The sequence below is a fragment of the Brevibacillus sp. IT-7CA2 genome, assembly GCF_949767855.1.
Classification (GTDB): Bacteria; Bacillota; Bacilli; order Brevibacillales; family Brevibacillaceae; genus Brevibacillus.
Genome location: NZ_CATKQT010000050.1, coordinates 57672 through 112675, shown reverse-complemented (window position 1 = coordinate 112675; position 55004 = coordinate 57672). Strand labels below are relative to the sequence as shown.

Sequence of the window (55004 nt, the reverse complement as noted above, 5' to 3'; positions counted from 1 at the left end):
GAGCAACGGGCTTATTCTGCTACTGGCGAGGCTGAAGGTCGCTACGACCCGTAGTTGCATTGAGCTAACGGATACCGGGGTTTGCTTTGTACCTAAATCCTTTAAGGGATACCGCCAACAAAGTGCGGATTTTGTACGCTAAGCTCCGATTGTCGGTTCGCCCCGTCCCTTACGAAAGACATCCTAGGTTACTTGATATCCTACAATTGTTTTTTCTTAACCAACTGAAATATTTCATCTCTTCGTTTTTTCGTTAATTCATTTCGTTCTAATGATGGTCTTTCCGGTATGTCTTTAAAGAAACAGTCGAAGTGGACTTGAACTTCCATTTCGTCATTTTTGATCCTTATGGACATAAAATCATCTTCTGTTATTTCTCGCCTGCAAACGGGACATTCCATACTTTCTACCTCACAATTTAGGTTTTGCAACACAATATTCTTATTCTCTTCGACTTTTGCTAACCTTATTCTCCTTTGCTTTAAGGTTGTTAGAAACCGTCAGCGTGTTTCTTTTATACGCCAGGCATTTTTTACACGTATCTCTGCCGTTGCCCAAAAAGAGTCCCCCAATTAATAAAGCCGGTAATCCTTAACGTACAGGATACCGGCGTTATTTATGTCATCCAGGGCTTAGCGTACAAAATCCGCATTTTGTTGGCGGTATCCCTTTAATTAATATCATGAAAACAGCCTAATATTGGCTCCTTTTTTCTGTACTCTTGGTTGGAAGTGCGGCATAATTCCTCTCTTAAAGTAACCAGTTTTAAATATATTTTTCTTCTGATTGTAGATTGTAAACATTCCATAGCATTGCTGGTTGAGTTACATAATATATATGAAAAAATATGACATGAATATTAATAACAACATTAACAAAAAGACAAATGATAATGAAAATATTAATAATATTGATTGTATCTCATTGACTAGCGATAACGCTTATGATATTTTTAATAAGCGGTATCGCTTATGTATGTTATTTACCCTATATCGCGCATGGTTTTAGTAACTAAGAACTCTACTCTCTCTATTCAAAGGGGGCTTCATATGCAATTAGTACGTGAGGATTGGAAGTTGTTTCGTAATATCGAGACGCTTTGCCAAAAGGCGGGGGTTCATCGTCAATTCATTCCGTTATTAGTAGTTAAAGAACTAGTTGACAATGCTTTGGACGCTACAGGTGATTGCCAGCTTGAACTTGTTGATAGTAATAGTTTCATCGTCGCGGATGACGGACCTGGTATTGACCCAGAATGGATACAAGAATACTTTTCTATCAATCGCCCTATGATTTCTTCAAAACTACTCCGACTCCCAAGTCGCGGCGCTCTCGGAAACGGTTTGCGCGTTGTAACTGGTGCCGTCATTGCTACAGGAGGTAGTCTTACCGTTACATCCAGAGGTTCGACCTATAGAATATTGCCGCAGGATGACGGTACAAGTAAGGCCGAATTTATAGGTTCTAATGACCAAAAAGGGACATCCATCCTTGTTAAGCTTGGTATGCCAGTGGATGAAGATACGCTCCATTGGGGAAAATTAGCGATTCAGTTTTCAAGAAAAGGAACAATGTATTCCGGAAAGTCATCACCGTATTGGTATACATCAGAAGCATTTTACGAGTTGGTCAATGCGGCCAATATGCCAACGGAAGATTTCGTGTCACTTTTTTGCGGAAAAAAGAAGGCTACCGAGATCGTAGATCGTCTTAATATTGAAAATACCTGGGGATTAATGCAAACGAAACAATTCTCCTTTACAGCAGCAGAACACTTGCTGAAGCTTTTGCGCGATACAATTAAGCCGACTTCTCCTAAATCTCTAGGTGAGGTTGGGGATTCTTTCTCTGACGTTGAGCACTGTAAAAAACTTGGCGAGTTTACGATCCGTTCCTCACGCGGCGAATGCAAAGCGGAAATCCCGATCGTTGTGGAGGCTTGGGTCGGAATCAAGAAAGGCGAACCCTCTAAATTGAATTCGTCGCTGACCATTTGCGTTAATAAGTCTCCGGTAACTGCCGATGTTAATATCTCAACTAAACAGGCTTCAACGACCATCTGGGGCGGTGGATTGTACATCGACGTAAAGTGTAGACCAGCGCATTTCTACGTGAACATTATTACACCGTATATGCCGATAACAAGTGATGGAAAGGCCCCTGACTTTCGCCCGATGTCCGAGATCATCGAAGATGCTATCAAACGAGCAGTATCAAAAGCGCGGAAAGTGAATCAAATTGATCAATCCGGAGGACGCAACGAAAAACAAATCGTCTTGGAAAACTTGCCGGCAGCTATTGCCAAGACTAGTGGTGGAGGGAAATTCATATTCAGCCAACGACAGCTGTATTATGCCATTCGCCCCTACATCATGCAGGCTTTTGATGGGAAACAGCCAAACTATACATACTTTTGCCAGATCATCACTGACTATGAAGCAGAATTTGGGGAAATAACTGGAATGTATCGAGATCCGCGCGGAACGCTTTATCATCCACATACTGGTGAAGAAATCCCACTTGGAACCATTGCGGTACAAAACTATAATCGACCGAGCTGGACCTTCAATAAAATCATCTTCATTGAGAAGGAGGGGTATTTTGCCAGCTTGCGGGATGTCGGGTTCCCAGAAAAGTATGATTGCGCCTTGCTCTCTTCCAAGGGATATGCGTCGAGGGCTGTTAAGGACTTATTTGATCTTCTAGGTGAAACCGACGAAGAAATCCAGTTCTTTTGCGTACACGATGCAGATGCAGCTGGAACAAAAATATTTGAGACACTACAAGAAGCCACAAGTGCCCGTCCTGGAAGAAAGGTTAAAGTCATTAATCTTGGCCTTGATCCGGAGGAAGCAGTAGACATGGGATTGCAAATTGAGACGTTTGAAAGTGATAGACGCCGTCCAGTCGCTGATTATGTTTCGTGGCGTTGGTCAGAGTGGTTGCAATCAAATCGCGTTGAACTAAATGCCATGACAACACCGGAATTCATTGAATGGCTAGAAGATAAAATGGAGGAACATGGGGTCGGAAAGGTGATCCCTACCGAGGATGTGCTTGCCAGAACATTCGAGGAAAGCGCTGAAAAAGCCATTCGTTCTCGGGTGATGAATGACATATTGGAGCAGAATCTCTACGAAAAACAAGTTGAAGTTGAAATGATGAAGGCAAGAAATCAAATTGAACTTGGCAAGCTAGGAATTCGTGACAAAGTGAGTACCAAGTTGGCGAATAATCCGCTCCGTAGATGGGATGCTCCGGTCAATGAAATGGCAAGCGAGATTATCAAGGCTCGGTAAGAGGCAATCATGAGTCTGCTCTTATGGACACCTTACGCGATATCGCTTATATTGGGGTCAAGACAAAAGTAAAGGTGATACAATGAATCCCCATGAGCATGAGTACAGTAAGAGTAAGGAAGAATCCTCCAATCGGATGAATCCGCTTGAACATATAATGGACGTTGATGAAGCCTCCAAGCTTTGGGGGCTTCAACCGTCCTATATCAAAGATTTATGCAGATTAAAACTCCAATTCGAGGGTAAAGCCGTTAAGAAGGGTAAAACCTGGATTCTGGATAAGAATCAATCAAATCCTGGTCAACCTGGACACCCCAAAAATTGGAGAGCTAAGAAAGATGAGAATAATCTATCGGAATAAGTCTCTCAATAACATTGCATGAGCTAGTCGATACTTTATGAACTTCGTTGCTTTTATAATGAGATCATGGTAATATCAAAGCATCAAAATTAGCCTTTGCAACCTCGTATATGAACAGACTGACACATCTGTTTGAAACGATGCAAAGCCAAGTTAACGTCCAGGGGACGTCCTTGCAACCTCATGTGACAACCAAAGCATGAGTAGTAAACTATGCTCTTATGATCCCCATGCTCCCATTAGTAGCATGAGCAGGATGAATTGGGCCTATTATCTACACTTTGCCGCGATATTCCCCGCAATTGCGAGCTGGAAAGACGTGTGCCTAAGCCACCCATTCACTGTGTCCAAGTAGGTTTGGAGTGGATTTCGTAAAACAACACCTATGTGGTGTTTGAATTTCTTCCATACCGGAACAGAATATGCCATTAAAAGCCCTTTCTACGCCTTTTAAAAGGAATAGGAGGGCTTTTTTTATATATATTTACCTAAAAAATTTGCCTTCCACTAGGCCTAAACGGTGGCTCATCTGATCGAGCCACTGGCTCGAAGTTGAGTGTAGGAGGTTCATATGAAACAAGTAGGGAAAGGCTTCGTTGAATACAACGGACAAAAAGCAATGGTCATTCGTGAAATCTACCTAAATGGAGAATGTCGTTTGTCATTCTATATAGGTGGTGAGCGTGTGTATCGCAGCTTCCCTTATTAAACGAGACGAATCCTAATTCGTCTTTTTTTATATTAAAAGGAGGGGTTCACATTATGACCCAGCTAGAACTGGTAGACAAAATGAATCTTGCGCCTGAACAGGCTCAGATGATGGAAAAAGTACTGATTAACGGGGACTTATCTATATTGAATCCTCAAGATCGTGTGTTGTATTACAAAGCGGTTTGTGACAGCGTTGGATTAAATCCCTTTACCAAACCATTTGATTACATCCAGCTAAATGGGAAATTGACGTTGTATGCAAAACGCGATTGTACCGATCAACTCCGTAAAATGCACGGGATTAGCATCGTCATTGCGTCACGGGACAAGATTGGTGATCTGTTTGTGGTATCTGCAAAAGCTACTTCAAAAGATGGCAGGACCGATGAATCAATTGGAGCTGTCAATATTACAAATCTAAGAGGCGAGGCCCTAGGCAATGCCATGATGAAAGCTGAAACGAAAGCGAAACGTCGTGTGACCCTTTCTATTGCTGGACTTGGTTGGCTTGATGAAACAGAGGTTGATACTATCCCTGAAGCACACGTTGTGATGGGAGATCAAGCCAATGTTTCTACTCAGAAAACCAGTCAACCAACACCTGAGCAATCAAATGCTGCTGCTCAAAGGAATGCAAACTCACCAGATCCGACTAAACCTTATGCAGTTACAGGGAAAGTGGTTGGATTGATTGGTGCGGACTTTAAAGTCAATGAAGCAGAAGCTTTCTTCATTCAACTTGAAGGGGGCCTACAAGTGTTGATTCCAGTTGATCATCCAGTCATTGATCTCCTCAATAAAATGGAAGGTCATGCCTATCACTTCTTGGTTTTCAATTGGGAAGGAAAACATGCAATTGCAGGTGGTTTAGAAGCCATTAAGGCGGTTCAAGATCAGCCAGCCCAAACAAATCAATCACAAGTCGTAGAGAAGCCTTACTTGGCCAAAAAACTTGAACCAGGTCAACGTCCAGATGGTACTCCATACGTTAAAATTTTGGTGGTTCATCAACCAACCGGAAATTTGGTCGATGCCTTTGCATTGGGTACTGACCAAGTGAATGAGGCGAAGAAAATACAAGACGGTGTACCATTTGCAGCGACATTTGTCGATCAAAATGGATTCCGTTTCTTGACTTCGGTTATTTGTTAGGAGGAATAATCAGTGATCGCTTTTACAGATGGAAAGGCGATCATTGTCGCTCTTCCTTCAAAAAGTGGTGGTGGCATGTACTTAGTGAGAGTTAGTGCCGAAACCAATAAATTAATCGTGGAACATGCGTGTCCAGCCCAACGTTTCAAATCCAGTTGCTCACATATTGAGCAAGCAATTGGTTTTTGGAAGATCCTAAATCCTTGGGAGAACTACCCTTGGATGCCATCAAGAGAAGTTATCAGCGTACAAAAGCAGATTGTTCTACAGCCTACGTGGAAGCAGATTACAGGAAAGGGGGCTGGTATGGATGTTGCCAAGTATTATTGACATCGCTAACCAGCACAACCTGACCTTGCTACCTCCAAAGGCTACGAGCAAAGAAGTGCTGGGGAAATGTCCATTTTGTCGAGCCGATGAGGGAAAGAAAGGAAAGTTTTATTTGTCGCTTAACCAACGAGACAATGTTTTCCGTTGCTGGCATTGTGGAGAAAAGGGCGGTGTTTGCCGCCTTGAATCTCTCTTGACCGGCATTCCTGAATCAGAGATTACTGACAAATATCGAGTAAAGCCTCGGCGTACAATTCATCCAGCAGAAAGGCTTACAGCTGCGCAACTTCAGTTGATCGGATTTAAACAGAAACCAAATTGGATGGACATGAAAAAGCGGAATACAGATTACTACAAGCGAACTCGCGATTGGGTTTGGCTCGAATGGCAAGAGTTTGTCAAAGTGGAAAAGCGAAAGGCTTTTACCATCTTGTTGGTTGCCATTTTTGAAAACCAAAGCCCAAAAGGGATGGCTTATGTCCAAGAACGTGAAGCTGAACTGGGAGAACCTCTTCTTAACGAGCTGCTGCAACTGTTTTCTCAACCAAAGTGGCCACAATGGGCAATCGAATCTAAACATTATGCGTTGAGTCTGACGCAACAAGATTCCTTGCTTCCTGTAAATGAGCAGGACCGAGTCGAGCCTACTGCTGGTTGATTTATGTAACTGCAGGTAAGGCTTGAATCAGCTAACGCGATAAAAAATGTCCCACCGACAGGACCAAATATCGTCGGTCGCTCTGTATATGAGCGCAAAAGGAGATAAACATGAATTCTATCAATATCCTCGGTCGTCTTACCAAAGATCCTGAGCTTTCCAAGACCAACACGACTCAAAAATCTGTACTCAATTTTGACATCGCTGTTGAATCTGGACATAGCGATCCTTTCTATTTCTCTGTACAAGCATGGGAAAAGCTTGCGGAGAATACTTCGAAGTATTGCCAGAAGGGGACGAAAGTAGCTGTAACAGGACGACTGATACAGGAAAAATACAACGATAGAGAAGGCAAACCTCGAGTAGCTACAAAAATCCTCGCATTAGATATCGACTTCCTTACGCATTCACAAGGAACTGGTACTAACCAAAACCATGAGGGAGTTAAAGAGGGTCTAGAATCTGCACATGGAGCATTCGATCCATTTGCTGGCATGAACATATCCTCTATGGCCGATCCATTTGGTGGTATCGGTATGGGTAACGATCAAGGTGTTCAAGATCCATTTGCTGGCTTGGGGAATCAAGCACCAACGAGTGACTCATTCAGCGATCCATTCGCAGGACTAGGGGACTCAACTGATCCGTTTGCTGGACTTGGATTCCCGGGACCTACCAACGATCCATTCGAAAAATAAAAGCCACTTAGATGGAGATTAAAAAGGCACATGGATAAACACCATGTGCCTTTTATTTCAGGAGGACTCTATGATATTTGGTCAAATAACAAACGTCATTTTAAAGCTGGTCAGCCCCTTAATCAGTAGAACAAAAACTACTGAATCCGATAATGTTATCAGTGAGCCGCTTATCGTTGATCAAAAGGAAATTGACAACAATAAGGCATCAGACTTGTTGTATGACCCTGGTGATGAGTTCCCAGATTGGTCGGAACAGGAACTAAGAGCCGAGGAAATCTTGCGAGGTACCTTGTTCGAGGGGGAAGTTTATTTAACAGATGTGCTTCGTCGACAGTTAACTGACAAACATACCGTTTGCATTAACATGGGTCACCTCACTGAATGGTGGGAGGACATCGAAGCCTACGAAATTTCCATATCCGACTGGAGTGCCATTATCCGTCTGATTGAACTGGATAAGGAATTGGGTGACCACGAAGAGGGGGAAGAGTATTCTACCAAAACCTTTGACAAACCAGAGGATATAAAAGTGCAGCATTGCTATGCAGGAGAATACATTAGTGCCAACGAGGAAGTTGAGCTCAATTGCTACAGTGAGGATTGTGACACATATGGTACAACTGCTGGCAGCAAGGCTAAGAAAAACTATGTATTCTATATCACGGATGAAAAGAAATATGCCGTGGTTTACTTTGCATATTGGTGCCTGTAAGACTTAATACTATTTGCCTTGAAATCCCTTACTAAGCCTACTTTAGTCGGGGACTTTTTGTATAAATCCAGGAATTAAAGGTGATGTCCATGACTGACTTTGACCCAACTAAAAGTGTAATGAAGGGCGAAGGCTTTTTTCACACATCCAGCCTTCGGAAATGGAAATACAATCCTACCGATACTGGTCCTGAAAAAGTCCATATCGGAAACCAGACTCCTTTTTATTTCAAATACAATGAGGGAACCACGTACCAAGATGTATTGGTTACCATTCGGTCCTGGTACTTTGAAGCAATGTGGAATTTGCACGAATCGGGACATAAACAACTTGCCACATTCTTTGACATTCCAGAGCCGATCTTGGCAGAGGTTGAATGCTTGGCCAAAGCTGATTATGACCGATTGTGCGGCCAGTGGTAGCATGATCTACTCATTTAGCAGGCTATCCCTATTTGAACAATGCCCTTTTCGTTTTTACTTGAAATACGTAAAAAGGCGTGATGAACCAGTCACACTGCCATTAGCGTTGGGTAAAGCGACTCATAAGGGGATTGAATGTAGAATCAACACGGGTTGTTCCATTGAGGAAGCGGTCATAGAGGGGTTCATAGAAGCTGACTTCCATCCTATAAGCCGAACGGATCTCGTCTGGTTAATCCGGAGTGCGCCCGTATACAACGGTATGGGAAAAACAGAAGGACACTTCTTATTACCTCTGTCCGATTCACCTTCCAGCCCCAAAATTCAAGGATACATTGATCTTGAAACGGAAAACTCCTTTGTTGATTGGAAAACGAACAGAGTACCTTATGGTATTTGGGATACCATGCAGATGCCGTTATATGCCTGGGCTATTTTAAAGCAAAGAGAGATTCCATTCATCAAAGGTTCCCTATATTTCTTACGGTTTAAAAGATGGGTATCTGAGGTGTTTAATCACTCGTTAGCAGAGGTTGGTCGCAAATGGGCCTATGAAATTGCGATGAAGATTGAACAAGCGAAGTTTCTTTTGGAACTGTTTCCGGACAGATTCAAAGAAGTCTATCCTGCCAAAACCTCCAATCGGTGCAAAGATTGTCCATTTGCCTTGGAGTGCTATCAAACCTTTAAACAATAGGAGGAATGCCAAATGGCATTGTCAATTCAAGAACTGGAATATCAACAGGCAGTAGCACTGGCTAAAGAAATTACTCGTACTGAAGCTGCTCTCAAGCAAATGAAAGAACAGCTGAAGGAGTACGTGGAGAAGAATGGGGCCTTGAATACCGGAGAAGTAACATTTGATTTCTATGCTCGTACATCGTGGCAATTTGACCCTGAGAAACTCAAAAAGATGATGCAAGACTTCTTTATTGAGACAGGGGCGAATCCTTTCGAGTATTTGAAACCGGACGCAACTGCATTGAAGAAATTAAAGTGGAATGATGAAAAACTTGCTCAATACGGAAATCGAGTAGAAATCGGAAAAACTTTTGATTCCCGTAAAAGTAAATAAGGGGGCTACACCATTGAATGCCAAGCATAAGTATTTGGCCACTATGATCGAGCGTGGTGGGTATCATGCCATTGTAGCCAGCCTTTTGTTAAGTGCAGATTATACGAAAAAGACCGAGATGCTAAAACGCTATACTCGCCAAGAGTTGCGTAAGCTTCCGGCTTAAAAGATAGGAAGGGGCTCTTAGAAGAGCCTCTTTCTTATTTTTTTATAACAATACCTGGAGGGAATAAAAGTGAACATTCGGGTAATCAAACCAAATTTGGTTTCTATCACTCTTTCCACAAAGGAATTAATACAATTTGATCTTAGTAAAATCGGCGATTTACAAGACGACTTGAAATTTCACTGCCTCCTTAAATTTATCCTTGCTCAAGCAGAACAACTAGGCGCCATACTCCAGGTCCCGTTTGCTATTGCTGCATTAAACCTCGAGGATGGCATACAAATGGAGTTTTGTTTAAAAGACCCTGTTGAATATACGGCTAAACGATCTGAAGTCAAGAAACACCCTGATCAATCCCATACATTTGTTTTCTGGGATTATACAGAGGTCATGATCGTAGAGATATTCAACAATCCGCCTAGTTTGGCTATTGAAGCCAAAGGTGAAAATTAGTCTTTTGGGGAGGAAATAGCATGAAACGTGGAGAGGTAGTGAAAAACCTTTACCGCATCGGTGAAATGTCTGATCAAGAAGTTAACGTAAACGCTGCATGGATTAGGAAGGTTGCTCATTGCGGTGCAAGCTTGCTAAGACAACAGCCTAGAATGGTTAAAGAACAGGCAAGAAAAATTACAAAGTCTTTAGCACGGGAGAAAAGATGAAAAATTCCTTTGTACAAAGAGCTAAAGAATCTATGATTTTCGCCATGGATAATGTTGATATGTTGAATCTCTTAGCAGTATTGATTGGCCCAAAAGCTACACCGGAATGCACAGGGAGGCTGGCTAGTTATGGAGCAAAAGAGCTATCTACCCTCTCTCTTCAGGAATTGATGGCTGTAGGAGAAATCCCTCAATCATCCGCTGAGAGAATTATGGCTGCCTTTGCACTAGCTAAGAGATTTCAGCGTATTCCATGCGAAAAAGTTAAACTCCTTTCTCCATCTGCTATTGCCAATTACATGATGGATGAACTGCGATACCTTGATCAAGAACACTTTGTCTGCCTCTATACCAATACCCAACTTGAGGTAATCGGGAAGAGCACAGTGTTTATTGGTACTTTAGATAGTTCAATTGTTCATCCACGAGAAATATTTAAAGAGGCTGTCCGTAGAAGTGCAGCATATATCGTTTGCGTTCATAACCATCCTTCTGGTAATGAAGCACCTTCTTCGATAGACAAAGAGATAACCAATTACCTTAAAAAAGCTGGAGACATAATGGATATACCATTACTGGACCATGTGATTATTGGTGATGGACGTTACTACAGCTTTAAAGAAGATCGTCAATTATAAGATTGGAGAGATTTATATGAAAAATGAAGCGCTATTAAATCAATTTAAAATGGACATGGATTCTACGTTTTCAGATGATGATTTCTTTACATTCATTTCTCAAGACGATGCCCAGAAACATGCTGTTCATATGGACGATAAATATTTCAAGTCACTTCTCACAATGAGATCCATATATGAATACAAGCTTCATGAAAGCAGACAAGCCCTTACTGAAGGGTATAATGCTGGCGCATCTATAGATGATTTTTGTCAGAGAGACTATCCAGTGGAGCATCAATTTAATTTAATGAATCAAAACATCATGAATAATTCTGCTGCGATGCTTAAGATATACGATCAAGAAATCGAAAAGTATGTACATGACCCTTCGCACGAGTAAGCATGATTAAGGACTAAATGTTTATGGCCACTAGCTCAAGTTGCCGGTGCCGGGTAGGGAGAGAAAATGGAGAACAGTATATTGCCTGCGTGGTTTGCTTTAATATTGGATCAATCCACTAATATACAAATGGGTAACCAAACGCTGCCTACATTTGAAAACAAAGATTTCTGCCTTGATGCAAGTATGGTTATTCAACCAGATTGTTTAGAATGCGAAAGCCAGCGTGTATCCTTGCTTGGCACCTTTTGTTTCCATGACTTCGGGTTATATCTCTTTGTGAAATGTCGACAGTGCGGCCATGTTAGTGATTGCGGAGATAGCCATTTCTTTGAGTATTATCACATGGAAAATGGCATGATTGTCCACAGACCCATTGTTTAAAACACTATAAACGAAAGGGGGAAGCCCTCGCTTATACTGCGGGGGCTTCCCTGTATATAGGCCGGGCAACTTCATGGAAGAACTAAAACTCATTGACTGCTTTGAATGTCAAATAACCTTTTGTATTCCAATAGAAGACCATCTCTGCCCAGAATGCAAAACGCATCGAGTAAAAGTGCGAATGGACAATATTTTGTATCCAGAAGGCTATGTAAACTGGGATGCCTTTGAAAAACACGAAGGCATCTGTTACATAAGCCGACACCATCAACCATTTACCTACCAGCAAATGATCTTGTTGGCAATGGGAGATCGGGAGAAAGTTGAACGGATGCTTGTGCTTGGGGATGTCTCCGGTGTGAGCCTTTTTACCCTTCTCCATGAAATCCAAAATACTAAATACGATCGAGCTATTTAGGAGGGAATATCATGGGAAAATCAAGTTTGCCAGACATTGATTTCCACGAAAAATTCACACAATTGCTTGAGCAAGTCCCTTATGATCTCTATCTAGCTTGCCAAAAATTATACGTGGATGGTTTCGGTGTTTTTGGAACCGATGGGACAAGTAAAAAGATCATCCGGTCTCTAGCGAAACATGAGATACCGTTTACGCGTCTAAGAATCTCTCACCTTCAGGAGAGGGTTACAATAGCAGAGTAATTTTCTGGGGGGATACTCACCTAGTAAACGGAAAAGAGTGCTAAAGCACTCTCTTATTTATACTCAGCTCTTGTGAAAAAGGTTATTATACAAGTGGAGGGGTTTTATGTCAGATAATAGAAATTTTGAGCAGGATCTTGCTGATCTAATCAAAAGTACAGATCCTTTCCTTGAAAAATTACAGACAGCATATGATGCAGCAAGAGGGGTTTCCCCTTGGGGAGCGTTGTTCAAAGGTCCTATCTTAGAATTTAAAACAATATTTGGTTTTCTAAAAACGAAGAAATTTGAGATTCTTCCAGTGATGACAACAGGACCACTGGCAGCTGCGATGACTTGGTTTGGGTGGAATAGCGAATTGTTGATCAATAAACTTGGAAACCTTGTCGGCGTTCAAAACATCAACTATGCGTTACTACTCATCATCCTTATCGCCTGGTATCTCTTTACAACAGCTTTTCACTTCTTTGTAATGGCAAATCCGGACAGCTCGCATTTTCATATTGGGGTTTATCAAATTCTCCGAAAAGCTGAGTATCGAGCGTTTGATCCATTCCTGCAAAATAATCGAAGTCGCTTTTCCTTTAAAGGCTTTCAAAACCTGTTTTTAAGTAAAGGTGGTTATGCAGAATTATATTACGCCCGCATAGAATGGGATAAAACAAAAACGGAGTACGAGAGGCTCTTAGATGAATTTGATATTGGATTACGTCATCTGGTAAAAGAGAACGAAAAGTTATTAGATCAAAAGCATAAAGTAAGTCTTTATCTTCTAGGTCTTCTTAGTAAAGCAAAAACAAATGTCGAAAGGTTCACAAATAACCGGTTTGGAAGAAATGACCTAGATTTCTTTTGCCCCTACACCCTCTATAAACTGGTTGATGACGATCGATTGGAATTAATTGCGGATAGGGGAACTGGTGCGAATGCATTAGAGGAGATACGTTTGGAAGAACATACTGAATATGCAAGCGTTCAAGTATTGACTCATTCGGAACCAGTACTCTACCAAAAAATAAGTCGTAATAGAACAATTTTTTCGTACAGAATGGTTATGCCCGATCAAACGATTTGGGTGATGAATCTTCATGTAAACGACAGTGATGAAAAAGCATTAGAATTTCTGTTTGGAAATGTTATAATAGATTCACAAGAGTTGCTAGAGCTTATTAGAGCCTATTGCTGGCTTTTGAAGACGCATGTAATTGACGGTGGACATGATTCCGACAGTCACAACGGTCTAACAAACACGGGCACAACTGGGAGGGATATGTAATGAAGGACAAACAAGCAGCGTTGAAAGAAATTCGTCAAGCGATCTCTGAAATTGCGATTACGAATGATAACAGCGTTGGTCCGGTTAACATTTATCGCCCTCGTTCTCTTCGAGAAGGAATGGCTGAAGAGAAGTCCATGATTGAAGAACAAAACCGTGAACGAATTGAGCGTTTGCGTAGTTTAAGAAATAGTCTCGTAAAAAGCTAAGACAGGGCTCAGTCCCTGTCTTTTTTATTGCTTAATTTTCTTCTTGCTTCTATAAGTCTTTGCAGCAGTTCGTTGTTTGCCTTTTCAATACTCTTCCTTTCCCTCTCCATTCGTTGCTGAACTGACTCAGGTCGATAAACTCTAGGAGCTGAGTACAAATCAATTACCTTTTTGCTCTCCTTTTTCATCCTATCCCCTTCCGTTTCTATTCCCTTTTTAGTCTTAGATTCGCCGAAATCTATTAAGCCTATACCTATAACAAGAGCCCGAACTCATCTAAGCCCCAAAAAATTCATGAATTCAGTAAATTGTTTGACTAGTACATGTTTTATGTACTAAAATCAATAATACATAGTTTAATGACACCGTGTGGTTTGGAAGGTACTAGTCATATGTAAAACAGGGGGATAACTCCATGATTTTAATTAGCATCGCTGGGCTTCAGGTGGAGGTACTCGATTTCGATAACCTTGGTCGTATGAAATTTCATCCAGACTATCACGATAACCACGGCAAACGATTTGATGAAGAGGAACTTTGTTACCTTGCCAAGTTTTATAAACACGATGGGCGTAGAGCGATGTCGATGGCACTTGGTCGACCGGAGCTAACTGTTCAAAAAAAGTACCTGGAACTACAGAAGGCAGGCAGACTTCCTTACTACAAAAATTTGGACTATTACGTTTGACGGAGTATCCAGAAAGGAGTGCTGAAAGTGCCGTATGCAAAGGAAATCTTCGTCGATAATTTCGCGGGCGGCGGCGGGGCCAGTAATGGAGTCGAGCTGGCAACTGGTCGAAGCGTAGACATTGCAATCAATCATGACCCAGCTGCAATTGCAATGCACACAGCTAATCATCCTGAAACAGAACATTACCAGGAATCAGTTTGGAATGTAGACCCCCGCAAAGCGACAAAAGGGAGGCCAGTTGCGTTGTGTTGGCAAAGCCCAGATTGTACCCACCATAGCAAAGCAAGTGGAGGAAAACCAAAGGACAAAAATATTCGGGGATTAGCGTGGAATCTCGTGCGTTGGGGTGGGACAGTTAGACCCCGTGTTCAGATCATGGAGAATGTTGAAGAGTTCAGAGGCTGGGGACCACTTGTTGCAAAGAGGGACAAGAAAACTGGAAGAGTTATAAAGCTTGACGGAACAGTGGCAGAACCTGGAGAGGTAGTCAAGCTGAAAGATCAGTGGTTGGTAGCTGATCCGAAGAGAAAAGGGAAAACCTTCCGAGCATTTGTTCGGTCCCTGCGTGAGCAAGGTTATCAGGTCGAATGGAGAGAAATACGAGCTTGCGATTATGGTGCGCCCACAATTCGGAAAAGGTTCTTCTTGATAGCAAGATGCGATGGTAAGCCGATTGTCTGGCCGAAACCTTCACATGGTGATCCAAAGAGCTTGGAGGTACAGGCTGGTAGATTAAAGCCGTGGCGGACGGCAGCGGAAATTATTGATTGGTCGATTCCATGCCCTAGCATTTTCGATTCTGCCGAGCAAATTAAGAAAAAGTACGGTATTAGAGTGAAACGACCTCTTGCTGAGAAAACATTACGTCGGATCGCAAAAGGCATACAACGTTATGTAATTGAGTCCAACGATCCTTTTGTGATCAGCGACAAGGCAGCCTTTATTACTGAACATGCTAACGGTAGCAGTCAACGAAATATGTCGGTAGGAGACCCCCTTCGTACGATCTGTGCGGAAGTGAAAGGCGGACATTTCGCACTAGTTACCGCATTCTTGGCTCAATATCATAGCGAAACTGCTAATCATGAAGTACGCGGGCAAACAATTGATAAGCCAATAATGACCTTAGATACATCTAATCGGTACGCTTTGGTCACTAGCAATCTACTGATTTTACGAAAAAACATGTTCGGACAAGAGGTAACAGAACCAATTCCAGCACTTACAGCTGGCGGTGGTCACGTTGGTGAGGTAAGGGCGTTCTTGATGAAATATTATGGCTCAGATGTAGGGCAAAGTTGTACGGACCCTCTGCATACAGTCACAACGAAGGATCGCTTTGGTCTTGTAACTGTACATGGTGAAGATTATCAAATCGTTGATATCGGGATGCGAATGCTGGAACCACATGAGTTATTTGCGGCCCAAGGATTTCCACCTGAGTACATCATTGATCAGGATGCTATGGGAAACAAACAAAACAAAAAAGAACAGGTTGCACGGTGTGGCAATGCAGTCCCACCGCCATTCGCGGAAGCATTGGTCAGGGCGAACTTGCCAGAGCATTGTACCGGATCAGGAAACGCCGCAGCATTCGAGCGCTACAAGCAGCCTATCGGACAAATGGCTCTGACGGTTTAGGACACACAATGTTCAAAATGACAAATAGGAGGGATATGAAATGAAAATAGCTATTAATCGATGCTATGGGGGATTTTGTTTATCAAATAAAGGGTTTTTGGAACTCATCAAGCGTGGATGGAGAGTAACAGTTTATAATGACGATTTTGAACCAGTTGACCCTACCGCAGAATTAATTGATAAATCAGGTGATGAGAGGTTTCGACCAATGCTTGATCATAGTCATTACAACTTTACTGCTGATCGAAGTAATAAAGAGCTTCGAACTCATCCTGATATATTAGCAGTGATTGAAGAGCTAGGACCTAACGCAAACACCTTAACATCTAAATTGAGGATCGTTGAGGTACCTGATGACGTGGATTGGATCATTACCGACCATGACGGGTTCGAACAGGTAGAAGAAGTCCATCGGATATGGAGCTAGTTATTTTACAAATTGCTCACGGAGATGAGGAGTGAACGAAATGCCAGTACCTTTGTCGTATGTCAAAGAGAGAAGGAACATGCCTTTTCTCAAAAGAGGAATGCGGGTTCAAGTAGATGGGCTGATGGGAGTTGTCACAGCTGGCAACCGCAGCGGAAACATTAATGTCCGTTTTGATGGGAAGAAGCATTCCGAGAATGTACATCCTTGGTGGCGGACCAAATATTTTGATAAGGACGGAATACTGATCAAGGAATACGGCGATTAAACAAAATGTGTATTATATTAACTTGTCACGAAACACCTGTCATCCTTACAGGCTGTAGGGGTTACATATAGTGTACCAACATGATAGCCGGATTGACACGGAGCCTCTACGAGCGTGATTTGAGCGCAAACCGGGTAATCCCAGTAATGGATTCGCCTGGCACATTAGCCTATCACGCTCGCCTCTCCGTGTAAATCCTGTCGGTACACGATATTCGAACGTTGATGGAAGTGTATTTAGGTAATTTCAATCTAATATGTACTGTGATAACCAAAATAAATGGAGAGGGATGAACACATGAATAAGAACGAGGGGAAGACGATAATGATAGACGAAGCTCATCTTACCTTTCCACATATTACAAAAGAGTCAAAAGGTAATGAAACTGTAAAAAACATTAGAAAAGGCGACACCATTTCTTTTGAGAAAGATGGGATTTTACAAAGGGGTACAGTTTATGCTGTTTCAAGGGCTTGGGAGGAATTTTACAATGTTCATTCAGAGTTAGGTAAGGCCGTTCTTGTATTCAAAAAGGATTTGCGTTAGCAAGCTAACACTGTAGTTCTCGTGGTTCCAGGTGTGCCCACGGGTGTGAACCCGACGGGATGCAGAATGCTCAATAAGTAAAAGTAGCTTGGAGGGATTTGAAAAGATGATCGACTTTGAACAAGTGAAAAATGCAACATCGGATGAATTTGCTGATTTCGTAAAGGAAACGCTGCGTGAGTGGCAAGTCGATAATTACAATTGGAGATTAGATACAGCTTGGGTAGGTGAAGTGTTTCTGCATGTATTGGTGGATAAAGAAGAGTTAGAATACTCCACGACTACACAGTTGATGCAATTCGTTTACCGTTCTGGAATGTATGAGTTTCAAAACGTCAATTCTTGTGCGCTTAAATGGCTAAAAGAGAATCTATAGTTTTACATACTGTGTACTGTGATGAACGGCGAAGGGGTGAGGCTATGACTCGTATGAGTAGGCAGGATCTACTTAATGGATTAGCCCAGAACTACCTGATTGAGAAAGAGAAGAACAAAATCTGGAACAGAGAGAACAGCTCTTCCTACTCTATCGCTCAGGGACAATTGACAGGAGCTTGTATGGCTCTGAACCTTGATTTTGAGGAATCGGACCGAACAGTGACCATTTTCACTAGAGATAGAAAAAGGGTCGTTACGAAAATGGAGATTTAATATTTTTTGTTACTGTGTACCTGGTACACATTGCTCGATAAAGAAAACTAGGAGGAAATAGTTATATATGAATATTAAGGTAGGGTGTCCACAATGCAAAGAAATTTTGGAATTCAATGTAGAGAACAAAGGTATTTTTGGATGGCCCAAGCATTGTGGTCTAGCAATGATTCAAGTTGAACCCATAATAACGGTAATTGATCCTAAGGGAGAGTACAAATCATTTTGAGAATAGCAACGGGCTGATCGACACGGTATTCATGTTAACGAGGAAAGGGGGGAACGACTATGTTTTTTAAGAAAAACAGATATGTGCCAGTGATAAGTACACAGATGAAGTGGGATCAACGTAAGTATGTGATTGATTTTCTCATGCAAAAAAAAAGGCTTCTTTATGACGAAGTAATAACGGCTGAAGGTGTGCTTGCTAAAGAACAGATGAAGCGTTTTGAATTCACGAAGAACACTCTTGTTATTCACGAGGAAAATAGAATTTCACAAAGTTCTTTCTCTATGGCCGAGCAAATTGATCAGATGCTGGATAAAGTGATACATTTCGGTTTGGTAGATGAAGATTTGCCGGAATTAAACAAGTTGCTTGACAAGAAACAGTACAAGATGAGAATTGCGTGGTGGCGACTTCCATAACTGAACAAACTGCTCATTTTGAGAAGAAAGGACGAGTTGATGAATATCTGCTAGACAAGTCATGGGAATAAGATATAGAAATGCTTCTGAAAGAGGGCATTTAACAATAGCAAGGGGTTGCCAATATGCTACAGGAACACCAACGGAAAATCGAACGACTAGTTGGAATGGATCGAGAAGCAATCAGAGCCCGACGGATTCAAGCTATTGTAGAAGGAGTAAGAAACGGTCAGTTGTCCATTAAAGACGTGACATCATACACTAACATCACCACAGATCAGTTGGCGGAACTGATAAAACATAATTATGAATAGGCTGCCTACATGGATAGGAAATAAATAAAACCCGTCTCTAAAATAGTGACGGGTTTGCTATTTCTTTGATACATTCAGGTACATCATTACGTGGACTTCCCACCATTGTAGAAACTGGGTAAGCACGCATCAGGTTTGAATCAAACGGAACAAGAAGAGATTGCAACAAATCTGCATCGTTCTGCTCACGGTTAAGCCAAATAGCTTCATCTTCTTGGTGGGGTCTGTCAAGATTTTTGTGTAAACTCAATCAACCGATTTATGAAAAGGTTTCATCCCCCTAATTAGGACATCTTTTTCGAAGCCAACAGGGTCAAGGGCGTAAGGCGAAGCGAACCCTTGACACGTGGGTGTAGAAAAAGACAATCCCTTCGGGGATGAAGCCTTTCTTTTACTTGTTAACGGATGTGTTGCCGTACGCGATCCTCAAAGAAAACAGATAGCTGCATGAGAATCTGTCCCCAATTGTGGACCCTTCCCGTCCATTTTCGTAAGACATCCATGGTTACGAGATATAACATCTTTAGAAGGGCATCGTCTGTCGGAAATATAGCTTTTCCCTTCGTTACTTTTCGAAGTTGACGATGGTAACTTTCAATAACATTAGTTGTATAGATCAGCTTTCGAATCTCTGGAGGATATTTAAAGAAGGTCGCAATCTCCTCCCAGTTGGAACGCCAGGAGCGTACCATTAAGGGATATTTACTCCCCCAAGTTTGCTCAAACTGATCGAGTTCTTCCAGTGCAGCTTGCTCCGTTGGAGCCTTGTAAATAGGCTTTAATTCAGCTGTCACTCTCTTTAAATCCTTATAGGAAACATATTTAATAGAGTTACGTATTTGATGGATGACACACTTCTGAATCTCTGTCTTTGGATAACATGCTGAAATGGCCTCCGTAAAGCCTCGGAGGTTATCGACGCTAGTAATGAGAATATCCTGGACTCCACGGTTTTTCAGTTCATTGAGTACATGTAGCCAGAATTTAGCTGATTCATTCTCGCCAACCCAGATACCAAGGACATCTTTATGACCGTCAAGGTCAATGCCAATGACCATATAGGCAGCCTTGTTGACGATAGCCCCGTCCTGTTTTACTTTAAAGTGAATAGCGTCTAAGAAAACAACAGCATATACCGATTGCAAGGGGCGATTTTGCCACTCTTTAATCAGTGGAACGATTTTGTTCGTGACATTAGAAATGAGTGTTGGTGAGACTTCGATGCCGTAGAGCTGCTGTAGATGATCTTGAATATCACGTGTGGATACGCCTTTTGCATACAGCGCGAGGATTTGATCTTCGATCCCTGTTACATTGGACTGATGCTTCTTTACAATGGCAGGCTCAAATTCTCCCTCACGGTCACGAGGAATGTGAATATCGACTTCGCCATACTCGGAGCGAACCGTTTTTTTGCTATAACCGTTGCGGCTATTGGTTGTTCGCTTGTTTTTCATGTCATGCTTGGCATATCCAAGTGAGGACTCCAGCTCAGCTTCGAGCATTTCTTGGATCGTTTCAGCAAACAAATCCTTCAAGGCTGACTGAACGTCGTCCACAGACTTCATGTTTTTCTCCTTGATCCACTGCTTGATCTGCTCTTTTGACATCATAAAAATCTCCCAACCTTTCTAAGACTAATTGTAGTTTAGAGATTGAGAGTTTACACAGAATATTTTACAGACTCTCTTGGTGTAAGATAACTGGCATACGATCATGTATATCAGCAACTACATCGTTTGGCTTAGTTGTGACGATCGTACAAGTATGCAGCTTATCTCCAGATGGGCTTGTCCATGTATCAAACAGACCAGCAAATGCGAACGGCTCGCCTGTCTTCATCACGATACGCATGGGTCGTCTTCCCTTGCCAATCTTCTGCCATTCGTAAAAACCGTCTGCTAAAATGATACAACGCTTTCGTGCAAAAAGATTTTTAAAGGCTGGCTTTTCTGTCAGCGTCTCAGCGCGGGCATTTATAATTTTGTTACCAATTTTCTCGTCCCTTGCCCAGGATGGCACCAATCCCCATCTTAATTGTCCAAGACGGCGCTGCCCATGATCGGAAATGACAGCTGCAACCATCTGGCTCGGGGCAATATTGTACCTTGATGGCCAATCAAAAGGAATAACTTCGATTTGAAACCGTTCACTCCATTTCTCCAAATTTGTCATTAATGTAAATCGTCCGCACATCCTATCACCTCTTAACATCATCATAGCCTATTGAACATACTGTCAACCAGATCTCTATGCGGACAAATCAAAATCAACAAACACTGGGGATCGCAGCATACCACTCTTTGTCCAGTTTCGAAACTTCACAGTTGCCTTAATAGCTGGTTGCAAGAAAACGAAGTTACGATCCTCACCAGTAATAATCGTTTTGGAGACGCTATAAAATGCCTTTTTACATTTCGGCGGCACCCCTAATTCGATAGTACCAACTGAACGCATCTTTCCCTTTTCCTCTATTGAGGCCAGCCACCCGAATCCCTCTTTTTTATAGCCACTCAGGAATACTTTGGCATACTGATAGTTGATTACCTTCACCCAATCAGCTGATCGTTTTCCTACGTAAATACTGTCTTTCTTTTTGCTTACGCATCCTTCTCCATTTCTATTCTTAATAGAATCAAAGAGGGTAATGCCATCAGCTTCTACAAAGGGCGTTTTAGTGATGTGCATTGTATCAGGAATAACAGAAAGCAGTATCTCTTTTCTAGCCATCAAAGGCAAATTCCTTAAGTCTTGACCTTTATAGTAAAGAATATCGAAAACGACGAAGAACACCGGTAGGCGTTGCATTGCTGCAACGATTTTCTTTGGTGTTTTTGTTTGAAAGCGACTGCTGATCAATTCAAAATCTATGGCCCCAGTTTCTGGATTAATGCAGACAATCTCACCATCCAATATGACATCTCCATCAACTGGCAAATCGTGAATTTCCGGATATCGTCCTGTTATCTCATTATGGTGCCTGGTGTAATATTTCAACTCTCCATTAATCCGACTATAAATCAAGCGATGGCCATCTGCCTTCGGCTCCCAAATAACATTAGTATCGTAATAAGGCTGCTCTTTTTGTTGAAGTAGCATGGGTTCTATAAACATTTTCTTCACCACTACCCATTTTATCAACTGATTTATCAAATTTGTGAGGGAACATATGGTATCAACACGAGCCATCTTATATTCAGATTAAGAACAACAAAAAACACCAATTATGGAATGAATAATTAATGTCCACAATTCATGTTGTTGATTCTAAAGTTCTTTTGTATAATATGGATATATTTTAAGTCCTTATTGGTACACCGTTCATTCTGCAATAGAAGGTGAAAAAAGATCAATAAGGCTGCGCCATCACTCAGGGAGTGACCGCCATCCGTTGTAGGGACAATACAGCGTTTTAAGATCCAAAAATCCCCGTGATCCCGTTAGTATTGCGAGCAGGATAGATTGGACAGTCCGTCACCGAAAGGTCGGCCATAACTAGCGAAAGCGAAGTTTTTAAGTTCCCTTGAAATCCCCACAAAAGTGAGCAGGATATGCTGGGACACCGTAGCGGAAACGCCGGTAATGGAGGAGCGAAAGTGACTCTAAGCGACCTAAACTTTTGGATTGCAGGCCAAAGCAAGGTTAGAGGAATCGAAAGACCTCTCAAAAGGGAAGGGTGAAGTATGCCCTGAATCAAACGGTCTCTCCTATTGAGTCCAGTATTAATCTCATATTGATAAGAAACAAGGTTTATACCTTGTTCTCTATAAAAGCCCATTTCACGTATTTCTCACATGAAATGGGCTTTTTATTTTGCAAATTAAAAAATATGGAGGTCATCTCATGACTACGACAATGGTAAAGAAGGAAATCTCCATTAAAGATGCCCTGGGCTTCGCGAATGCCTTGTCAAAGGCGATGCCAGCAGTGGCAAAAAATACTACGGTACCAATTTTGACTGGTATTCATGTAGAAGCCGATGCAGAGTGTATCACCATCACCGGATCAGATGATAAAACACTGATTCGCGTTGTTGAGAAAGGGTTGGGCATGGCGATTGAACCGGTTGCGTTTGTTGTTCCAGGACGGATGTTTTCTGACATCGTGAAGCGACTTCCTAAAGGTGAGTTTACGATTCACCTGTCAGATACAGATATCATCCTGAAAGCAAACAAAAGCTCATTCGAACTCAAAACGATGCCTGTCGAGGATTATCCACTTCGTGGATCAACTCCTTTTGACATTTCGTTAGAGATCGAGCCAATGAAATTGGCAAAGGGGTTTGGAACAGGTTTCGCTGCTTCCACAGACAACCTTCGTCCTACTTTACATGCTGTTCACTTGTCAGGAGAAGGCAACACGCTATCTTTTGTTGCTACCGATGCTCATCGTTTGAGCAAAGTTGATGTAACGTTGGAAGAGGAATTTGATCCATTCAAGAATATCCTTGTTCCAGCCCAGTCAACCAAAGAGATCATTTCCTTGCTGAAAGAAGAGAAAGAAAAAGTCACCATTCAGTTCAACGAGAGAGAGTTTCGTCTCATCACAGAAAAGGTGACATTCTCTACTCGATTGATCGAGGGAACCTACCCTGACCTAAACCGAATCATTCCTCAAGATTTTAAGACTACATTTGATGTGAATCGTGAGGAAATAGTAGGGGCGTTGGAGCGGGTAAATATCGTCGCCCAAGAATCAAATATGAAGTGCTGCCGATTTCAACTCGCAATAGAGGGTATACCCTCGCTACTTATCAGTGCAACTGGTACCGAAGTTGGGAAGGCAAAAGAACAGGTATTTTTGGGAGATATGCAAGGAGAGTCATTTAAGTTCGCGATAAGTACCAAATACCTCCTTGACTGCTTTAAGCAGCTCTCCTGCAAAGATGTAGTGGTATATGGCAATAGTTCTGTTACACCTTTTGTCTTCCGCCCAAAAGGGGATGAATGTGTATTGGATCTCATATTACCAGTACGGTTAATCGATTGATTACTGATCGTAAATACCCTGTCTTCCTAAACATGAATTCACAACGCTGGTTTTCCTTTGTGAAAGCCAAAACGTAGTGGAAAGTTCATGTTGGGGTGAGCTTTTGGGGGACACTCGTTATATTTTCATAATGAAAACCAGAGAATCGTCCTGTTTAGATGAAAGCAGGGTGTCAAATCAAGAAGGTACATCGTAAAGGTGTACCTTTTTTTATTATCCAATCGAAGGGAGGGAGCCCTTCTGCAAGCAATTATTTGTAGGAGGGGATACCCCTCCTTATTGATCGGCTTGCACAGGGCGTCAGAATGGCTCGTATTGCGTCAGAAAGTAAAGGTGGGTTCTATGCCACCCCTGTAAATGAAATGCACTTGGTGGCTGCCAGGCTGCGCGTAGAGGGGGCTGGAGAGATTAACCTCTATGACCCTTGCTGCGGAAAGGGAGTAGCGCTTCGTATTCTTGCTGATGCGCTTAAACCAGAATGTAAAGCTATCACATATGGTGTGGAATTAGAGAAAGAACGTGCTGTAGAGGCCGGGCAGATCCTCGATCACGTCCTACAGGACGGATACGAGAATGTGCGTACCGAAGACAAGTTCTCAGCTCTCTATCTAAATCCTCCCTATGACTTTGGCTTTGCCGAACGCGTGGAAACCTCCTTTTTGCGTAGGCTAACCAATCAGACAACAAATGTCCTTATGAAGGGTGCTCTTTTAATGTTTTGTGTACCTCAATATGTGCTGGATGATGCGTCACTCTTGATTGCCTCCCGGTTTACGAATGTAAGGGTCTATCGCTTTACCGATGAAAACTATCCAACCTATAAACAAGTTGTGTTATTCGGGAACTTTCAGCGACCAGATCCGGACGAGCGAAGAGATACCGCCAAATATCTTCGTAACATAGCCAAGCTGGGACCAGAAGCACTGCCTAGCCTTGAAGAAGAAGATGGCATAACATTCGTTGTTCCGACTTCACCTGAGCCAATTCGATTGTTTCGGGCTGGAAAATTACAAATGGAGGAATTAGCACAGGACATTATGACTTCACCCGTCTTTCAGTCCATGACAGAGTTATTCATGCCTTCTCAATCCAGGAATGCAGAGTTAAAGAACCCTTTGCTCCCACTTAAACCAACCCATTATGCGATTGCGATAGCAGCAGGTGCAGTTGGCGGAAATATGGGAAATCATTTGCTGGTAGGTGTGACCAAACCGGTATATGAAACATCCGATAAGACCGATGACGAAGGAAGAGTATCAGGGGAAGTGACTGTTAAACATCACAAGTCAATCGTTCGTGTGTTTACCAAGGATGGTGTGTTTGATTTGGAATAAAGCAAGATAAACACTGATCATGTTTAGATTATCTAACAAACTTTCTTACACTTAATATTCGGAAGGGGGGTAACCCTGAGTATGGTTTCTACTCGGGGCTATCCAAGCCCTGAGTATCCTGCTTCAGGGCGACCAAATGAAAATTTCACTTTCTACTACAGAGCGCTACTTCGATGCTGTCTTTCACTTTGCAGTCATTGACCATGATATAGCAAGAAGCCAGAAGAATTTAATTGCGGCTTCCTACATTGGATTAGAAACTTCTGTACGTGCTATTTCTGCCGGTTTTTGTGAAGGTAGAGACGTTCAAGTTGAATCTAACGGTCAATATTCGAGGGTGTTGCAAGACAAGTATCGTCGTATGGAGCGTCCAATCGGTTTAGGTGATGTTACACATGGTATGGTCTTAAATGCCAGGGCAACCATGAACGGACTGGAGGAATCTAAGAATTCCGATGTAGCCTATATATTTGCTCCAGATGGTGACTTTCAAAAGGCAATTGGTGAACATGTAGTAGCTCGTTTTGGGATGCCACGAGAGTGGCTCCAACATTTTGAGTTTCTGCTCAGAAACCATGTGGAATCCTTACAGATTATTCGAAATCCAACGTTCTCCGTGTGGGATTCACTCGTTGTGAAGAAGCTCACTGTTAACGAGGATGAAATGAAGAATCTTGTGAGCGAATCTATTAAGTTTGGATACCTACAAATTCCGGAGTCCTTTGTTAACGGAGTGTATCAACCAGGTATGAACATGCAAGAGTACCTTCGAGCTAACGCTTCGATCCTTGCAGAAAAGCTCAATGAAAAACAACCGCGCCACTCTCCTGAAAAACCGTTAAGTCCTTTTATTGCCACAATGAAGCGGACCCCATTCCCTGCACAAGCACACATGATCCAAGGTTTATTCAATACCTTGAAGCATGAAAATAGTGTGTTTACGTGTTCGGACATGGGGACGGGCAAAAGCATACAGGCAGTGGGAGTTGCTCACGTACTTCATGAAACCCGTAAGCACAATGGAGCAAAGCGTGGAACTGCCGTTCTTCTTTCTGCACCTGGTATCACCATTCCAAAATGGGCAAAGAAAGAGATCGGCGGAACAGTCAAAGCCAAAACGGAGATCATCCAAAGCGGGGAAGATGCCCTTCGCCTGCTAAGGAAAATTCGTGATGGATACAAGCCATCTGGTTTAGAGTTTTGGCTCGTTTCGATTGACCGCGCAAAACTCGGATCTGAACCATATTTCGCTGGGGTTTGGAAACGTATAAAGAACCGGAAGTTTGAACACGCGTGGCATTGTCCAGATTGTTCTCGTCCATTAGAGAGATTCGATAAAGAGTTGGATGAAGTGGTTCAGTTCGGATGGCAGGAGTGCGCCGATGGCTTTCCCCCATCGGTGTTAGAAATACATAAAGCCATGCAGACTCATACCCTCCAGCCCAATGGTCTACCCAAAGGATATGCTGTCAAATGGAGAAGAAGCCAACGAGTTATTGAATGTACGCACGAAGACTGCTCAGCAAAGCTGTGGAGACCAGCTAATAAAAATCGAGGAGAAACTCGTAACAAAGCGAGGGCAAATATTTCTCGAGTACTGAAAAAGGCCAAAAAATTCTTTGATTTGCTGATTGTTGATGAGGTTCATCAATGCAAGGCAGACGGTAGTGGTCGTGGTGATGCTCTCCATCAACTGGTGGGAGCTGCTAAGAAGAATCTTCTTCTCACAGGAACCTTGGTGAATGGAAAATCGACCTCAATCAAAGAGATTTTATGGCGGACAGACTCGAAAGCACTTCTTGCCCAAGGATTTGACCGAAATACAGGTATGGTCCAATGGGCTGGACGCTACGGCAAACTCAAAGAAGTTGTAACGATTAAGGATGTTAATGACGGTTGGGTGACACGTCAAAAACGTGTTCAGCAGCAGCCGACAGAAGAACCCGGGATCGCTCCACAATTAACTGCACAATTCCTGTTGCACAAAGCTGGATTCCTGGAGTTACCCGACATGGGCTTACCTTTGGTTGAACTGAAGGAACTTCCCATATTTATCACAATGGATTCCGAACATGGACACGAATACCAAGTGTTCCACTCTAACCTACAGCGAGAATGTAAATTCCGTTCTACCTTGGGTCTGAAAGGTGCTTGGTCGAAGTTTATCCCTGCAACCATCAACTATGCAGATGCTCCGCATTTGGGAGCGTATGTGGAATTTGGCGCTTGCTCAGGGGATGAACAGGGGACCAAATTGGAGGCACCAGCATTTGCAGAGGATTACTATCATGCCAAAGAACGTGAATTGGTGATGATCGTTCAACAGGAACTAGATGAGGGACGTGGTTGTGTGATTTACAACAACTACACCGGTGCCTACCAAATGAACGAGCGCACACAATTCGTTCTGAAAGCACATGGTATAGACTCCGTAATCCTGGATGAGCCTAGTCCCGATAAGCGACAAGAGCGGATTGATGAGTATGCCGAAAAGGGAGAAAAGGTGATTATCTGCAATCTGAAAATGGTGGAGGTCGGCCTTGATCTCCTACCGTGGCCAACCATTATTTACAATCAACTTAACTACGAAGTCTCATCTGTACGCCAAGCAAGTCGGCGAGGGTGGAGAATCGGCCAAGAGAAAGAGTGTCGTGTGTATTACCTTGTCTACAATGGATCACAACAGATGGCACAATTCCTAAAAATCATGTCAGCCAGAGGACATGCCATGATGGTAGAAGGGCGGCTTGATAAATCAAGTCTCGCTCAATACTCTCGTGACTCTCAATCTGCGTTGGCTAGTGATTTAGCCAATTGTTTTGCTGGATCAGATGTTGCAGAAGCCTGGACAAAACTGGCTGCAAAGGATATTGAGGGAGTAGAGACAGTAAGTGAAGCTGATTTCAAAACAGTTCTTTCACAACGGATGAAGGCCTTGGCAAATGAAACACGTCGTCTATGTGGGCTTCCTCCTATGGAAGATGAACCCCTAGATGATGTCGTTATAGAACAACCAGTGAAAGCAGAGGTCATTGATATTCATGTTGCTAAAGAGAAAAAGCGCAATAAGCTTTTGAATCAATCCGTCGGTCAGATTGATCTCTTTGACCTTTACAACATTCAAGTAATCGAATTAATGCCTACTCAACGAAAAAAGGTAGCTAATGGCCAATTAATCTTTGATTTCGGTACGTAGATGACTCCAACGATGGGATATTCCCTAGTTCAAAAAATGATAAGGAGCGTGGCTAGAATGGCAGGATACAAGGTAAGGATGAAGTACTGCGACGGAGGAATTAATACAAGACACGTCGAGGCTAGTACCGAACAGCAAGCCATGGAGTATGCTAATCGATACTTCGATGGTGAATGCATAGAAGTTCTGGAAAAAGAGTTTGCAGACCGGAGTCTCCCTGTCTCCCAAATGGTCGATGGTGTCTATTACGAACTGATTGCTGATCACGAATACACCAATGATATTGTGGGCTTCACCAAAAACGGTGATAGAATCACTGTCGCGGTAAAGGGTGGAGATTTTCCTGAAGATGGCCAACAATTTTTCTTTGATCTTTCTATCGTTCCTGCCGTTGAATATTGCGAGGAGTATGATATTTCAAGCTTGACACTAAATGATTTGGAACACATTGAGTTTGAAATCTATTCCCAAATAGTTAATCTACAGGTGATTCCAGAGCGGTTCCTAGGAAAGGTCGGTACATTTTAAGGATCTGCTGCGCTGATAGATTATAACCAAGAGATAGGTGGCTTCAAGCTGCCTATCTTCATTTTTATATTTGAAAGGGGAGTATCCATTTGGCAAACCTATTCAATGATGATATAGAAATGAGCACCTCTGAGATTTTGACTTCGAAAATGCGTCATGCTCTGTCAAAAGAGTTGATCAATAACTTTCATCCAGGAATGGTCGTAAAAAGAAAAAAACCATGGCGTAATGAGAGTGAGATAGGCATTGTCGCTTCAATAGGGGCATCTGAGCAGTCTGCTATTGTGTATTGCGCCATGCCTTATGGGGCAGACCACAAGGATGGATATATTTCAGGTGCTCAGTGGCCACAAGATTTAGAGGTCATGTCGACCTCTTCAGACTATGATGACCAATTAGCTGTAGGAGAGTTTGTTTGGGATGATTTCCAGACTCGACGCTGCATAGCCAAAATCATTCAAATTGAGGCAACTGGAGAAACAATAAAAAAACTTACTCTCTTGCATCCAAATGGAAGCAAATACGAATGTCACTCTGTATTTCTTCTACGCTTTCTCGATCAAGAAAAAGCCCAGCTGTTATTTGAAGAATCAAAGACTACCTATATCTGTCTGGGGGACAGAGTGGCTTGCAATTCAAGGATTATCACTGTTGAACGAATTGCCTATGACTCCTATGGACGCTTTCTATACTACGGTCAAGGAGAGTGTTTCCGCGAAGACAAATGCAAAAAGGTAGTAACTGAGGTGATTGAATACGGTGGAGTCCAGGTGATAGATAATGGATTAGGCCAATTAGCTTTATTTTAGAAACAAGTAAACACTATTGAGAGCAGCAAATTTAAAGAGAGAAGCGCCCTATCAATTACAGGGGTGCTTCTTTTTTATCGAGGGATCTCGAAAATTCAAGTACAAAAGTCATTCATTCAAGGAGGAGTATCCCATGAGAAATCGGTTCGAGGAAATAGTCGATTGGGACACAGAAGATAATTGGGATGATATTGAGGATATGATGGATGAAAACGATGAATGGGATGATGAAGAAGAATTTGATCAAGAAAAAGAAGAAATTGCCCAAAATGAAATGAAATCTTATGGGAGAAAGTTAACGCAAGAAGAACGTATTCAACGCTTCTTTGATAAATACGAGAACATGGAACCTGTTTCGCTGATGGATGGATTGCACCTTTATCATAGGGTCACTCATGAACGTGTACATGAGCTGGTTCCAAGTCTAGAAAAAGATTGTAAAATATTTGAAAAGTTAATTGGCACTGAAGTAGATGAACGACTTAATCGTGCTTTGTTGCGACTATTTGCCAATGCCTTTTACCAAAAAGCACATAAGGAATACAAAAAAACGTGGTACTATGCCCCTATCCCATTTGGTTTTAACGGACTGGATAGAGTAGTGGTTCTTCTAGAGCGCTTTCGTCGCTTTACCTTAACCGCCAAACAGTTTGTCACCCATCAAACTCTGAAAACAGGGGATATTCTTTTGGATGGAAGCATCATTGTTGTACAACATGGCCAACCTTTTCGGCTTCGGCAAGGAGGGGCATATTCCGAAGGGAAATTCCATTTCGAAAAAGTGAGAAGCCATCATGCAACATTTGTTATCGGATATAGCAATAAGCTGAATGTAGAAAAACTCCAGATGAAGTGGGTTCAACGCACTCACGCTGATTCTATGGATGGGTGGATGAACGCATTAAAAAGATTCTCCCAGCAATTCCCTTCAGATTCGTATGACAGTAAGGGATTCACTACGTATGGTCAGGTTGAATCTAAATACGTTGACTGGTACTTTGCAAATCCAGAAAAGGTCATCGAGTACTACCGAAAGAGGGAGGGGAAAAAAAGGATCTTGCTGTCCGACCTTCCCACCTGGTTAAAAAAGCAAGTCATAAATAAAATGCAGGAAAATCCTCGTTCAATGAAAAGGGATGTAAAGATTGTTTGGAAAGGGAAGGCATATTGTATCCCCAGTCTCATGAATTATATTGAAAGTCCGATTCGGGAACTACTAGAAACCACTGATGATATGCGCATTTATCAAATCAATTTCGCGCTTGATTCCTGGTATGAGTGGGACAAGCGGACGGACATTTGTGTTCTTGGGGGGCAGACCGTTCCAACCTTACAAATTGAACTCTTTGAAGAGGAGGCTGTAACACCAACCGGATCAGAACAAATGAGTTTATTTTAAGTCAAAAGCCTGCCTTTTTATAAGGTGGGCTTTTTTGTTCTACCAAGGTAATGATCATTTGTAAGCAATCACCACATTAACTAAGATGCGTTTAATCTTCCAAAATAAAGGGAAAAGATTTGTAGAATCATAACTATAGGGAGAGATATCATTGCGTTATTTTATCTGGATATTCCGTATCGTCATGCTATTAGTGGTTTTTAAAACAGGTTCAGATCTCAGTGGATTACAAAGTAGTTACCGCTTTAATGTAGAACTTGGGGCTAATACTTCTGCTGTTCAAGCGACCCAACTATCAAATGAGTATTTGTTAAAAGCCGTTAGTCAGCTTGGTATACTGTTGTGTGCTTTTATAGGGTACATCGTATTTGAATTTATGGCTCGACCAATAAGACATCCAGAAAAGAAGGTCGAAAAGAAAGGAGAAAAGACAGCTCCTGCTGCTGCATCTACACCAAAAAAGTAAGGGAACAAAAAGCCAAGCCCACAAATGTGGGCTTTTTATTGATGTCGCTACGCAATATTGTTTGACCCCCCTTAGTTTGGTTGCCGCCTGTCTTTCCATTCGTCAACTTCTCTCGGATCGATCTCGAGAATTTCGCAAATGTGCAAAGCTATCGTGACGGTTGGTGTCGTAATGCCGTATTCTATGTTTTGGTAGTGCTTCAAGGATACGTTTATAGTCCGGCTCATTTTTTCCTGTGAGAATCCCTTTTGTTTTCTTGCCTCATTTAGTTTCAAGCTGGAAAGCTCTCCTTAGTCCGTTTACTACTATGTTAATCACTTCGTTAATTTTCAATCACCCATGATACTTGGCTGATTATAATTCACGTAGTATACTTATTATTACGTTTCCAAGTTTTTACATTAAACCTCCTTAACCTAGATATCAGTTAAACAAGGAAAATTAAAAAGTTCCATCAAGAATGAAAGAAGAGGGAAAAATTGATCTATTTTGAAAATAGGGGAGTGTTATGTTATGAGGCTGCAAGAGACGTTGCAACGATCGTTGCGGTCAGAAATAGAAATGAACCAGAAGCAAAACGGCTATACCCTAAGTAAGCTGAGTAAATTATCGGGAATCAATCATGGACATCTTAGTGACATGTTAAGAGGTAATCGACCTGTTACTATTAAACAACTAGACGCCCTTGCTAAAGCTTTTGGACAGCCTGACGGGTGGTTATATGAAATGTACACAGAAGAATGTTTCGTTAATGAAAGAGTATCGCGGCCGCGAGTGATTCCATACCTGGTCCGTTGTGCAGAGATAGGCTTGCATGAATGTATTCAACAGACAGTTTCTAAGTTGCTGGATGATCGAAAAAATGTGAGTATTCTTTTTTCTGTAGCAGAACAGTTATTTGAAAAAGGGAAGCATAAAGAGTCTGTGATTTTTTATAAACTTGTCATTGAAAATGAGAAGGACAGCCATACAGAGCGTTTTGCGATCAGCCACTATCGTTTGTTTCGAGCTTCACAAGGATCGGATGCCGAAGAAAACTGGGAGGCAGTGATAAGGTTTAAGGCTTATCGAAATCGGTTGTCTGAAAATTACCAACTAGACGGGCTACTCCAGTTGTCGACTGTGTGTTTTGTGTTGCAAAGATGGGGTGAAATGGAAAGATACGCCGACGAATTACGTTCTCTTGCCATTAGGGTTTATGACGATGAGCTGCGCAAACGAAAAAGTAAAAAGGAATGCGATCCTTTAAAAACAGAACGTCATTTAGTTGTGTACTATGGACAAGGTTTTCTTCTAAAAGGTGCTGCGCTACAGATGCAAGGACAATACGCGGAAGCAAAAAAGTATGTTCAAGGCTATTCTGATCTTGGATGGTTTCAGCTTTTGGATGATATAGGTCTAAAAGAGGTCGAGAAGTTCAGAATCTGGGCAAAAGCTAATTTGTACACGTATAGTTTGCTAATGGGAGAAATTACGGTTTTGCCCGAGTATCTGGAGTTTTTATCCAATCACCCAGTAGAAATACCGGCTGGAATGTTGACAATGATGGAAGCAGCCAGTAAATACGACATTGATATTGAGAATATCTTAGAACAATATTCTAAAGAAATAGAGCGATTCTTTGAATTTAAAGAACCGGTTAATATTGGCAGACATTATAATTTCCGGTATCATAAAACCGTGTATGAGTTAAAGAGAGGACGTATTCACAAAGCTCTTGAAGAAATTTTAACCTCTTTGAACTTAGCAGATCAGTTGAAGAATCACCAAGCATTTAAACGTAGTGCAGCCTTGTTTTGGGCACACCGCCATCATGCATCACAACACCATGAACGCATTTATCAAGAGATTATGGGGAGGTTTACGGAATGAAATTACAGAAGTTATCATTATCCCTTATTCTAGTTTTGGGACTGCTAATCAGTATACCAAGTAATCAAACACCATCTGGTACGACAAGCCAAGCAGTAGTACAATTGAATACTCATGGAGTAGGCGGTTAAAGAGTATAAAGACCAAAGCCAGTATCTTTAAAAGGTACTGGCTTTTTTATATTTCCTAATTTTTGCAAAGACGCGTTTTTGGGAGAGGCATGTATAGTTAAAAATGTCCTCTAAATACATAAAAAGGAAGGTTATTGAGAGAATGGGTTATTGCTTTGTATTTCAATTAGAATTCTTCGGAATAGGACGTATCTTCTATTCACTCAGACGTATCTTCTATTCACTCAGTAGAAGGAATGCTTATTTTTAATATGGATAACACCTCTAGAGGCAAATACATATTCCGCTTGGACATAGAGCATAACGAGGCGGATCTATTAAGAATAATAGAAGAAACGAGAGGACAATTAGTTGAACTTGTTAAGAATAAAGGGTTTGCTCATATAGAGGTTGTTGAGTTGAGCCAGCAGTTGGATGAGTATATTGTTCAATACCATACCATAACAAAATAAATACGAAATGAAACGTGGAAAACCTATTTTATCACAAACGGCAGACTACCCAGAAGAAACTAATAGTGATACCCCGATGGATTACCTCTTTATTTTGGAAAGCCGATCTTCCTATAAAAGCTGCGATTAGTATAATATCTAAATTATCCTTGTCCACAAATCATGAATATTGTACAATGATTTCATATTTAATTACTTGTGCTAGCTGGGTAACCTTGGCATAGGTCCAGCAACCAAGCAAACGTCATCAGCCAAGATCGGGGCTGACCGTATACCTGTGTAGGGACAATACACTTGTATGTCATGCTCTCCTGGTTCCCGTATCCCCGTAAGCGATACGAGCAGAACGAATTGAGCCTATCAACACTTTTTAGTATTCCCCTTTGTATTCCCCACGTAAGTGAGCTGGAAAAGATCGGGGTGACCGTCAGCGAAAGCTCGGCAGTGGAGTAACCGAAAGGTAAGCTCCCTTCCCTAGCCTCTTTGTATGCCAGCAAAGGGTATGGCCGGTAGTAACGAAAGTCTACCTAAAAGCGTTTTGTTGCCTGAACGCCTAACACAACTGTTGCAAAGGGATGCCACGCCTTATTAAGGTGTAGAGTATTTCAAGACTCAGTAATTAAAAGACACGTTTCTCCTTAACAGGGAAATGTGTCTTTTTTTTTATTAAAAACATGAGGAGGATTTCCGAATGGAATTGAAAAATCTTGCTGTACAAACAACAGATACTGACCGTGTGATCGGTTATTTAACGTGGTATAGTCTCAGCGAGTCTATGTTTAGTCGAGAGTTGTTGAAAGAATCCCTTCGACAAGCTGGCTTGGGGGAAGAATGGTTACCTAAAGAAATTCGGACTCCGGATGCCTTTAGACGTGCCACCAAAGCAGTAGAATGCAAACGGTACTCTGATCAAGAAGGAGTGCATCATAACTTTTTAATCAGAGAAGTTGCACATGACAGTGAAATGGTGCAACGAAATATCGTTTGTGAGACAGTCGATCGCAATGGTCGGCGATTAAACTACGAATCGAGTTCTGCAATTTTGGTGTTAAACAGGAAAACAGGAGTTATTGATGTAACTGGCTTTGATCCGATTGCAGAAGAACTGGCGCAAGAAGCAGTCAATCGGTTCTCTCAATTCCTCAATAACTACAACAGTCAAGCAATTCGCCAAATGATATACAGCATTCTCAGTAGCATGTCTCCGACACCAGTTAGGAAAACAGGCGGTGTCTACTTTGTCCCAGCACGATTCAAGGAACGTCTGAAATCTATGTGTACGTTTCTTTCTTATTTAGATGGCGGCAAAGGGGTATCCGTACCAGTGGTCAATGACCAGGATAGCCGAGATATGATACGTGAGGGATTGCAAGAACACTTAAAATCTGTACTTGATAGTTGTCACAACGGAATCAAGCGGAATCTTCCTAAACATCACTTGAAACCACTACTTCTAGAGGCCAAAAGCGTAATTAGTGATTTCAAGGAGTATGAAGGGATTTTGCAAGAAGAAGTGGATAACATGCACACCTACATTGATCTAATTCGTCAGCAAGTTAAATTGCTGGTAGACAAGATGAGTGATTAAAGAACAATAAAACATCCTATTTGGGAGGTAAAATGTCATGAGTGAAGACCCGGTATCTGATAGAGTATGTACGATCTGTAGAGATCGTGCTGAAGCCTGGAAACTCTCACAAGAAAGATTCTTAGGAAAAGCCGAAAATGAACTGGCTTGCTTCCAAGAACGATATAAACTTAAAAAAGCCCGCCTGATGTATAGTGAACACGCTGGTTTACGTCAATGGCAAAGGGCTTTTTCTGTTTCAAACATTCGGGAAGCTGTTATTCACGGCTTCCCGATCTATCGTTATTACGATAAAAAATTAAAGGAAGTCAAGATCATCTTGATGTCCTATGTAAAACTCCAGGCAATGGAGTATCGTCCAATGCACGTGGTAGTCGGTTTTCACGAACAAACCCCTGATCTTTGGACTGTAATAACTGTTTATGATCCGAGTACGGAAAAGCATTGGCAGTGGAACGACCAGTTTGATCAAAAAGTCTGCTTTTGTGATTGAATCAGCGTATAATGGAGAGATCAGGATACCGAAAAGGGGCTGAACCTATGGAACTCTTTTCCCAAACCTCTCTCTCGAATGTTAAACTAACAAGGAGAGATGTAAACATGCTTCGATTAAAATCCGCGTTGTATAACATCAGCGTTGAAGATCTGATCCGGGAAGCAGTAAAGTCATATCAAAAGGAAATCCCATTATTAGAAAGTTGCCTCCTGCCAGGTGACTTCTGTGATGGAGGGATGGAAGTCATTGAGCTCCCTTATTCCGTTCCCTTTAAAATCGGCAGTCATGTACAGGAAATTGTCGTTACTGACGTTCCAGCATACCGTTGCACGAAATGCGGGGATATACAACGTGACGTAGAACTGGTCGCAACGATTGAAGAAGTATTTAATCAAGAAATGGAAGAAAGACTTGGAAGTCATGAGCCACTTCCATCAAGCATAAGCCTACATGACCTAATGTAAGCCCCCAAAAAACCAGCATCGATTTCTTCGATGTTGGTTTTTTTATTTCAAATTCGGAGGCTACTATGTTTGAGTTTTTTCGGGACACGGAGGTTAATGCCCTGGTGTTTTTTCCAGAGAAAATAGGATTTCAAGAAGGAGAGAAGTAGGAAATGGTAATGAAAAAAGTACAAGCAATCCGTCAATATTTGGCTCAGAAACTCGTTGATCGTCAACAAATCATTGATGCGATGTTAGTAGCATTGTTCTCACGGCAGCACGTACTACTAGTGGGCCCTCCAGGGACGGCAAAAAGCAATCTGGCCATCGAATTAGCGCAATGCATTTCGGGAGCGAATTACTTTCAATGGCTCCTAACAGAGTTTAGTACTCCAGACGAATTATATGGCCCCGTTTCGCTTGATGCCTATGCCCAAGGGGTTTACAAACGGAATACCTCAAACAAGCTACCAGAAGCCCATCTTGCCTTTGTAGACGAGATTTTTAAAGCCAATTCAGCAATTCTGAACAGCTTACTTACCTTAATCAATGAACGACTATTTTATAATAATGGCGCTCCTGTAGTCAGCCCTCTTATGAGTGTGATTGGGGCGTCAAATGAATATCCAGAAGAAGAAAACCTAAGTGCCTTATTTGATCGGTTTCTCGTTCGTTTCCACGTTGAGTATATCGGCGAAGATCAGAGTTTTCTCACGATGTTAAAGGGAGCACCACAAATGGAGCGTCCTACACTAACATTGAATGAATTGAAACAACTGCAACATGCATGCGAAATGGTTTCCATTTCCGATGATATTCTCAGCATAGTGGTAGAAGTTCGGAGACGACTCAAAGATGAAGGGATTCGACCTTCTGACCGTCGATTCAAACAATGCTTAAAGCTACTACAAGGAATGGCATTGTTATCCCAACGACGAATGGTCCTAAAAGAGGATTTGATAATCTTGACTCATTCTTTATGGGAAGATGTTAACCAGCAAGAAAAAGTCGAGGAAATCATTAATGAGTATGCGATCGATAAAGTGGAAAAGCTGCTTAACGATATTGTTGAAGAGGCCAAAGAAATCTATAACAATGTCCGAAACCTGCAAACACCGGAATCGGCTGTGGAAGGAACGAAGAAACTTAAGGACCTTGCCAAAGAATTAGTGAAGGTCAAAGGAGATCATCCGTCCCGTACTCAGGAGATTGAAGGTGTTGAACAAAAGCTAAAGGATGCCATGAGCAACCTCGCGGAGGCTGCCATTGGCTTAGGATAAGCAGTATAAACAAGACATGTTTTAGAAGGAGGACAATGGATGAAATACGATTCAGTTCTAAATACTGATCGTTTTGACCGTAGACGTTTTAACAGTGTCTATGAAATGTCCCATAACTTAAAACAATCAGCTGGAAAGGGAGGGTGCTATATGCCCTCCTTTTATTCTCTTATGGGGGATATGTGGGCTGGCTTATACAAGTTGACACCAGAGCTGCTACAAGAGGCCGATCAAAAACTTTCCATGAACCATCAGTTAATGGGTCGAATCCTTGAAGATGAATCGTTCCAAGACTTCCGGAACTACACAAAGCTGGATGACTTGGCCTCTGCTATTGGTACGATGAAATTCAGTGAGCAAGTCATACAGTGGATACAGCAAGAGATTGATCACGATACTAGACAGCAGATGGAGGAAGTATCCCAGCTCCAACGTCAAGCCGACCAACAACAAGAATTGGCCCAACAATATCAGCAGCAAGCCGATGCTGCAAAGCAAGCAGGGGATAATCGAGCAGCTGGTCAACAACAGAAGAAAGCAGGTAAAGCCCAAGATAAAGCAAATCAAGCGCAACAAGCTGTTCAAAAGTTGATGGAAGATATCATGCAGAATGTATCGCCAAAAATGGATTCCACCGGGACTTACTTTGCCAAAGCCATGAAGGATACAAAAGAGCTTACCGACAACGTGAAAGACTTACTAAGTGGCTTTAAAGCCGGTAAAACAGATGCCGATCTGGAGTCCGTTCCGTTGCGTGATAAACTGAAGCTTGCAGAAACCTTGAAGAATACGCCCAAACTAAAGAAGATCGCAGAATGGGCAGGTCGATTTAAGGCGATAGCTCAAAGAAAACAGCGATCTAAAACAAAAGTAGCGATTACCCGAAAAGGTGTGACGACAGGGAATAACGTGGAACAATTGCTCCCGTCAGAAATTATGTTCTACATGAATCCCAGTACGAAGGAAGATTTTCTCCGTCGTTATGCTGAAGGTCAAACGATGCAATATGACACCAGAGGAAGACAAAGGGCTGGAAAGGGACCGATTATTCTCTGTCTCGATCAGTCCGGATCTATGCGAACGCTAGATGAGCAATCCAAGGGATTTGCCCTAGCCCTAATGATGATCGCTCGAAAGCAAAAACGAGACTTTGCTTTGATCAATTTTTCGAATCATGCAGAGTCATTTGAATATCCAAAAGGGAAAATCACACCACAAGATTTGATAACACTGGCCACACGTTTTATGAATGGTGGGACAAATTTCAATAGAGCATTGATAGAATCGGTCCGTATCCTTGAAAAAAGTAAGTTTAAGAAGGCTGATATTTGCTTTATTACTGATGGTGAAGATGATGTAAGTCCAGACTACCTGGCACACTTTACCGAAATCAAAAAACAAAAAGATTTCCAAGTGCTATCTGTTGTCTTGGGAAATGGCAATGATGAGAGTCTTCGTCAGTTCTCTGATCAAGTAGTAAGTGCTTCTTCTATCCTAGAAGAGAGCGTGATGGAAAAGGCATTTTCGATTTAAGGATACGCTAAATATCCTCTTCACAAGTGAAGTCCAAGTGGAGAAGGGCTGAAAGAAGAAAGGCCGATGGTTAAGCATCGGCTTTTTCCTATTTTAAAAATACGGGAGGACTACGATGAGATATATTCGGAGGTATCCAAGAGCTCAAGCCATTAGGGATGGTGCGCTCGTAGACGTATCAGAATTGGCATTAGAAGCCGGGATTCGGATACCCGTTGCAATTACCCAACGACTATTAACCGACGTGATTACGCCTCATCCAAAGGCTGTAGGACAGAGCATAAATGGTCGCTTGTGGGATGCGTTATTCCTTTTACAGATTGAGATTAGAAATAGCCAATTTCAGGTTACTTCTCTCCCATTCTCCTTTGGCTATCAATGTATCTTTGTCATAGGAGAAAAAGAACAAAAATTAACGCGATTAAAAGCCGTACTAGCTTATGGTGATGATTTGAAGCCTGCTCTAACGATCAAGCTTCAAGATGAAGAGGAGTGATCTTATGAAGGGACGCTGGCTCTTAACTCGGAAGGAAGGCAGCGAGTGGGTCTGGCTAGTCACCGAAGAGATCCACTCCAAACTACTAGAGCAATATAGACGAGAGGGATGGAAATGCAAAGAAAGAGTAGCATAACTCTGCCCTGATTAAATACGAGAAAGTACAAAGCGCACTTCACATCATGTGAGTGCGCTTTTTTTATGTTTCGAAATTAAAGTTTTCTACTGAAAAACAAAGATGTAGACTAGAAAAAAGATGTAGGCAACGTAAATCTTGTAAGAAAGTTGGTATGATATTGGCGAAAAAAAAGTTAATGACCAATGCAGAATATCCAGTCCAATACACTGTCATAAAAAATTTGATGGGGGATATGGATATTGAATGCGACATCTATGTTTCTGAAAGTAACAGATATGACGCGTTCGCAGATAAAAACGGTATAAAATTTACGACTGCCGTAATTGAAGACTACATAGAACAGCCTTATGTGCTACGCTTCTTTGCAGCTCACGAGCTGGTTCATATTAAATATAAGGAATACGGGTTCCTACAAGCCCTTAAATCAACTTGGGCATCTTACAGTTCGGCATTCGGGATAAAGGGACCGTTAAGAAAGGGTAACGCACAAATTCTACTCTCTGAAATGCGTGCAAATCTTGAAGGAGCATCGTATGCAAAGCTAACACCAATAGAGCTTATTATGTCCCAGGACGCAGTTCAGGAGCGAAACAATGATTCAGTACGTCCGAAATCATATAATGTCGGATATCCAGACCGCGAGATGATAAAAGAATACGCTCATCGCTACCAACAACTAACCGAAACAGTGGCATACGATATTTTGCTGGAGTATTGTACGCAACTTAAAATTCGAAACCACGAACAGTTTATCAAGAAAGCCATTTCCAAATTCTTTAATAAGCCAAGGCTATGGAAACTTTGGATAGGAGGAAAGTAAAATGTTGAAACGAAAAATCATGTCCTTCCTGATTGCATTGATGTTGACTTATACAGGGTTTTTCGGAGTTTTTTATCAAAACATTGTGTATGCAGCAACGCTACATAATGATTACACATCGCACCCTGCGAGTGTGGCGATCGACCTTGGTTTGCAGAAGGGGTATCTTTGGCTGAGTGGCGATGGAAATTTTTACCCTCAGAATCAAATCACGCAAGGCCAATTTATTGCGAGTTTAGTAGCCATTCGCGATTTAAAAGAAGCGGCACCAGTACCTCAACTTGCAGTAGGACACTGGGCAAAACAAAGCTATGAAAAGGCCCAAAAAGCAGGCATGTTGGCAGATGTGAAGATCGATCCAAACAAGCGTTTAACGAAAGAAGAGGCTGCAGCACTAGTGTTCACTGCTTGGAAGCCAATCCGAGGCGAAAAGAATCCCAATTTAACCAATACGGGCGCACTCATCACTTGGGGATGGATGAAACCTGCCCCTAGTGGTCAGCCGAAGTTCCGCGAAGACTTACCGGTGACGAAGGCGGATGCCGCTGAGATTCTACGGTATCTGTGGCAAGATAAATGGCAACTTGAACAAGGTGCAAAATACGCTACTGAGTTCCATAAGAGCTTAAAGATCCTAGATGGAAAAATTACTGGGGAAGTGCCAAAAGGCGATAATAATTTTAAGATAGAAGCGATGTTTTTTACCAAAAAGAATGCATTTAAAAGTTTCATTAATAACCAGTCTTTTAGTGTCCCGTTAGGTGACTTGCTAGCTTTTTCTTTTAGCGTAATAAATAGTAACGATTCAACTGATGCAGGCATTTACATGTATGAGAGATTACCGAGTTTGGAGCGAAAAAATAACACCCAAAAATTTCATTTTATGAAAGGAAATAAATAGATGCTGATATTATCACGAAATATAATAAAAAAATTCCCTAAATAGATTGATGTCCAAGAAAACGTTGATACCACTAATGAAATACCTAACATGAATGTTAACATTAAAATTAATGTTAACATTCATGTTAAATTTATTGATAACGATATCGTTACTGTTTACTGCTTACAAATTCACTTCATATCAGATTCGATATTTCCTGAATAGATACGATCTTGTTAAAGAAAATCCAAGTAACTTCTTCTTTCTTAACCAGTTTAATCATTTTGTGAATGTCATCAATCTTTTCGACAATCCCTCTGGCGCTTTCATTTACTCCTAGATCTTCCCGCGTACATTTCCACCACGTAACTGTAATTGCCTTGCCCATTTTGATAGATTCCATAACCTGAAGTTGAAACTCAGCTAATTCATCCTCTTCAATAACTGGCTTCCTTACTAGTTGTTTATCCAATTGGTGCTGATAGAGTAATGTTGCATGTTCTGGCAATATAAATTTCATACCGAACGGATCTTCTAGTCTGCCTGCCAAAATGAAAACCTCCCCCAAAATAGGAACATATGTTTCTATTTTGCTACACAACAACCTTTGTATGCAAGAAAAAAACACGACCTGAATTCCAGATCGTGTTAAAGTACACAGCCTTAATTGTATAAATCATGATAATGATCCCCGGAATTCCACTCATGTTTACATAACGGGCATCGATAATACCAATATCCATATTTTCCATGATATCCATCCACATTTTTTTGAATCTCGCCTTCACAATCTACCACAGGGCAATCAATAAAATAGTTATCCTGAAGATAGTCATTTGCTTCTGCCATTTCATCTCCAGCTATATCTTCAATTTCAGGGGAAATTTCCTTAATCACTTCCTTCAGATTAATTGAATACGTTATTCCTAACTCTTCGGTATAGGGAAGTAAATTCTCATGTATTTTTGTCTTATTATCAAAAGAGCTAAATTCATTTGTATTATTGGTAACGAAAAATATCTTTTCAAAACTGTTATATTGAAGTGCTTCTTTAACAAACTCAATCGCACTAAAAAATACTTCGGCATCGTCGGCTTCATTTTTTTGTGCGTGTGCTTGTTTTACAGTTGGATTCGTGTTGCAAAAAAACGGCCTTTCCCGATTTATTGCCATGTCTGCGATGATCCCTTTACTTGCTAAACTAATACCGCCTGTTTGGTTTATTAATTTTGAATCTATGAGGTCATTTATTTGTTCGAATTTCCTCCCAGACGTATAACGGTATTCTCTCTTTCTCATTTTAATCAACTTCTCTAAAGCGTCAGTGAAACATTTTGCCTCTTCAGCATTTGCATTTCTAAAGAGCGGAAGTAATTTTTTACCACTCTCTACGGGATTAATAATTCTTTCAAAAAATGTTTCATTTCTAACTTCATATAATCTTTTCCATTCCAAAACAACTCTCTGAGGAAGTACTACCTCAATATTAGCCTTGAGGAATAAATGCTTATAATACCTAGTTTCTGGACTGTCTGGTTCACATAGATTGATGAGAATGTTCGTATCTAAAATAACCATATATCTCTTCTTGAACATAGATTATTCCCCCTAATACTGATTCGCATCTCCTTCACGCGATTTGGATTCGACATCCTCCTTATTTGTTTCCATTTCCCCTTTAAACTCCAATAGGTCATTTATACCTATCCAGATACCCTTTTCTCTCCATATTGCTTCTGCAATTTTCTCTAGGTGTTCAAACTCTATCCGTTGGATCGGTGTCTTTATCCCGTTCCTCACCCTATAACCATTTTCAAGTTCGTTTATTGTTTGAAAACGTAAGCCAGCTAGGGACGCCAACTCCCTTTGGCTCGTAATACCAAAACGCTCACGTATTTCTCTTATCTTCAATTCAATTTTTATCTTCAATTCATTATCCATGTTATATCACCAACAACATCGTACCGCATATGCGTTATAACCTCAAGGAAAAATATTGAAATTGTACCGTATATGCGGTACGATATATGTAAGGATTAGCATCATCCACTAACGAGGAAAAATCAGTCGTGATGGAAGTTATCCTCAACACGAATAGCCTGGATAGCTATCAAGGAGGTTCCGGAGAAAATCCCTTACCCTTGATGTACAAACTAATCCAAGCTGAATATATGTACACAATATATCACTACATTAGGCGCCTTCTGTATTCGTGACCCTTTCTGGTAATTATCGTAAAGAAGGGGATACATCCGCGGCTGAAGAGCCCCTGCGTTTTCCCAGAAAAGGATTTTCAATATTCATTATTGACAATGTTCCATGAATATAAACCTTCAGATATTACTTTCGCGAAACGAGGTATTATGATGGGAGGGATTATTGATCAGCCAAAACCATATCGGCTATCATGGTCGTTCTCAGGGAGAAATGTGTGGCTCCAAGAGTACTTTTGAAAGGGGATACTTCAGATGGAATCATGCGCTATTAACTACATGGGAATATCTATTGGATTTGGGGAGTTTATTAATAACGATGAACTCTGCGAAACTTACATAGAAGTCAATTTTTCGGATGATAGCATGAAAGAATTTAACGGAAATTGTCTTGTCATAAACCATTCCCAGCAAAGTATTGTTGTTTGGGATAATAAAGGAAAAAAACTATTTGAGTCACCAATAATTGATATTCCATTCTTCAGAAGAGAGTTATTAAGGAAGATAGCAGACTCCAACTAACATCCTCCAGTATACGAGTCTCTAGGGTAGCCGCTGGTAACTTCCAGATTCAAACTTCTAATATGATCAAAGGAGAAAACTCCTTTGTTATCAGACGGTGATTACAAGTACTGTGTCGATTGCTTGGATACGTTGGATGAGGAACGGAAATCCGATTCTAAATAGGGATGATCAAAGGTGCAGTTTGCACCGGCACAAATAAATTATAGGAAATGACGGTGAACTACTAAGATGAAAGTACATTTACTTGTCTCAGTGGCAGGCGTATTCAAACAGGAACATTGGTATGACGATATGGTGCCAATCCCTAACGTCGGTAACGGCATTGTTGTCGACAATCAACTCTATACGGTTAATGGCGTCAGATATGAGTATCATGAAGGACACGTAGTAGTTAAAGTATTTATATAATTTCCCGGAATGCTCATTTAGGAAAGAAGGGAACTTAATAATGAATTTTCGATTAGTCAAAACTAAATCTGGTATCATTCATGTAATTTCGCATGATAACTCAGGGAGGACAATGTGTGGTACCAGACATAACCAAGTTCAAACACATCCTGGTAGCTTATCTGATATCACCTGCAGCAAGTGTCAGAAAAAGCTTAATGTATCTTAGAGAGTAACGAGAACAGCCGATCGAACTAACACTCGCCGGTAGTCCAATAGAGGGTGATCTACATGACTTTAACTGAATGGCTTGGAATTGGAGGTTTCATCTTAGGTGTTACCAATTTAGCTGTGCATCTATACATCCAATTCATAAGAAAGGCAAAATTAGAAATAGAGATTATAGAACCTTGCAAAATTGTTTCGAATATACCAGGGCAAGCACATTTACAAGTTAATCTTAGGCTAAAAGCAATCCATGGTCCTGTTTTTCTAAGAACAGCTAGACTTTACCATGACTCCCTTAATGCAGGAGTTTCTGTTATTACGCCTCCAACACGGACACCCCAATATTCCTTTAATACTGAGAACGGGGTTAATTTCAATATAACTCATTTCCATACCTTGATTAATAATGAATTAAGCACTGAGATTTTGGATTTAATTAAGATCTGGAATGACAATGAATTTATAGACATTAGGGACTTGAAAATTGATAAAGACGATGCTAAATCGTTTACGGTATTAACCTCAATATATGGACCTAGAGGGGAGAGTGGCTTAAGCGATGATTTAGAAGTAAAAGGTTGGAAGCTCGCGCTAGAGTATGATAAGCAAACAGAGATTATTAATATCCCTGGATTCAAGCTTGTTAAGCAGTATGTGTAACACTTCGCAATTTGATTACATTGCTCATATTGTAAAGTGCTAGAAAAGATAAATAGGGAACTATTAGCTACATATGAGCTAAAAGCAAAGCTAAGTACAATCGTGTGAGATCAGAAAGGGTTAAGGATGAATAGACATGAATTTATAAAACTACCACGATACGATGAAGAAGTGTTTTTGCTTCAAACGTTGAGACTGGATCATGCCATGGGGGGAGCTATGTTTGATAAGCTCTCAGGGATTCTTATAGCTGCGATAGAAGAAGCAAAGAAACGAAGTGAAGATGAAAAAGCAAAATCGCTTGATCTCTTTTTGCAGCAGATTACAGAGGCAGTACGGTCTTATGGAGATATCGAGGAAGATTTCCTACTCAATCGCGTAATATGGACCAAAGAATTGACATTGCATATGCTTCGCAAGCTCTACGACAGCGGTCATCCAGTAAACTCCGGAAGCATGCAGCAAGGGGGAAAGGTGCTACGTCGGATACTTGAAAAAGGTAGACGCTTTTTTGGAAGTTGGGATGAGTGCTTAGAGGCAGCAGGTATTCCTCCAAAGGATATACGAAAAAGTAAGAAAGGGCAGATGGTAACGTAGAATGCGCTACTATAACCAACGTTTTGCTAATGATGAAGAAAATACCATCTTACGCACGCTTCGGTCCGACATTGATTACAGCATCCTTACTCATCTTGTCGATGCGTTGGGTACTCCTCTTTTAGATGATGAAAGTAAAAGGATGTTAGATCCACTTCTTCAAAGTAGTAAACAATTACTCGAAGTGTATAAAAATGAAAATCTGCTGTCGCTGCAACCAGGTCTAATTCAAGAAATGCTAATTGAAAGACAGCTGCAAGGCAAGTCACTTGCCGAGCCGGTAATGAGAGAAGAAGAGCTTGTAATTTATGAGGCGATTACAAGAAGATACGACTATTACGTATTTTTAAGGATGTATAAATTTGATGCAAATAGGATCAGGCACGAGTATAAAGTTCAACAAAGAAAGTTAAAGGCTGAACGAAGAAGAATTGACAATCAGAAATGGCTTGAGGAAACGTACGAGGAGCGAAGAAACCTAATCTTAGACAATATCAAAGCGCTTGCTGAAAACTATACGGGGAAGCTGTCCCACGCACTCTACAGGAGGAAGTACCCTAACTCTGGATCGGCAGTAGAGATCAAGGAACTGTTTGGGGGTTGGAACCAGGCGTTAAACGAAGCAGGAGTCAAAGAAATGATGGATGAGTTCGAGGTGTTGGAAGCTGCACAAGAAGAGGGCCCAGAGATCGTACATCTTAAAGAGCAAATCATTGAACAAATCAAAGAATGTCACCTAGATAACGGTAAGATTTCTGCCAGCATCTATGAATTGTCTGGCCGTTCCCCGTCCATAGAGGTCGTAAAACGTGTTTTTGGAAAATGGACGGATGCCATGATAGCGGCTGGCTTGCCAACCAATAAGACGACTCATCGAAATGCTGAAAGAAAGAACAAAGTTCATACAAGTCTATCCACTGATATTCACGAGTTAAAACTGTCTTTAGAACTGATACATCAGGAACGTTTAGCTTTGCGTCAAGAGTTCAAAGACAGAGATTTAAAGCTTATACAGGAAAAAGAAAGCATCCAAGCGCGTTTAGTCGAATTAGAACAACTACATAAAAATCCACTGTAATAAGCTCTGGTTATCGTGACAGCATGTGTCAGCGAATGCTGGGCGGAATTTGGTGAATAATAAACCTCTTAACAAAATAGCTACGAGGAACGATCGCACTTGGTTACACACTGCTCAAATTGATAAATTAGGAGGTTGTTTGATGCTCTATGTGATCGGCAAAGAAGTAAATAATGAGATTGTTTTCCTGAGAGAAGATTGGGAAACAGAAAAAGCAGATGCATACTCTGATGATCTAGGATATGCAAAAGTTTTTGAAAGCAAAGATGAAGCTGATAAAGTGCGTGGTTCGGATGAGGTTCTTGTTCCAGTAAACAAAGATGAGGACGGGGATATTTTTCTCTTGTAGTTGTGCTTTACAAACTGCTCATTGAAGAAAGGAAAAAATTTTATGAAAACAACAGGTTACAAGGATGTCCATGGTCAAGAAATACGTGTAGGGATGAAATGCATAGATCAAATTAATCAAGTTGACGATATTGAAATCATCGAGGTAAATGGTCAATACTTTGCAAAACCATCAGGACTTGATGGAGAACTGTTGAGTGATGTTCACAAGGGCTTAGTAATTAGTTCACGTTAACATTTTGCTCATTAATTAGACTACGAAAAGCGGTATGCACAACGATTACGACGATAGAAAAATGCGCTGATTCATATCGTTGTACACGTATTAACTAGACTCAGTATTCAACGATAGTGGGTCTTGACGATGAGAAGGTATCCAGTAGCCTGATACGGCATCCCGCGTCACACAAGGCGGGACGTGCGGCGGTGGAACTGGATACCGCGAGGCTCATTGTCAAGACGAATACGTTGACTGTATATGCACATCGGTTCGAACATTGAAAAGAGTGTTTTCCTCGCTTCTAAATCCAGATAATAGTTATTATGTGAAGGAGGGTATGTATGGGAACAATGCCTATCACCGTCTTAGAACAACTAAATAGGCTCATTTTGGATAGTACCGGTACATTGGATCAAACAAAAGACGAGCTATTAAGATGCGATCCAGAAGATCCCAAAGCCAAATACTTAGAGAAGGAAGTTGGACGTATACAAGAGCGTATTGACTTCCTGATCAAAACAAGGGAAGAAGAACAAGCCCGTGGGAAAATACGTTATGTTTACCAGTTTGGAACCGTCGAGTATTTTAGGCAAAGTTTCGATGATGTGATACATCTTGAACATATGTTTATCACTTTAACTCGACACATACTTGAGGTGAATGAGTCACCGAGTAAAAAGGTTAGGTATATGGAAAGTCTTATGAAAGTTTACGGGGAAGTCAGCAAGCATGCGTAAGGCATCTATCCTGATGGTACGGTGGGTTACAAATTGCTCATTAAAGAAAGCGGGGGAGAGATATTCGATGATAAAAACTCTAGAATCAATCGTTTCTCAACTGACAAATGATGAGTTAAGAAAAGCTTTTGATGAACTTATTGAGTTCAAAAATACTGGCGTCTTGGTTCGTGACGGCATAGTACGAGCTGTTCACGCTGACTTTGAGGAATTTAACGATACAAGCTTTCCAATTGGGTCGGTAGATAAATTCATCTTCTTCGAAATCAGTAAAAGAGCCTACAGTTTATTGCCATCGGATCATTAACATACCTACCTTTAGAGAGGTAAATTGAACAACTGTAGTTTCAATGCCTATTGTAAATAGAGTGTGCGTTGAAAGGGTGGAAATAAATGGGGAGTATACCAGTTACAGAACTAATTACTAAGTTGGTAGCTGCTTTAAAGAAAATACGGGAAATGCGGCACCTTTATTGGCCTGTCGTTATTAAAAGATATGAATGGAGTCAACAAGGTTGGGTTGTCTATCCCCGATCTCTATTCCGTAACCTGCAATTCGTTACAGATGCACATGTATGGTCAAACAAAATATCTGATCGCGTAGTATTAAATAAAATGCTAATTGATTTCCTGATGGATCAAGAAATTGATACTCACCTGTACAATTTCGGCGTTTATTGTATCTACAGTGATTTTGGTCGGCATTATGAGAGCGAGTTTTCCGAAGAGGCTATCGGGAAAAAACGGAGTAATTTTGTAGCCGCATTACCAAAAGCGCAACTTGTTAGTGAAGATGATTTTCTGACGACGATTTGGGCAACCCTCATCGAGGAGCGAGAGACTCATATTGGTGAATATCGACGGAATCCATTTCTCCAGAATGTACGAATTTTGTTTACACCCGAGCAATTTGAGAAGGAGACGGGAACGCTTTATTACGATTGTGATTGGCTTGAGCCGATATCCGGTAAGATGGATCTGGAAGTGAAAAGATGGGCTGGTGAACACGATCCTATGGCTCCATTGCAAATTCCGGAAGGATGGATTGAAGGACCGATTATTCTTGGCCATGAAGGTTCGGGGAATGGGCTGCGTCATTTTGTACAAGGTCAGAAATTAAATGCCGGCCGATCAATACAAGTAAAATTCGGTGGCGGGTGGATCGTTGGACGATACGAGTGGTCTTTTGAACAGGGAAACCCCATTCAGATTCATGCAGGTAGTGATGTGATCAACATTCATGAGGGACACTTGGTTCGAATTCGAGGGTAACTAGATATTTTGATATTTTGCTTGATCATTTCAAAGTCAATTTGCCATCTGTAGAGTATGAGGTCGCAGCATACATCATGGCAATTCCGGATATTCTGAAACGGATACCAGGAGACTCCTTGATGTCCCCGTTTGAATGGGTATGGCACTGGGAAGACGACAATGATCCTGAAACCAAACGATTGTCTGATGCCATATTCTATATGGACGATCCTTACAAAGAGTTAGTAATGGCTGGATTCCATATGTATAACGGGGAACCTTTCCGCTTAAATAAAGGTCTGGACCGATGGGAAGATGTTCACTTTCAAGTGTTCATCCAGGCGTGCAAGATACGCGGGAAGTTTGAATAGACCCTTTGTATTAAACAAAAGGAGAGGAATTTTTCATGCAAAAGAAAGTGCTTCTCTTAGAATCAATAAAAGAATTAAATCTAGATCAAAGAAATGCGCTGCTGGGATATATCTTTAGTAAATATATGGATGACGAAGAGTTCCAGAAGTTTGTTTTGGATGGTATCAATTTGTTAAAAGGGGTTACATTTGATGAGGATGGGTTACCAATTCCAGATAAGATTAATTTGCAATAAGAGTCTAAAATGAGAAACACGCCCATCAACTTCGGACGTGTTTCTTCTATTATATACATTCTTATACTTGCACTTTGCTATTAATCAAATCAGCTAAAGTAGAACCCGTTTCTTCCTTCAAACTATGGAGGTAGATTTGTGTTGTCCGGATGTCCTCATGTCCGAGTTCATCCTTCACATCCTGAATACTGGCACCCGAATCCAGGGCAATGGTCGCAAATGTGTGGCGAAACCAGTGGGGTGATACATCCTTAGCCTTTTTCTTCAAAGTAGAGTGTTCTTTACCTGCACGAATCGTTGCACGTTTAATCATACTCCATACATGCTCCCGAAAAAGTCGGTTGCCGTTTTTATTAGGGATAAGTGGAGCCTCCGGAGACTCATTTAGTTCCAGCCCCCTGTTCCTCAATGATGACCGCAGCTGCTCCCTATATATTAAAATGTCGTACATCACATTTTTGGGGATCTTCTTTCTGGTCACCTTACCACCTTTTCTTATTAACTTAACCATGGTATCTCCATACAAGCCGCTTTCTAAATCCGCATTGTTGATCGCACACAATTCCGAGACACGCAATCCCTTCAGAATAAACAGGCTTCCTATAATACGGAGAAGCGGTTTCTTCCTTAATTCATTGAGCACAACCTGTAGTTCTTCATAATTCAACTTTCTCTCTGTTATCGCCACAACCTTCTGGCCAATCGAAAACTCATCCCGAAAGTTGTGTGATACAAACCCCTTCTCGTATCCAAAACGAAGGATACTCTTCAAGAAACTCAGCTTACGTACAGCCGAATTGGGAGCATACCGTTCTTTTATGTATCGTTCATAAGCGCGTAATTGTAATCGACCAATGTCCTTTAGTCTACATGAAGGAGGAGCTGGATCTGCAAGACCAACAGTGTTGAATGCATTTGCCGGATCTGCAAGAAACTCCAGCAACACATTCATGTCCCGTTTGTATTCCAGAATACTATTTGGTTGCAACTGTTTATTACGTGTTTTCCCATATAAATAGAAGAGAAAGAAAATCCAATCATCTTCAATGAATTCAAGCGTTAACGTTTTCCCGTCTTTTAGCAAAAGAGATCGCATGTCCTCATGATCCATCCATCCATCTGTTTGAATCAAATGGGCAAGATTGTCCCATGAGGTTTGAGTTTGTAAATCGTAGCGACTATGTTTTATGAGGTCGAACATGTTGTCCCTCCTCTTCTTCGAATTGTCTGAAAATAATAGCGATAATGCAAACACCAGTTCTTTCTATCATCATATCATATTTTGAAAATAATAGTAACAAAAGGGCGTCTTTTGTTACTATTATTAACTGATATATATCGATACGAAAACTACATAATAAATATTATGTAATCTCTTATTTCTATGCAACTTCACTTCTCATTTGACTGAAAATTCCACGAAAAATATAAAGTCCAAAAATGGGATTATCGGAGAAACTATTAGACACTAGAATCTCTCCTAAAGCAAAGACCCAGGGGAATAGAATTCATTTTATTAGTTCCCAACGAAAATAATTGTAAATTCCATCGTTTGATTCTATACTTGGTAACAATTAGGTCGAATTTCGGAGTAAAACAGGTTTTGGTATGAGTCAAAAGGGGTATATAGTTAATTGGGGTTTCTATCGTAGCTGAAAATCATATCAACATCATAGACCTTGACCCTATCGATCAAATATAAGTTCAATAAATATTTGTACGAAGTGGAGGAATCAGGATATGACATGGTTTTGGGTACTGGCCTACTTATCGGGGCTTATAGTCGTAGCGATTATAGCATTTCGGAAAATGGAGTTCATAAGCGAACTTATTATGGACTTAACAAATCGCGATTATTTAACGGTACGTGATTTGATATTCATCTTTAGCGGCATAGTGTTTTATCCCATTGTAATCCCTGCATTGGTCTTTCTGTTAGCTTTTGCGTTCATTGTGCATGGAGTAGAGGGATTTCGACAAAAATGGAAATCACTTTTTGGGTCCATCGTTTATCGGAGAGATCGGTAGTAGGTCTAGTCTCTTCAAATACATGGTCAATTTCCCCATAAAGACACAAAGTAACAGTGTACCCATTTTTTCTCCAGTTTTCTATTTCCCCCTCAGGTATACCATAAGTCTTCCATTTTTATGTGTATAAATGTAAAATTAGACATAGGTAATATGTAACATGGTTTTATGGTTCTTTTTACTTAAAATATAAATTCTTGTTATATGTGCCGTTTGATTTTTCATTTTTGAGAGGTCGTAAGGAGTGTAACAGATGAATGAGACAGAAGACAAGATCATCACAGACGAAATGATAAGGGAGGCACTCTCATTACTAGTCTATTTCTCAGAAAATGATGAAAAAGCTCGAAACATTATCAATCAAATTGAGTCATATAGCTTGCCGCGAAAATGAATAATACGAAAAAACATCCCGTTCCATTGAACGGGATGTTTTTTATACCATGTTTACTTTTTAACCGAGGCTTTTACGCCATTCGCATACATGATAGCCGATTGTATTATCATGTTACGCATTTCTTCGTTTTCAATCGACAATAAGATCTCATGGAGCTCATCGATCTTCTTTAATTGATCTTCAGAATACTTTAATCCTTCTTTCACTTCATCTTGAAGATGGCTATCCGTTCTTCCAATCAAATAATCAACTGATACGTTGAAGAAATCAGCTAAATTTTTTAGCATATCATGATTGGGTTCGTTCACTTCGTTTTCATATGCACTTATTGTAGTTTTTGCAACATCTAAAGCTTCTGCTAGATCAGCTTGGGTCAAATTCCTCATTTTTCGCAATAAACGAATCCGTTGCCCTATCATTTTTATCACACCCAATTTCTATACTTACTTAGTAAATTCATGTTCAATGGAATATACAAATGAAGTTTTGTGTTCCTATACTCTCATTGTAAGGCAAAATCACCATAATTACACATAGAAATATTGGAATTTCACAAAATATGGTAGACAAGCCATTGTTCATGAATTATGGACTTTGATGTTGGGGTATTGTACATGAATCGTGGACTTTGGGGGAAAGTCTATGAATATTATACATGATATTTCGCTGATTAGGAAGTTGTAAACTAGGTATAAGTACATATATCATGTATTTTTTATTGCATTTCACCAATGATGTAATTATAATGATCCTGTGTACATGTTTCATGTATTTTATGGTGATTTATTATGCAATATAAACTCCCCGATAAAGATTAGACATAATGTACTTCACTCAATATAAAGCGGAAGTATCGATCCCGGCTACCGTTCTCTATAAGAAAACCTCTCTAGTTCCAATTAGAAAGTAGTATAGGACCTATATAGGGGCTTCTTAAAACAAAAAGTACATGTTTTATAGATATTTCTATTAAGTTCATATTTACTTATCAGTTTTCAGGAGGATCTTATGTCTAAAGGAAAATGGTTAGAGCTGAATGCTGCTTATCGAAAACAAATAAGGCAATACCGCTCAGAATTGGGGCAACTTGAGGCAGACGAAACAGACCTATCATTTATTAGAAGGCCTAATGATATTGATGTGTATTTGAGGAAGAAAGAAATCCTGATGATGATTAATCATTGCCAGCATGCATATCAGCAACTTGGTCTAAGACTTGGAGAAAAAGTAGAACAGGAATGGCTCGATATTTTAAAACCTATCGAGAAGACTGTTTTTCTTCTCCGTTATGAGCAGCAGTTATCCTATCAAGAGATTAAATCTATCCTTGGGATGCCTGAGCAAAAAACCAGAGAAACTTTTCAAATTGTAATTCAAAAGGTTCTTAAACACATTGCTAGTCAGCCACAAACTTAAAAATGGCTGGCTTCTTTTGCCGAAAGTCCTCCCAAAGGGCTTTGGACAGAGGAATGAAGCAGTGAATAAAGGAGATGACAATTATGTCAGCGATTTTTGCGATACAAGTCTTGAATGGTAAAGAAATACATGCGAAGAGTGAAATTCTTCGACAAATGAAGAATTACGGTATTCAAGCGATCAAAGACGTCATTGCATTTGAAGTATTCACTAAAAGATTTCGAGGAAAAGAGTCAGCTCCTACTACAGCAAGAAGCATCGTCCCAGGATATATCTTCGTTGAAATGGATATTGCTGGTTTCGACTTAAAACAAGACGGTGAACTATGGTCTTTTATCAAAAAGATCCCCTTTGTGCAGAAAATACTTCAATACAGCATAGATGAAGAAGAATTTGAATCATTTTTTGAGGTTGTTACTGAAGAAACCTATGATTTCGAAGTAGCTGTTAAAGAAGAGCCAGAACCCG

At 41.0% G+C, this 55004-nt stretch carries 70 protein-coding genes (1 of these 70 only partly in view); 59 read left to right on the top strand and 11 right to left on the bottom strand.

Features of this window, described 5'->3' with window-relative positions; translation table 11 throughout:
- Window positions 1-1049: 1049 nt before the first annotated feature.
- The 20 genes from ACM6JA_RS23445 to ACM6JA_RS23350 all read left to right on the top strand — a co-directional run bounded on the left by ACM6JA_RS23445 (window position 1050) and on the right by ACM6JA_RS23350 (window position 13801).
- Complete coding sequence (locus ACM6JA_RS23445; RefSeq protein ID WP_414854304.1) at window positions 1050-3299, top strand: ATP-binding protein; 2250 nt, start codon at window positions 1050-1052, stop codon at window positions 3297-3299.
- A gap of 136 nt (window positions 3300-3435) precedes the next feature.
- A complete protein-coding gene (locus ACM6JA_RS23440; RefSeq protein ID WP_414854303.1) occupies window positions 3436-3660 on the top strand; it encodes a helix-turn-helix domain-containing protein in 225 nt (74 codons plus the stop codon).
- A gap of 571 nt (window positions 3661-4231) precedes the next feature.
- On the top strand, window positions 4232-4369 hold the full coding sequence (locus ACM6JA_RS23435) for a hypothetical protein (RefSeq protein WP_414854302.1): 138 nt from the start codon (window positions 4232-4234) through the stop codon (window positions 4367-4369).
- 53 nt (window positions 4370-4422) lie between these two features.
- Window positions 4423-5523 carry a hypothetical protein gene (locus ACM6JA_RS23430; protein ID WP_414854301.1) on the top strand — a complete coding sequence of 367 codons (1101 nt, stop codon included), beginning with the start codon at window positions 4423-4425 and terminating at the stop codon, window positions 5521-5523.
- Between the two features lie 12 nt (window positions 5524-5535).
- On the top strand, window positions 5536-5853 hold the full coding sequence (locus ACM6JA_RS23425) for a hypothetical protein (protein WP_414854300.1): 318 nt from the start codon (window positions 5536-5538) through the stop codon (window positions 5851-5853).
- A complete protein-coding gene (locus ACM6JA_RS23420) occupies window positions 5834-6511 on the top strand; it encodes a hypothetical protein (protein ID WP_414854299.1) in 678 nt (225 codons plus the stop codon). Before ACM6JA_RS23425 ends, ACM6JA_RS23420 begins: the two co-directional genes overlap by 20 nt.
- A gap of 110 nt (window positions 6512-6621) precedes the next feature.
- Window positions 6622-7209: a single-stranded DNA-binding protein gene (gene ssb, locus ACM6JA_RS23415; protein ID WP_414854298.1), complete on the top strand. Its 588-nt coding sequence runs from the start codon at window positions 6622-6624 to the stop codon at window positions 7207-7209.
- A gap of 70 nt (window positions 7210-7279) precedes the next feature.
- Window positions 7280-7924, top strand: a complete 645-nt coding sequence (locus tag ACM6JA_RS23410) for a hypothetical protein (protein ID WP_414854297.1) — start codon at window positions 7280-7282, stop codon at window positions 7922-7924.
- An 89-nt stretch (window positions 7925-8013) separates the two neighbouring features.
- A complete protein-coding gene (locus ACM6JA_RS23405; protein ID WP_414854296.1) occupies window positions 8014-8346 on the top strand; it encodes a hypothetical protein in 333 nt (110 codons plus the stop codon).
- On the top strand, window positions 8321-9043 hold the full coding sequence (locus tag ACM6JA_RS23400; protein WP_414854295.1) for a PD-(D/E)XK nuclease family protein: 723 nt from the start codon (window positions 8321-8323) through the stop codon (window positions 9041-9043). Before ACM6JA_RS23405 ends, ACM6JA_RS23400 begins: the two co-directional genes overlap by 26 nt.
- A gap of 12 nt (window positions 9044-9055) precedes the next feature.
- Window positions 9056-9421: a hypothetical protein gene (locus tag ACM6JA_RS23395; RefSeq protein WP_414854294.1), complete on the top strand. Its 366-nt coding sequence runs from the start codon at window positions 9056-9058 to the stop codon at window positions 9419-9421.
- A gap of 13 nt (window positions 9422-9434) precedes the next feature.
- Window positions 9435-9587: a hypothetical protein gene (locus ACM6JA_RS23390; RefSeq protein WP_414854293.1), complete on the top strand. Its 153-nt coding sequence runs from the start codon at window positions 9435-9437 to the stop codon at window positions 9585-9587.
- A 69-nt stretch (window positions 9588-9656) separates the two neighbouring features.
- On the top strand, window positions 9657-10040 hold the full coding sequence (locus ACM6JA_RS23385) for a hypothetical protein (protein WP_414854292.1): 384 nt from the start codon (window positions 9657-9659) through the stop codon (window positions 10038-10040).
- Window positions 10041-10060: 20 nt separating this feature from the next.
- On the top strand, window positions 10061-10249 hold the full coding sequence (locus ACM6JA_RS23380) for a hypothetical protein (protein ID WP_414854291.1): 189 nt from the start codon (window positions 10061-10063) through the stop codon (window positions 10247-10249).
- Entirely contained in the window at window positions 10246-10887 is a 642-nt protein-coding gene (radC, locus tag ACM6JA_RS23375; RefSeq protein ID WP_414854290.1) for a RadC family protein, read from the top strand. Before ACM6JA_RS23380 ends, radC begins: the two co-directional genes overlap by 4 nt.
- Before the next feature lie 16 nt (window positions 10888-10903).
- Window positions 10904-11269: a hypothetical protein gene (locus ACM6JA_RS23370; RefSeq protein WP_414854289.1), complete on the top strand. Its 366-nt coding sequence runs from the start codon at window positions 10904-10906 to the stop codon at window positions 11267-11269.
- Window positions 11270-11834: 565 nt separating this feature from the next.
- Complete coding sequence (locus tag ACM6JA_RS23365) at window positions 11835-12071, top strand: hypothetical protein (protein ID WP_414854288.1); 237 nt, start codon at window positions 11835-11837, stop codon at window positions 12069-12071.
- A gap of 11 nt (window positions 12072-12082) precedes the next feature.
- Window positions 12083-12316 carry a hypothetical protein gene (locus ACM6JA_RS23360; protein WP_414854287.1) on the top strand — a complete coding sequence of 78 codons (234 nt, stop codon included), beginning with the start codon at window positions 12083-12085 and terminating at the stop codon, window positions 12314-12316.
- A gap of 106 nt (window positions 12317-12422) precedes the next feature.
- Window positions 12423-13592, top strand: a complete 1170-nt coding sequence (locus tag ACM6JA_RS23355) for a hypothetical protein (RefSeq protein ID WP_414854286.1) — start codon at window positions 12423-12425, stop codon at window positions 13590-13592.
- Window positions 13592-13801, top strand: coding sequence for a hypothetical protein (locus ACM6JA_RS23350; RefSeq protein ID WP_414854285.1), 210 nt, complete (start codon window positions 13592-13594; stop codon window positions 13799-13801). Before ACM6JA_RS23355 ends, ACM6JA_RS23350 begins: the two co-directional genes overlap by 1 nt.
- 8 nt (window positions 13802-13809) lie before the next feature.
- Here ACM6JA_RS23350 and ACM6JA_RS23345 read toward each other — a convergent pair whose 3' ends face one another.
- Window positions 13810-13989 carry a hypothetical protein gene (locus ACM6JA_RS23345; RefSeq protein ID WP_414854284.1) on the bottom strand — a complete coding sequence of 60 codons (180 nt, stop codon included), beginning with the start codon at window positions 13987-13989 and terminating at the stop codon, window positions 13810-13812.
- Window positions 13990-14216: 227 nt separating this feature from the next.
- On the opposite strand from ACM6JA_RS23345, the gene ACM6JA_RS23340 reads away from it, so the two are divergent.
- The 8 genes from ACM6JA_RS23340 (at window position 14217) to ACM6JA_RS23305 (ending at window position 18673) form a co-directional block, all read left to right on the top strand.
- On the top strand, window positions 14217-14489 hold the full coding sequence (locus tag ACM6JA_RS23340) for a DNA-entry nuclease (protein WP_414854283.1): 273 nt from the start codon (window positions 14217-14219) through the stop codon (window positions 14487-14489).
- Between the two features lie 27 nt (window positions 14490-14516).
- A complete protein-coding gene (locus tag ACM6JA_RS23335) occupies window positions 14517-16133 on the top strand; it encodes a DNA cytosine methyltransferase (protein WP_414854282.1) in 1617 nt (538 codons plus the stop codon).
- A 40-nt stretch (window positions 16134-16173) separates the two neighbouring features.
- Window positions 16174-16560, top strand: a complete 387-nt coding sequence (locus ACM6JA_RS23330) for a hypothetical protein (RefSeq protein ID WP_414854281.1) — start codon at window positions 16174-16176, stop codon at window positions 16558-16560.
- A 40-nt stretch (window positions 16561-16600) separates the two neighbouring features.
- Window positions 16601-16828, top strand: a complete 228-nt coding sequence (locus ACM6JA_RS23325; protein ID WP_414854280.1) for a hypothetical protein — start codon at window positions 16601-16603, stop codon at window positions 16826-16828.
- A 297-nt stretch (window positions 16829-17125) separates the two neighbouring features.
- Window positions 17126-17374: a hypothetical protein gene (locus ACM6JA_RS23320; protein ID WP_414854279.1), complete on the top strand. Its 249-nt coding sequence runs from the start codon at window positions 17126-17128 to the stop codon at window positions 17372-17374.
- 106 nt (window positions 17375-17480) lie between these two features.
- Entirely contained in the window at window positions 17481-17750 is a 270-nt protein-coding gene (locus ACM6JA_RS23315; protein ID WP_414854278.1) for a hypothetical protein, read from the top strand.
- A gap of 44 nt (window positions 17751-17794) precedes the next feature.
- Window positions 17795-18025 carry a hypothetical protein gene (locus ACM6JA_RS23310; RefSeq protein WP_414854277.1) on the top strand — a complete coding sequence of 77 codons (231 nt, stop codon included), beginning with the start codon at window positions 17795-17797 and terminating at the stop codon, window positions 18023-18025.
- Window positions 18026-18313: 288 nt separating this feature from the next.
- A complete protein-coding gene (locus ACM6JA_RS23305) occupies window positions 18314-18673 on the top strand; it encodes a hypothetical protein (RefSeq protein ID WP_414854276.1) in 360 nt (119 codons plus the stop codon).
- Between the two features lie 351 nt (window positions 18674-19024).
- On the opposite strand, the gene ACM6JA_RS23300 is transcribed toward ACM6JA_RS23305, so the two are convergent.
- From ACM6JA_RS23300 to ACM6JA_RS23285, 4 genes are all read right to left on the bottom strand, one after another.
- Window positions 19025-19237 carry a hypothetical protein gene (locus ACM6JA_RS23300; protein ID WP_414854275.1) on the bottom strand — a complete coding sequence of 71 codons (213 nt, stop codon included), beginning with the start codon at window positions 19235-19237 and terminating at the stop codon, window positions 19025-19027.
- Window positions 19238-19385: 148 nt separating this feature from the next.
- Window positions 19386-20600: an IS256 family transposase gene (locus tag ACM6JA_RS23295; protein ID WP_414854274.1), complete on the bottom strand. Its 1215-nt coding sequence runs from the start codon at window positions 20598-20600 to the stop codon at window positions 19386-19388.
- A gap of 64 nt (window positions 20601-20664) precedes the next feature.
- Entirely contained in the window at window positions 20665-21183 is a 519-nt protein-coding gene (locus tag ACM6JA_RS23290) for an SOS response-associated peptidase (RefSeq protein WP_414854273.1), read from the bottom strand.
- A gap of 54 nt (window positions 21184-21237) precedes the next feature.
- Entirely contained in the window at window positions 21238-22101 is an 864-nt protein-coding gene (locus ACM6JA_RS23285; protein WP_414854326.1) for an ATP-dependent DNA ligase, read from the bottom strand.
- A 729-nt stretch (window positions 22102-22830) separates the two neighbouring features.
- On the opposite strand from ACM6JA_RS23285, the gene dnaN reads away from it, so the two are divergent.
- From dnaN to ACM6JA_RS23250, 7 genes are all read left to right on the top strand, one after another.
- Entirely contained in the window at window positions 22831-23976 is a 1146-nt protein-coding gene (dnaN, locus tag ACM6JA_RS23280; RefSeq protein WP_414854272.1) for a DNA polymerase III subunit beta, read from the top strand.
- A gap of 305 nt (window positions 23977-24281) precedes the next feature.
- Window positions 24282-25310 (top strand): DUF6094 domain-containing protein, encoded by a 1029-nt coding sequence (locus ACM6JA_RS23275; RefSeq protein ID WP_414854271.1) that lies wholly within the window; start codon window positions 24282-24284, stop codon window positions 25308-25310.
- 136 nt (window positions 25311-25446) lie between these two features.
- Window positions 25447-28506, top strand: a complete 3060-nt coding sequence (locus tag ACM6JA_RS23270; RefSeq protein ID WP_414854270.1) for a helicase-related protein — start codon at window positions 25447-25449, stop codon at window positions 28504-28506.
- 57 nt (window positions 28507-28563) lie between these two features.
- Complete coding sequence (locus ACM6JA_RS23265; protein WP_414854269.1) at window positions 28564-29034, top strand: hypothetical protein; 471 nt, start codon at window positions 28564-28566, stop codon at window positions 29032-29034.
- Between the two features lie 89 nt (window positions 29035-29123).
- Window positions 29124-29843 carry a hypothetical protein gene (locus ACM6JA_RS23260; RefSeq protein WP_414854268.1) on the top strand — a complete coding sequence of 240 codons (720 nt, stop codon included), beginning with the start codon at window positions 29124-29126 and terminating at the stop codon, window positions 29841-29843.
- A 133-nt stretch (window positions 29844-29976) separates the two neighbouring features.
- Window positions 29977-31242, top strand: a complete 1266-nt coding sequence (locus ACM6JA_RS23255; protein ID WP_414854267.1) for a hypothetical protein — start codon at window positions 29977-29979, stop codon at window positions 31240-31242.
- 151 nt (window positions 31243-31393) lie between these two features.
- Window positions 31394-31708, top strand: a complete 315-nt coding sequence (locus tag ACM6JA_RS23250; RefSeq protein ID WP_414854266.1) for a hypothetical protein — start codon at window positions 31394-31396, stop codon at window positions 31706-31708.
- Between the two features lie 71 nt (window positions 31709-31779).
- Here ACM6JA_RS23250 and ACM6JA_RS23245 read toward each other — a convergent pair whose 3' ends face one another.
- Window positions 31780-31935, bottom strand: a complete 156-nt coding sequence (locus tag ACM6JA_RS23245) for an XRE family transcriptional regulator (protein ID WP_414854265.1) — start codon at window positions 31933-31935, stop codon at window positions 31780-31782.
- Window positions 31936-32221: 286 nt separating this feature from the next.
- Here ACM6JA_RS23245 and ACM6JA_RS23240 point away from each other — a divergent pair, with 286 nt between their 5' ends.
- The 10 genes from ACM6JA_RS23240 to ACM6JA_RS23195 all read left to right on the top strand — a co-directional run bounded on the left by ACM6JA_RS23240 (window position 32222) and on the right by ACM6JA_RS23195 (window position 41859).
- Complete coding sequence (locus ACM6JA_RS23240; protein ID WP_414854264.1) at window positions 32222-33580, top strand: helix-turn-helix domain-containing protein; 1359 nt, start codon at window positions 32222-32224, stop codon at window positions 33578-33580.
- A 382-nt stretch (window positions 33581-33962) separates the two neighbouring features.
- Window positions 33963-34163, top strand: coding sequence for a Spo0E family sporulation regulatory protein-aspartic acid phosphatase (locus ACM6JA_RS23235; RefSeq protein WP_414854263.1), 201 nt, complete (start codon window positions 33963-33965; stop codon window positions 34161-34163).
- Between the two features lie 691 nt (window positions 34164-34854).
- A complete protein-coding gene (locus tag ACM6JA_RS23230; RefSeq protein WP_414854262.1) occupies window positions 34855-35751 on the top strand; it encodes a DUF6744 family protein in 897 nt (298 codons plus the stop codon).
- Window positions 35752-35788: 37 nt separating this feature from the next.
- Complete coding sequence (locus ACM6JA_RS23225; RefSeq protein ID WP_414854261.1) at window positions 35789-36244, top strand: DUF4258 domain-containing protein; 456 nt, start codon at window positions 35789-35791, stop codon at window positions 36242-36244.
- Between the two features lie 107 nt (window positions 36245-36351).
- Window positions 36352-36711 (top strand): hypothetical protein, encoded by a 360-nt coding sequence (locus ACM6JA_RS23220; RefSeq protein ID WP_414854260.1) that lies wholly within the window; start codon window positions 36352-36354, stop codon window positions 36709-36711.
- A gap of 158 nt (window positions 36712-36869) precedes the next feature.
- Complete coding sequence (locus ACM6JA_RS23215) at window positions 36870-37970, top strand: AAA family ATPase (RefSeq protein ID WP_414854259.1); 1101 nt, start codon at window positions 36870-36872, stop codon at window positions 37968-37970.
- 39 nt (window positions 37971-38009) lie between these two features.
- The gene (locus ACM6JA_RS23210; RefSeq protein WP_414854258.1) at window positions 38010-39503 is read left to right on the top strand and encodes a vWA domain-containing protein; all 1494 of its coding nucleotides are present in this window, start codon (window positions 38010-38012) and stop codon (window positions 39501-39503) included.
- A gap of 115 nt (window positions 39504-39618) precedes the next feature.
- Entirely contained in the window at window positions 39619-39999 is a 381-nt protein-coding gene (locus ACM6JA_RS23205; RefSeq protein ID WP_414854257.1) for a DUF6573 family protein, read from the top strand.
- Between the two features lie 314 nt (window positions 40000-40313).
- A complete protein-coding gene (locus ACM6JA_RS23200) occupies window positions 40314-40958 on the top strand; it encodes a hypothetical protein (protein ID WP_414854256.1) in 645 nt (214 codons plus the stop codon).
- 1 nt (window position 40959) lies between these two features.
- On the top strand, window positions 40960-41859 hold the full coding sequence (locus tag ACM6JA_RS23195; RefSeq protein ID WP_414854255.1) for an S-layer homology domain-containing protein: 900 nt from the start codon (window positions 40960-40962) through the stop codon (window positions 41857-41859).
- A gap of 178 nt (window positions 41860-42037) precedes the next feature.
- On the opposite strand, the gene ACM6JA_RS23190 is transcribed toward ACM6JA_RS23195, so the two are convergent.
- The 3 genes from ACM6JA_RS23190 to ACM6JA_RS23180 all read right to left on the bottom strand — a co-directional run bounded on the left by ACM6JA_RS23190 (window position 42038) and on the right by ACM6JA_RS23180 (window position 43782).
- Window positions 42038-42391, bottom strand: a complete 354-nt coding sequence (locus tag ACM6JA_RS23190; RefSeq protein ID WP_414854254.1) for a YolD-like family protein — start codon at window positions 42389-42391, stop codon at window positions 42038-42040.
- 113 nt (window positions 42392-42504) lie between these two features.
- Entirely contained in the window at window positions 42505-43437 is a 933-nt protein-coding gene (locus ACM6JA_RS23185; RefSeq protein ID WP_414854253.1) for a PIN domain-containing protein, read from the bottom strand.
- A gap of 12 nt (window positions 43438-43449) precedes the next feature.
- A complete protein-coding gene (locus tag ACM6JA_RS23180) occupies window positions 43450-43782 on the bottom strand; it encodes a helix-turn-helix domain-containing protein (RefSeq protein WP_414854252.1) in 333 nt (110 codons plus the stop codon).
- A 527-nt stretch (window positions 43783-44309) separates the two neighbouring features.
- Here ACM6JA_RS23180 and ACM6JA_RS23175 point away from each other — a divergent pair.
- From ACM6JA_RS23175 to ACM6JA_RS23125, 11 genes are all read left to right on the top strand, one after another.
- Window positions 44310-44576 carry a hypothetical protein gene (locus ACM6JA_RS23175; RefSeq protein ID WP_414854251.1) on the top strand — a complete coding sequence of 89 codons (267 nt, stop codon included), beginning with the start codon at window positions 44310-44312 and terminating at the stop codon, window positions 44574-44576.
- 681 nt (window positions 44577-45257) lie between these two features.
- The gene (locus ACM6JA_RS23170; protein WP_414854250.1) at window positions 45258-45854 is read left to right on the top strand and encodes a hypothetical protein; all 597 of its coding nucleotides are present in this window, start codon (window positions 45258-45260) and stop codon (window positions 45852-45854) included.
- Window positions 45855-45980: 126 nt separating this feature from the next.
- Complete coding sequence (locus ACM6JA_RS23165) at window positions 45981-46451, top strand: hypothetical protein (protein WP_414854249.1); 471 nt, start codon at window positions 45981-45983, stop codon at window positions 46449-46451.
- Window position 46452: 1 nt separating this feature from the next.
- A complete protein-coding gene (locus tag ACM6JA_RS23160; RefSeq protein ID WP_414854248.1) occupies window positions 46453-47529 on the top strand; it encodes a hypothetical protein in 1077 nt (358 codons plus the stop codon).
- Window positions 47530-47671: 142 nt separating this feature from the next.
- The gene (locus ACM6JA_RS23155) at window positions 47672-47878 is read left to right on the top strand and encodes a hypothetical protein (RefSeq protein WP_414854247.1); all 207 of its coding nucleotides are present in this window, start codon (window positions 47672-47674) and stop codon (window positions 47876-47878) included.
- A 42-nt stretch (window positions 47879-47920) separates the two neighbouring features.
- The gene (locus ACM6JA_RS23150; protein ID WP_414854246.1) at window positions 47921-48112 is read left to right on the top strand and encodes a hypothetical protein; all 192 of its coding nucleotides are present in this window, start codon (window positions 47921-47923) and stop codon (window positions 48110-48112) included.
- 326 nt (window positions 48113-48438) lie between these two features.
- Window positions 48439-48834 (top strand): hypothetical protein, encoded by a 396-nt coding sequence (locus ACM6JA_RS23145; RefSeq protein WP_414854245.1) that lies wholly within the window; start codon window positions 48439-48441, stop codon window positions 48832-48834.
- A gap of 67 nt (window positions 48835-48901) precedes the next feature.
- A complete protein-coding gene (locus tag ACM6JA_RS23140; RefSeq protein ID WP_414854244.1) occupies window positions 48902-49141 on the top strand; it encodes a hypothetical protein in 240 nt (79 codons plus the stop codon).
- 326 nt (window positions 49142-49467) lie between these two features.
- On the top strand, window positions 49468-50106 hold the full coding sequence (locus ACM6JA_RS23135; RefSeq protein WP_414854243.1) for a hypothetical protein: 639 nt from the start codon (window positions 49468-49470) through the stop codon (window positions 50104-50106).
- 122 nt (window positions 50107-50228) lie between these two features.
- Window positions 50229-50459: a hypothetical protein gene (locus ACM6JA_RS23130; protein WP_414854242.1), complete on the top strand. Its 231-nt coding sequence runs from the start codon at window positions 50229-50231 to the stop codon at window positions 50457-50459.
- A 35-nt stretch (window positions 50460-50494) separates the two neighbouring features.
- A complete protein-coding gene (locus tag ACM6JA_RS23125; protein ID WP_414854241.1) occupies window positions 50495-50695 on the top strand; it encodes a hypothetical protein in 201 nt (66 codons plus the stop codon).
- A gap of 61 nt (window positions 50696-50756) precedes the next feature.
- Here ACM6JA_RS23125 and ACM6JA_RS23120 read toward each other — a convergent pair whose 3' ends face one another.
- Entirely contained in the window at window positions 50757-51896 is a 1140-nt protein-coding gene (locus tag ACM6JA_RS23120; RefSeq protein WP_414854240.1) for a tyrosine-type recombinase/integrase, read from the bottom strand.
- Window positions 51897-52976: 1080 nt separating this feature from the next.
- Between ACM6JA_RS23120 and ACM6JA_RS23115 the strand changes: the two genes are divergently transcribed.
- Window positions 52977-53117: a hypothetical protein gene (locus tag ACM6JA_RS23115; protein WP_414854239.1), complete on the top strand. Its 141-nt coding sequence runs from the start codon at window positions 52977-52979 to the stop codon at window positions 53115-53117.
- Between the two features lie 53 nt (window positions 53118-53170).
- On the opposite strand, the gene ACM6JA_RS23110 is transcribed toward ACM6JA_RS23115, so the two are convergent.
- Window positions 53171-53539: a helix-turn-helix domain-containing protein gene (locus tag ACM6JA_RS23110; RefSeq protein ID WP_414854238.1), complete on the bottom strand. Its 369-nt coding sequence runs from the start codon at window positions 53537-53539 to the stop codon at window positions 53171-53173.
- Window positions 53540-54128: 589 nt separating this feature from the next.
- Here ACM6JA_RS23110 and ACM6JA_RS23105 point away from each other — a divergent pair.
- Both ACM6JA_RS23105 and ACM6JA_RS23100 read left to right on the top strand, forming a co-directional pair.
- The gene (locus ACM6JA_RS23105) at window positions 54129-54536 is read left to right on the top strand and encodes a sigma factor-like helix-turn-helix DNA-binding protein (RefSeq protein WP_414854237.1); all 408 of its coding nucleotides are present in this window, start codon (window positions 54129-54131) and stop codon (window positions 54534-54536) included.
- An 83-nt stretch (window positions 54537-54619) separates the two neighbouring features.
- Window positions 54620-55004: the 5' portion of a transcription termination/antitermination NusG family protein gene (locus ACM6JA_RS23100; protein WP_414854236.1), read on the top strand. Its footprint extends 449 nt past the window's final position; 385 of the gene's 834 nt are visible here — the first part of the coding sequence; its start codon is at window positions 54620-54622; its stop codon lies beyond the right edge, outside the window.

What these genes read in the sequence shown, in the direction of transcription:
- ACM6JA_RS23320 (WP_414854279.1), top strand. Translation starts at nt 17,126, where the DNA reads ATGAATAAGAACGAGGGGAAGACGATAATGATAGACGAAGCTCATCTT.
- ACM6JA_RS23285 (WP_414854326.1), bottom strand. Translation starts at nt 22,101, where the DNA reads ATGTTTATAGAACCCATGCTACTTCAACAAAAAGAGCAGCCTTATTAC.
- ACM6JA_RS23105 (WP_414854237.1), top strand. Translation starts at nt 54,129, where the DNA reads ATGTCTAAAGGAAAATGGTTAGAGCTGAATGCTGCTTATCGAAAACAA.
- ACM6JA_RS23240 (WP_414854264.1), top strand. Translation starts at nt 32,222, where the DNA reads ATGAGGCTGCAAGAGACGTTGCAACGATCGTTGCGGTCAGAAATAGAA.
- ACM6JA_RS23150 (WP_414854246.1), top strand. Translation starts at nt 47,921, where the DNA reads ATGAAAACAACAGGTTACAAGGATGTCCATGGTCAAGAAATACGTGTA.
- ACM6JA_RS23215 (WP_414854259.1), top strand. Translation starts at nt 36,870, where the DNA reads ATGAAAAAAGTACAAGCAATCCGTCAATATTTGGCTCAGAAACTCGTT.
- ACM6JA_RS23170 (WP_414854250.1), top strand. Translation starts at nt 45,258, where the DNA reads ATGACTTTAACTGAATGGCTTGGAATTGGAGGTTTCATCTTAGGTGTT.
- ACM6JA_RS23315 (WP_414854278.1), top strand. Translation starts at nt 17,481, where the DNA reads ATGATCGACTTTGAACAAGTGAAAAATGCAACATCGGATGAATTTGCT.
- ACM6JA_RS23440 (WP_414854303.1), top strand. Translation starts at nt 3,436, where the DNA reads ATGAATCCGCTTGAACATATAATGGACGTTGATGAAGCCTCCAAGCTT.
- ACM6JA_RS23145 (WP_414854245.1), top strand. Translation starts at nt 48,439, where the DNA reads ATGGGAACAATGCCTATCACCGTCTTAGAACAACTAAATAGGCTCATT.
- ACM6JA_RS23140 (WP_414854244.1), top strand. Translation starts at nt 48,902, where the DNA reads ATGATAAAAACTCTAGAATCAATCGTTTCTCAACTGACAAATGATGAG.
- ACM6JA_RS23395 (WP_414854294.1), top strand. Translation starts at nt 9,056, where the DNA reads ATGGCATTGTCAATTCAAGAACTGGAATATCAACAGGCAGTAGCACTG.
- ACM6JA_RS23160 (WP_414854248.1), top strand. Translation starts at nt 46,453, where the DNA reads ATGCGCTACTATAACCAACGTTTTGCTAATGATGAAGAAAATACCATC.
- ACM6JA_RS23235 (WP_414854263.1), top strand. Translation starts at nt 33,963, where the DNA reads ATGGATAACACCTCTAGAGGCAAATACATATTCCGCTTGGACATAGAG.
- dnaN (WP_414854272.1), top strand. Translation starts at nt 22,831, where the DNA reads ATGACTACGACAATGGTAAAGAAGGAAATCTCCATTAAAGATGCCCTG.
- ACM6JA_RS23400 (WP_414854295.1), top strand. Translation starts at nt 8,321, where the DNA reads ATGACCGATTGTGCGGCCAGTGGTAGCATGATCTACTCATTTAGCAGG.
- ACM6JA_RS23220 (WP_414854260.1), top strand. Translation starts at nt 36,352, where the DNA reads ATGCTTCGATTAAAATCCGCGTTGTATAACATCAGCGTTGAAGATCTG.
- ACM6JA_RS23365 (WP_414854288.1), top strand. Translation starts at nt 11,835, where the DNA reads ATGGACAATATTTTGTATCCAGAAGGCTATGTAAACTGGGATGCCTTT.
- ACM6JA_RS23350 (WP_414854285.1), top strand. Translation starts at nt 13,592, where the DNA reads ATGAAGGACAAACAAGCAGCGTTGAAAGAAATTCGTCAAGCGATCTCT.
- ACM6JA_RS23290 (WP_414854273.1), bottom strand. Translation starts at nt 21,183, where the DNA reads ATGTGCGGACGATTTACATTAATGACAAATTTGGAGAAATGGAGTGAA.
- ACM6JA_RS23225 (WP_414854261.1), top strand. Translation starts at nt 35,789, where the DNA reads ATGAGTGAAGACCCGGTATCTGATAGAGTATGTACGATCTGTAGAGAT.
- ACM6JA_RS23130 (WP_414854242.1), top strand. Translation starts at nt 50,229, where the DNA reads ATGTCCCCGTTTGAATGGGTATGGCACTGGGAAGACGACAATGATCCT.
- ACM6JA_RS23155 (WP_414854247.1), top strand. Translation starts at nt 47,672, where the DNA reads ATGCTCTATGTGATCGGCAAAGAAGTAAATAATGAGATTGTTTTCCTG.
- ACM6JA_RS23305 (WP_414854276.1), top strand. Translation starts at nt 18,314, where the DNA reads ATGTTTTTTAAGAAAAACAGATATGTGCCAGTGATAAGTACACAGATG.
- radC (WP_414854290.1), top strand. Translation starts at nt 10,246, where the DNA reads ATGAAAAATTCCTTTGTACAAAGAGCTAAAGAATCTATGATTTTCGCC.
- ACM6JA_RS23410 (WP_414854297.1), top strand. Translation starts at nt 7,280, where the DNA reads ATGATATTTGGTCAAATAACAAACGTCATTTTAAAGCTGGTCAGCCCC.
- ACM6JA_RS23330 (WP_414854281.1), top strand. Translation starts at nt 16,174, where the DNA reads ATGAAAATAGCTATTAATCGATGCTATGGGGGATTTTGTTTATCAAAT.
- ACM6JA_RS23325 (WP_414854280.1), top strand. Translation starts at nt 16,601, where the DNA reads ATGCCAGTACCTTTGTCGTATGTCAAAGAGAGAAGGAACATGCCTTTT.
- ACM6JA_RS23420 (WP_414854299.1), top strand. Translation starts at nt 5,834, where the DNA reads ATGTTGCCAAGTATTATTGACATCGCTAACCAGCACAACCTGACCTTG.
- ACM6JA_RS23360 (WP_414854287.1), top strand. Translation starts at nt 12,083, where the DNA reads ATGGGAAAATCAAGTTTGCCAGACATTGATTTCCACGAAAAATTCACA.
- ACM6JA_RS23355 (WP_414854286.1), top strand. Translation starts at nt 12,423, where the DNA reads ATGTCAGATAATAGAAATTTTGAGCAGGATCTTGCTGATCTAATCAAA.
- ACM6JA_RS23245 (WP_414854265.1), bottom strand. Translation starts at nt 31,935, where the DNA reads ATGAGCCGGACTATAAACGTATCCTTGAAGCACTACCAAAACATAGAA.
- ACM6JA_RS23345 (WP_414854284.1), bottom strand. Translation starts at nt 13,989, where the DNA reads ATGAAAAAGGAGAGCAAAAAGGTAATTGATTTGTACTCAGCTCCTAGA.
- ACM6JA_RS23210 (WP_414854258.1), top strand. Translation starts at nt 38,010, where the DNA reads ATGAAATACGATTCAGTTCTAAATACTGATCGTTTTGACCGTAGACGT.
- ACM6JA_RS23340 (WP_414854283.1), top strand. Translation starts at nt 14,217, where the DNA reads ATGATTTTAATTAGCATCGCTGGGCTTCAGGTGGAGGTACTCGATTTC.
- ACM6JA_RS23185 (WP_414854253.1), bottom strand. Translation starts at nt 43,437, where the DNA reads ATGTTCAAGAAGAGATATATGGTTATTTTAGATACGAACATTCTCATC.
- ACM6JA_RS23110 (WP_414854238.1), bottom strand. Translation starts at nt 53,539, where the DNA reads ATGATAGGGCAACGGATTCGTTTATTGCGAAAAATGAGGAATTTGACC.
- ACM6JA_RS23195 (WP_414854255.1), top strand. Translation starts at nt 40,960, where the DNA reads ATGTTGAAACGAAAAATCATGTCCTTCCTGATTGCATTGATGTTGACT.
- ACM6JA_RS23125 (WP_414854241.1), top strand. Translation starts at nt 50,495, where the DNA reads ATGCAAAAGAAAGTGCTTCTCTTAGAATCAATAAAAGAATTAAATCTA.
- ACM6JA_RS23200 (WP_414854256.1), top strand. Translation starts at nt 40,314, where the DNA reads ATGACCAATGCAGAATATCCAGTCCAATACACTGTCATAAAAAATTTG.
- ACM6JA_RS23135 (WP_414854243.1), top strand. Translation starts at nt 49,468, where the DNA reads ATGGATCAAGAAATTGATACTCACCTGTACAATTTCGGCGTTTATTGT.
- ACM6JA_RS23120 (WP_414854240.1), bottom strand. Translation starts at nt 51,896, where the DNA reads ATGTTCGACCTCATAAAACATAGTCGCTACGATTTACAAACTCAAACC.
- ACM6JA_RS23265 (WP_414854269.1), top strand. Translation starts at nt 28,564, where the DNA reads ATGGCAGGATACAAGGTAAGGATGAAGTACTGCGACGGAGGAATTAAT.
- ACM6JA_RS23230 (WP_414854262.1), top strand. Translation starts at nt 34,855, where the DNA reads ATGGAATTGAAAAATCTTGCTGTACAAACAACAGATACTGACCGTGTG.
- ACM6JA_RS23270 (WP_414854270.1), top strand. Translation starts at nt 25,447, where the DNA reads ATGAAAATTTCACTTTCTACTACAGAGCGCTACTTCGATGCTGTCTTT.
- ACM6JA_RS23405 (WP_414854296.1), top strand. Translation starts at nt 8,014, where the DNA reads ATGACTGACTTTGACCCAACTAAAAGTGTAATGAAGGGCGAAGGCTTT.
- ACM6JA_RS23295 (WP_414854274.1), bottom strand. Translation starts at nt 20,600, where the DNA reads ATGATGTCAAAAGAGCAGATCAAGCAGTGGATCAAGGAGAAAAACATG.
- ACM6JA_RS23180 (WP_414854252.1), bottom strand. Translation starts at nt 43,782, where the DNA reads ATGGATAATGAATTGAAGATAAAAATTGAATTGAAGATAAGAGAAATA.
- ssb (WP_414854298.1), top strand. Translation starts at nt 6,622, where the DNA reads ATGAATTCTATCAATATCCTCGGTCGTCTTACCAAAGATCCTGAGCTT.
- ACM6JA_RS23205 (WP_414854257.1), top strand. Translation starts at nt 39,619, where the DNA reads ATGAGATATATTCGGAGGTATCCAAGAGCTCAAGCCATTAGGGATGGT.
- ACM6JA_RS23430 (WP_414854301.1), top strand. Translation starts at nt 4,423, where the DNA reads ATGACCCAGCTAGAACTGGTAGACAAAATGAATCTTGCGCCTGAACAG.
- ACM6JA_RS23255 (WP_414854267.1), top strand. Translation starts at nt 29,977, where the DNA reads ATGAGAAATCGGTTCGAGGAAATAGTCGATTGGGACACAGAAGATAAT.
- ACM6JA_RS23275 (WP_414854271.1), top strand. Translation starts at nt 24,282, where the DNA reads ATGGCTCGTATTGCGTCAGAAAGTAAAGGTGGGTTCTATGCCACCCCT.
- ACM6JA_RS23370 (WP_414854289.1), top strand. Translation starts at nt 10,904, where the DNA reads ATGAAAAATGAAGCGCTATTAAATCAATTTAAAATGGACATGGATTCT.
- ACM6JA_RS23310 (WP_414854277.1), top strand. Translation starts at nt 17,795, where the DNA reads ATGACTCGTATGAGTAGGCAGGATCTACTTAATGGATTAGCCCAGAAC.
- ACM6JA_RS23445 (WP_414854304.1), top strand. Translation starts at nt 1,050, where the DNA reads ATGCAATTAGTACGTGAGGATTGGAAGTTGTTTCGTAATATCGAGACG.
- ACM6JA_RS23115 (WP_414854239.1), top strand. Translation starts at nt 52,977, where the DNA reads ATGAATGAGACAGAAGACAAGATCATCACAGACGAAATGATAAGGGAG.
- ACM6JA_RS23435 (WP_414854302.1), top strand. Translation starts at nt 4,232, where the DNA reads ATGAAACAAGTAGGGAAAGGCTTCGTTGAATACAACGGACAAAAAGCA.
- ACM6JA_RS23175 (WP_414854251.1), top strand. Translation starts at nt 44,310, where the DNA reads ATGGAATCATGCGCTATTAACTACATGGGAATATCTATTGGATTTGGG.
- ACM6JA_RS23165 (WP_414854249.1), top strand. Translation starts at nt 45,981, where the DNA reads ATGAATAGACATGAATTTATAAAACTACCACGATACGATGAAGAAGTG.
- ACM6JA_RS23380 (WP_414854291.1), top strand. Translation starts at nt 10,061, where the DNA reads ATGAAACGTGGAGAGGTAGTGAAAAACCTTTACCGCATCGGTGAAATG.